The organism is Stenotrophomonas sp. STEN056, assembly GCF_056759635.1.
Map to the genome: position 1 here is coordinate 1 of NZ_JBRRDL010000021.1, position 56703 is coordinate 56703.

Annotated in this window: 57 protein-coding genes and 1 tRNA gene (1 of these 58 only partly in view); 42 read left to right on the plus strand and 16 right to left on the minus strand. The window is 63.2% G+C overall.

Annotated elements, in window-relative coordinates; all coding sequences use genetic code 11:
* Positions 1 to 3: 3 nt before the first annotated feature.
* Entirely contained in the window at positions 4 to 1386 is a 1383-nt protein-coding gene (locus ACVOLO_RS12000; protein ID WP_481570596.1) for an L-serine ammonia-lyase, read from the plus strand.
* A 34-nt stretch (positions 1387 to 1420) separates the two neighbouring features.
* Positions 1421 to 2752 (plus strand): putative porin, encoded by a 1332-nt coding sequence (locus tag ACVOLO_RS12005; RefSeq protein WP_481570529.1) that lies wholly within the window; start codon positions 1421 to 1423, stop codon positions 2750 to 2752.
* Positions 2753 to 3156: 404 nt separating this feature from the next.
* On the opposite strand, the gene ACVOLO_RS12010 is transcribed toward ACVOLO_RS12005, so the two are convergent.
* Positions 3157 to 3233: transfer RNA gene (locus ACVOLO_RS12010), tRNA-Arg, on the minus strand.
* A gap of 129 nt (positions 3234 to 3362) precedes the next feature.
* On the opposite strand from ACVOLO_RS12010, the gene ubiA reads away from it, so the two are divergent.
* Positions 3363 to 4256, plus strand: coding sequence for a 4-hydroxybenzoate octaprenyltransferase (ubiA, locus tag ACVOLO_RS12015; protein ID WP_481570530.1), 894 nt, complete (start codon positions 3363 to 3365; stop codon positions 4254 to 4256).
* Positions 4257 to 4414: 158 nt separating this feature from the next.
* On the opposite strand, the gene ACVOLO_RS12020 is transcribed toward ubiA, so the two are convergent.
* Positions 4415 to 4996: an HdeD family acid-resistance protein gene (locus ACVOLO_RS12020; RefSeq protein WP_481570531.1), complete on the minus strand. Its 582-nt coding sequence runs from the start codon at positions 4994 to 4996 to the stop codon at positions 4415 to 4417.
* A gap of 77 nt (positions 4997 to 5073) precedes the next feature.
* Positions 5074 to 5799, minus strand: coding sequence for a ComF family protein (locus tag ACVOLO_RS12025; protein WP_481570532.1), 726 nt, complete (start codon positions 5797 to 5799; stop codon positions 5074 to 5076).
* 49 nt (positions 5800 to 5848) lie between these two features.
* On the opposite strand from ACVOLO_RS12025, the gene bioB reads away from it, so the two are divergent.
* From bioB to bioC, 4 genes are all read left to right on the plus strand, one after another.
* Complete coding sequence (gene bioB / locus ACVOLO_RS12030; protein WP_481570533.1) at positions 5849 to 6877, plus strand: biotin synthase BioB; 1029 nt, start codon at positions 5849 to 5851, stop codon at positions 6875 to 6877.
* A gap of 88 nt (positions 6878 to 6965) precedes the next feature.
* Complete coding sequence (bioF, locus tag ACVOLO_RS12035) at positions 6966 to 8177, plus strand: 8-amino-7-oxononanoate synthase (protein WP_481570534.1); 1212 nt, start codon at positions 6966 to 6968, stop codon at positions 8175 to 8177.
* 16 nt (positions 8178 to 8193) lie between these two features.
* Positions 8194 to 8961, plus strand: a complete 768-nt coding sequence (gene bioH / locus ACVOLO_RS12040; RefSeq protein WP_481570535.1) for a pimeloyl-ACP methyl ester esterase BioH — start codon at positions 8194 to 8196, stop codon at positions 8959 to 8961.
* A gap of 84 nt (positions 8962 to 9045) precedes the next feature.
* Positions 9046 to 9933 carry a malonyl-ACP O-methyltransferase BioC gene (gene bioC, locus ACVOLO_RS12045; protein WP_481570536.1) on the plus strand — a complete coding sequence of 296 codons (888 nt, stop codon included), beginning with the start codon at positions 9046 to 9048 and terminating at the stop codon, positions 9931 to 9933.
* 258 nt (positions 9934 to 10191) lie between these two features.
* On the opposite strand, the gene ACVOLO_RS12050 is transcribed toward bioC, so the two are convergent.
* Both ACVOLO_RS12050 and ACVOLO_RS12055 read right to left on the minus strand, forming a co-directional pair.
* Positions 10192 to 10809, minus strand: a complete 618-nt coding sequence (locus ACVOLO_RS12050; protein ID WP_481570597.1) for a YdcF family protein — start codon at positions 10807 to 10809, stop codon at positions 10192 to 10194.
* Positions 10794 to 11756, minus strand: coding sequence for a pyridoxal-phosphate dependent enzyme (locus tag ACVOLO_RS12055; RefSeq protein ID WP_481570538.1), 963 nt, complete (start codon positions 11754 to 11756; stop codon positions 10794 to 10796). Before ACVOLO_RS12055 ends, ACVOLO_RS12050 begins: the two co-directional genes overlap by 16 nt.
* 202 nt (positions 11757 to 11958) lie before the next feature.
* On the opposite strand from ACVOLO_RS12055, the gene ACVOLO_RS12060 reads away from it, so the two are divergent.
* The 10 genes from ACVOLO_RS12060 to ACVOLO_RS12105 all read left to right on the plus strand — a co-directional run bounded on the left by ACVOLO_RS12060 (position 11959) and on the right by ACVOLO_RS12105 (position 23910).
* The gene (locus ACVOLO_RS12060) at positions 11959 to 12546 is read left to right on the plus strand and encodes a hypothetical protein (protein ID WP_481570539.1); all 588 of its coding nucleotides are present in this window, start codon (positions 11959 to 11961) and stop codon (positions 12544 to 12546) included.
* Positions 12547 to 13035: 489 nt separating this feature from the next.
* Entirely contained in the window at positions 13036 to 14925 is a 1890-nt protein-coding gene (mnmG, locus tag ACVOLO_RS12065; protein WP_481570540.1) for a tRNA uridine-5-carboxymethylaminomethyl(34) synthesis enzyme MnmG, read from the plus strand.
* Positions 14926 to 15332: 407 nt separating this feature from the next.
* Positions 15333 to 15872 (plus strand): gamma carbonic anhydrase family protein, encoded by a 540-nt coding sequence (locus tag ACVOLO_RS12070; protein WP_481570541.1) that lies wholly within the window; start codon positions 15333 to 15335, stop codon positions 15870 to 15872.
* Between the two features lie 82 nt (positions 15873 to 15954).
* Positions 15955 to 16866 (plus strand): DUF2167 domain-containing protein, encoded by a 912-nt coding sequence (locus tag ACVOLO_RS12075; protein WP_481570543.1) that lies wholly within the window; start codon positions 15955 to 15957, stop codon positions 16864 to 16866.
* Between the two features lie 178 nt (positions 16867 to 17044).
* Positions 17045 to 17740 (plus strand): RDD family protein, encoded by a 696-nt coding sequence (locus ACVOLO_RS12080; protein ID WP_481570544.1) that lies wholly within the window; start codon positions 17045 to 17047, stop codon positions 17738 to 17740.
* Positions 17737 to 18732 (plus strand): stage II sporulation protein M, encoded by a 996-nt coding sequence (locus ACVOLO_RS12085; RefSeq protein WP_481570545.1) that lies wholly within the window; start codon positions 17737 to 17739, stop codon positions 18730 to 18732. Before ACVOLO_RS12080 ends, ACVOLO_RS12085 begins: the two co-directional genes overlap by 4 nt.
* On the plus strand, positions 18722 to 20302 hold the full coding sequence (locus ACVOLO_RS12090) for a DUF4129 domain-containing protein (RefSeq protein WP_481570547.1): 1581 nt from the start codon (positions 18722 to 18724) through the stop codon (positions 20300 to 20302). Before ACVOLO_RS12085 ends, ACVOLO_RS12090 begins: the two co-directional genes overlap by 11 nt.
* Positions 20299 to 21450 carry a DUF4350 domain-containing protein gene (locus ACVOLO_RS12095; RefSeq protein ID WP_481570548.1) on the plus strand — a complete coding sequence of 384 codons (1152 nt, stop codon included), beginning with the start codon at positions 20299 to 20301 and terminating at the stop codon, positions 21448 to 21450. Before ACVOLO_RS12090 ends, ACVOLO_RS12095 begins: the two co-directional genes overlap by 4 nt.
* The gene (locus tag ACVOLO_RS12100; RefSeq protein ID WP_481570549.1) at positions 21447 to 22466 is read left to right on the plus strand and encodes an AAA family ATPase; all 1020 of its coding nucleotides are present in this window, start codon (positions 21447 to 21449) and stop codon (positions 22464 to 22466) included. Before ACVOLO_RS12095 ends, ACVOLO_RS12100 begins: the two co-directional genes overlap by 4 nt.
* A gap of 145 nt (positions 22467 to 22611) precedes the next feature.
* Positions 22612 to 23910 carry a DUF58 domain-containing protein gene (locus ACVOLO_RS12105; RefSeq protein WP_481570550.1) on the plus strand — a complete coding sequence of 433 codons (1299 nt, stop codon included), beginning with the start codon at positions 22612 to 22614 and terminating at the stop codon, positions 23908 to 23910.
* Positions 23911 to 24182: 272 nt separating this feature from the next.
* Here ACVOLO_RS12105 and ACVOLO_RS12110 read toward each other — a convergent pair whose 3' ends face one another.
* Positions 24183 to 25370 carry a glutathionylspermidine synthase family protein gene (locus ACVOLO_RS12110; protein ID WP_481570551.1) on the minus strand — a complete coding sequence of 396 codons (1188 nt, stop codon included), beginning with the start codon at positions 25368 to 25370 and terminating at the stop codon, positions 24183 to 24185.
* Between the two features lie 4 nt (positions 25371 to 25374).
* Positions 25375 to 25938, minus strand: coding sequence for a DUF1190 domain-containing protein (locus ACVOLO_RS12115; RefSeq protein WP_481570552.1), 564 nt, complete (start codon positions 25936 to 25938; stop codon positions 25375 to 25377).
* Positions 25939 to 26340: 402 nt separating this feature from the next.
* On the opposite strand from ACVOLO_RS12115, the gene ilvD reads away from it, so the two are divergent.
* A complete protein-coding gene (gene ilvD, locus ACVOLO_RS12120; RefSeq protein ID WP_481570553.1) occupies positions 26341 to 28179 on the plus strand; it encodes a dihydroxy-acid dehydratase in 1839 nt (612 codons plus the stop codon).
* A 9-nt stretch (positions 28180 to 28188) separates the two neighbouring features.
* Here the strand turns inward: ilvD and ACVOLO_RS12125 are convergent, their stop codons facing one another.
* Positions 28189 to 29214, minus strand: coding sequence for an integron integrase (locus ACVOLO_RS12125; RefSeq protein ID WP_481570554.1), 1026 nt, complete (start codon positions 29212 to 29214; stop codon positions 28189 to 28191).
* Positions 29215 to 30074: 860 nt separating this feature from the next.
* On the opposite strand from ACVOLO_RS12125, the gene ACVOLO_RS12130 reads away from it, so the two are divergent.
* The 24 genes from ACVOLO_RS12130 to ACVOLO_RS12245 all read left to right on the plus strand — a co-directional run bounded on the left by ACVOLO_RS12130 (position 30075) and on the right by ACVOLO_RS12245 (position 50020).
* On the plus strand, positions 30075 to 30365 hold the full coding sequence (locus ACVOLO_RS12130) for a hypothetical protein (RefSeq protein WP_481570555.1): 291 nt from the start codon (positions 30075 to 30077) through the stop codon (positions 30363 to 30365).
* A 412-nt stretch (positions 30366 to 30777) separates the two neighbouring features.
* Positions 30778 to 31551, plus strand: coding sequence for a hypothetical protein (locus tag ACVOLO_RS12135; protein ID WP_481570556.1), 774 nt, complete (start codon positions 30778 to 30780; stop codon positions 31549 to 31551).
* A gap of 1195 nt (positions 31552 to 32746) precedes the next feature.
* Positions 32747 to 33136 (plus strand): hypothetical protein, encoded by a 390-nt coding sequence (locus ACVOLO_RS12140; RefSeq protein ID WP_481570557.1) that lies wholly within the window; start codon positions 32747 to 32749, stop codon positions 33134 to 33136.
* Positions 33137 to 34634: 1498 nt separating this feature from the next.
* Positions 34635 to 35045, plus strand: a complete 411-nt coding sequence (locus ACVOLO_RS12145; RefSeq protein ID WP_481570558.1) for a hypothetical protein — start codon at positions 34635 to 34637, stop codon at positions 35043 to 35045.
* 64 nt (positions 35046 to 35109) lie between these two features.
* Positions 35110 to 35526, plus strand: coding sequence for a hypothetical protein (locus ACVOLO_RS12150; RefSeq protein WP_481570559.1), 417 nt, complete (start codon positions 35110 to 35112; stop codon positions 35524 to 35526).
* A gap of 56 nt (positions 35527 to 35582) precedes the next feature.
* On the plus strand, positions 35583 to 36173 hold the full coding sequence (locus ACVOLO_RS12155; RefSeq protein ID WP_481570560.1) for a DUF3916 domain-containing protein: 591 nt from the start codon (positions 35583 to 35585) through the stop codon (positions 36171 to 36173).
* Between the two features lie 422 nt (positions 36174 to 36595).
* Positions 36596 to 37006, plus strand: a complete 411-nt coding sequence (locus ACVOLO_RS12160; protein WP_481570561.1) for a hypothetical protein — start codon at positions 36596 to 36598, stop codon at positions 37004 to 37006.
* Between the two features lie 1805 nt (positions 37007 to 38811).
* The gene (locus tag ACVOLO_RS12165; protein ID WP_481570562.1) at positions 38812 to 39204 is read left to right on the plus strand and encodes a hypothetical protein; all 393 of its coding nucleotides are present in this window, start codon (positions 38812 to 38814) and stop codon (positions 39202 to 39204) included.
* Between the two features lie 98 nt (positions 39205 to 39302).
* Complete coding sequence (locus tag ACVOLO_RS12170) at positions 39303 to 39710, plus strand: hypothetical protein (protein WP_481570563.1); 408 nt, start codon at positions 39303 to 39305, stop codon at positions 39708 to 39710.
* Between the two features lie 887 nt (positions 39711 to 40597).
* Positions 40598 to 41125 (plus strand): demethoxyubiquinone hydroxylase family protein, encoded by a 528-nt coding sequence (locus ACVOLO_RS12175; protein WP_481570564.1) that lies wholly within the window; start codon positions 40598 to 40600, stop codon positions 41123 to 41125.
* 64 nt (positions 41126 to 41189) lie between these two features.
* Positions 41190 to 41606 (plus strand): hypothetical protein, encoded by a 417-nt coding sequence (locus tag ACVOLO_RS12180; RefSeq protein WP_481570565.1) that lies wholly within the window; start codon positions 41190 to 41192, stop codon positions 41604 to 41606.
* An 85-nt stretch (positions 41607 to 41691) separates the two neighbouring features.
* Positions 41692 to 42573: a trypsin-like serine protease gene (locus tag ACVOLO_RS12185; RefSeq protein ID WP_481570566.1), complete on the plus strand. Its 882-nt coding sequence runs from the start codon at positions 41692 to 41694 to the stop codon at positions 42571 to 42573.
* A complete protein-coding gene (locus tag ACVOLO_RS12190) occupies positions 42570 to 42998 on the plus strand; it encodes a hypothetical protein (protein WP_481570567.1) in 429 nt (142 codons plus the stop codon). The genes ACVOLO_RS12185 and ACVOLO_RS12190 overlap by 4 nt, the downstream gene beginning before the upstream one ends.
* 70 nt (positions 42999 to 43068) lie before the next feature.
* A complete protein-coding gene (locus ACVOLO_RS12195) occupies positions 43069 to 43302 on the plus strand; it encodes a hypothetical protein (protein ID WP_481570568.1) in 234 nt (77 codons plus the stop codon).
* 56 nt (positions 43303 to 43358) lie between these two features.
* Positions 43359 to 43715: a hypothetical protein gene (locus tag ACVOLO_RS12200; RefSeq protein ID WP_481570569.1), complete on the plus strand. Its 357-nt coding sequence runs from the start codon at positions 43359 to 43361 to the stop codon at positions 43713 to 43715.
* Positions 43716 to 43729: 14 nt separating this feature from the next.
* Complete coding sequence (locus ACVOLO_RS12205) at positions 43730 to 44182, plus strand: hypothetical protein (protein ID WP_481570570.1); 453 nt, start codon at positions 43730 to 43732, stop codon at positions 44180 to 44182.
* Positions 44183 to 44256: 74 nt separating this feature from the next.
* Entirely contained in the window at positions 44257 to 44685 is a 429-nt protein-coding gene (locus ACVOLO_RS12210; RefSeq protein ID WP_481570571.1) for a VOC family protein, read from the plus strand.
* A 119-nt stretch (positions 44686 to 44804) separates the two neighbouring features.
* Positions 44805 to 45155 (plus strand): hypothetical protein, encoded by a 351-nt coding sequence (locus ACVOLO_RS12215; protein WP_481570572.1) that lies wholly within the window; start codon positions 44805 to 44807, stop codon positions 45153 to 45155.
* Between the two features lie 32 nt (positions 45156 to 45187).
* On the plus strand, positions 45188 to 45538 hold the full coding sequence (locus tag ACVOLO_RS12220) for a hypothetical protein (RefSeq protein ID WP_481570573.1): 351 nt from the start codon (positions 45188 to 45190) through the stop codon (positions 45536 to 45538).
* Between the two features lie 98 nt (positions 45539 to 45636).
* Positions 45637 to 46134 carry a hypothetical protein gene (locus ACVOLO_RS12225; protein ID WP_481570574.1) on the plus strand — a complete coding sequence of 166 codons (498 nt, stop codon included), beginning with the start codon at positions 45637 to 45639 and terminating at the stop codon, positions 46132 to 46134.
* 457 nt (positions 46135 to 46591) lie between these two features.
* Positions 46592 to 46807: a hypothetical protein gene (locus ACVOLO_RS12230; RefSeq protein WP_481570575.1), complete on the plus strand. Its 216-nt coding sequence runs from the start codon at positions 46592 to 46594 to the stop codon at positions 46805 to 46807.
* A gap of 107 nt (positions 46808 to 46914) precedes the next feature.
* Entirely contained in the window at positions 46915 to 48594 is a 1680-nt protein-coding gene (locus tag ACVOLO_RS12235; protein WP_481570576.1) for an electron transfer flavoprotein-ubiquinone oxidoreductase, read from the plus strand.
* Positions 48595 to 49164: 570 nt separating this feature from the next.
* Positions 49165 to 49560: a c-type cytochrome gene (locus ACVOLO_RS12240; RefSeq protein ID WP_481570577.1), complete on the plus strand. Its 396-nt coding sequence runs from the start codon at positions 49165 to 49167 to the stop codon at positions 49558 to 49560.
* 235 nt (positions 49561 to 49795) lie between these two features.
* Positions 49796 to 50020 carry a hypothetical protein gene (locus ACVOLO_RS12245; protein ID WP_481570578.1) on the plus strand — a complete coding sequence of 75 codons (225 nt, stop codon included), beginning with the start codon at positions 49796 to 49798 and terminating at the stop codon, positions 50018 to 50020.
* 45 nt (positions 50021 to 50065) lie between these two features.
* Here the strand turns inward: ACVOLO_RS12245 and ACVOLO_RS12250 are convergent, their stop codons facing one another.
* The 8 genes from ACVOLO_RS12250 to ACVOLO_RS12285 form a co-directional block, all read right to left on the minus strand.
* Positions 50066 to 50815: an energy transducer TonB family protein gene (locus ACVOLO_RS12250; RefSeq protein WP_481570579.1), complete on the minus strand. Its 750-nt coding sequence runs from the start codon at positions 50813 to 50815 to the stop codon at positions 50066 to 50068.
* Positions 50812 to 51234 (minus strand): TonB system transport protein ExbD, encoded by a 423-nt coding sequence (gene exbD, locus ACVOLO_RS12255; RefSeq protein WP_481570580.1) that lies wholly within the window; start codon positions 51232 to 51234, stop codon positions 50812 to 50814. The genes ACVOLO_RS12250 and exbD overlap by 4 nt, the downstream gene beginning before the upstream one ends.
* A 7-nt stretch (positions 51235 to 51241) precedes the next feature.
* Positions 51242 to 51955, minus strand: a complete 714-nt coding sequence (gene exbB, locus ACVOLO_RS12260) for a tonB-system energizer ExbB (protein WP_481570581.1) — start codon at positions 51953 to 51955, stop codon at positions 51242 to 51244.
* A gap of 80 nt (positions 51956 to 52035) precedes the next feature.
* Positions 52036 to 52389 (minus strand): YbaN family protein, encoded by a 354-nt coding sequence (locus ACVOLO_RS12265; RefSeq protein ID WP_481570582.1) that lies wholly within the window; start codon positions 52387 to 52389, stop codon positions 52036 to 52038.
* A gap of 88 nt (positions 52390 to 52477) precedes the next feature.
* Entirely contained in the window at positions 52478 to 53101 is a 624-nt protein-coding gene (locus tag ACVOLO_RS12270) for a biliverdin-producing heme oxygenase (protein WP_481570583.1), read from the minus strand.
* A gap of 23 nt (positions 53102 to 53124) precedes the next feature.
* Complete coding sequence (locus ACVOLO_RS12275; RefSeq protein ID WP_481570584.1) at positions 53125 to 54669, minus strand: surface lipoprotein assembly modifier; 1545 nt, start codon at positions 54667 to 54669, stop codon at positions 53125 to 53127.
* A gap of 138 nt (positions 54670 to 54807) precedes the next feature.
* Positions 54808 to 55578: a Slam-dependent surface lipoprotein gene (locus ACVOLO_RS12280; RefSeq protein WP_481570585.1), complete on the minus strand. Its 771-nt coding sequence runs from the start codon at positions 55576 to 55578 to the stop codon at positions 54808 to 54810.
* A 79-nt stretch (positions 55579 to 55657) separates the two neighbouring features.
* Positions 55658 to 56703: the 3' end of a TonB-dependent receptor gene (locus ACVOLO_RS12285; protein WP_481570586.1), read on the minus strand. 2008 nt of this gene lie beyond the right edge of the window; the window shows 1046 of its 3054 coding nt (coding positions 2009–3054); its start codon lies off the right edge, out of view; its stop codon occupies positions 55658 to 55660.

Sequence of the window (56703 nt, forward strand, 5' to 3'; positions counted from 1 at the left end):
AGCATGTCCGTCAGTACGTTCGACCTGTTCAAGATCGGCATCGGCCCGAGTTCCTCCCACACCGTCGGCCCGATGCGCGCGGCCGAGCGCTTCGTGCACCGCTGGCTGCTGGACCCGGGCCGGCTGCAGAACGTGGTGCGCATCCGCGCCGAAGTATTCGGCTCGCTGGCGCTGACCGGGCGCGGCCATGGCACCGACAAGGCGGTGCTGCTGGGGCTGGAAGGCCACCGCCCCAACCAGATCGACCCGGACATCATTCCCGCCACGCTGGAGCGCATCCGCAGCAGCAAGCGCATCAACCTGATGGGCCAGCGCGAGATCGCCTTCGACGAGAAGCGCGACCTGGCCATGAACAAGCGCCAGAAGCTGCCGTACCACACCAACGGCATGCGCTTCACTGCTTACGATGCCGACGACCAGATCATCGCCACCCGCGATTACTACTCCGTCGGCGGCGGCTTCGTGGTCAACGAGGACGACGCGGCCGATGACCGCATCGTGCCCGACCAGACCCCGGTGCCGTATCCGTTCAAGAGCGGCGACGAGCTGCTGGCGCAGGCCGCGCGCAGCGGCCTGAGCATCGCGCAGATGATGTTCGAGAACGAAAAATGCTGGCGCAGCGAAGAGGACATCCGCGCCGGCCTGCGCGAGATCTGGGATGCCATGCAGTCCTGCGTGACCCGCGGCATTCGTTCCGAAGGCACCCTGCCCGGCGGGCTCAACGTCAGCCGCCGCGCGCCGACGCTGTACCGCGAGCTGTCTTCGCGCCCCGAGGCGGCGATGCGCGATCCGCTGACCACGCTGGACTGGGTCAACCTCTACGCATTGGCGGTCAATGAAGAAAACGCCGCCGGTGGCCGCGTGGTCACTGCGCCGACCAATGGCGCGGCCGGCATCATCCCCTCGGTACTGCATTACTACGACCGCTTCTGCCCGGGCAGCAACGAACAGGGCGTGTTCAATTTCCTGCTCACCGCCGCGGCGATTGGCATCCTCTACAAGGAAAACGCTTCGATTAGCGGCGCTGAAGTCGGCTGCCAGGGCGAAGTGGGCGTGGCCTGTTCGATGGCTGCTGGCGGCCTGATGGCCGCGCTGGGCGGCAACCCGGGGCAGATCGAGAACGCCGCGGAAATCGGCATGGAACACAACCTGGGCCTGACCTGCGACCCCATCGGCGGGCTGGTGCAAATTCCCTGCATCGAACGCAACGCGATGGGCTCGGTGAAAGCCATCAATGCCGCACGCATGGCCATGCGTGGCGACGGCAAGCACAAGGTCTCGCTGGACAAGGTCATCAAGACCATGCGCGACACCGGCCGCGACATGCAGGACAAGTACAAGGAAACCAGCCGTGGCGGCCTGGCCGTCAACGTCATCGAGTGCTGAACACACGCCCTCCTCCCCGCAACAAAGGACTCCCATGACTGCCTCCCATCACTCCCCGCCCCATTCGCGTGCGCTCCTGCTGCTGGCGTTGATCGCCGCTGGCGTGAGCCCGGCATTCGCACAGCAGGACGGCGACAACGCCGAACTGCTGGCACAGGTGGCGCAACTGCGCGCGCAACAGGCCGAGCTCGCGCGCATGCAGCAGGACAACGAAGCCGCGTTGCTGATGCTCGAAGCCCGCCTCGGCGCCGCGCCACCGGCCACAGCCACCACGGCGGCTGCAGCGGCTACCGACAGCGCCGGAACCACGCCTGCCACGGCGCCCTCCGTTGCCGACGCAATGGCGTCGCGCCTGAAGGTCAGTGGCGACCTGCGCGTGCGCTCGCAGTTCGAGAATTCCAACGCGAACGGCCGGGACCGCACCAGCGGCCAGGTCCGTGGCCGCCTGGCAGCCGCCTTCAGCGTGAATGAGCACGTCAGCATCGGTGCCCGCCTGGTCACCGGAAACTCCGATGACCCGCGCAGCACCGACGTCCAACTTTCCAACTGGGACGACGATCTGGAAGTCAGCCTGGACCAGGCGTATCTGAAACTGGCCTTCGGCACGCTCGACGTGCACGCCGGCAAAATCCCGCAACCCTTTACCCGTACCGAACTGGTGTGGGATGGCGACGTCAATCCACAGGGCCTGTCCGCCAACTGGAAGCAGCCACTGGCCGGCGGCGGCACCCTGCGCGCCAACAGCTTGTTCTTCGTGATCGACGAGCAGGCCACCGCCGCCGACAGCACCATGGTCGGCGCGCAGTTGGGCTATGACACCGCAGCGTTGGGCAACTGGCGTTTTGATGTGTCCGCCGCGCACTATCGCTACAACATCGGCAGCACCATCGGCGCCACCGCCACCGACTGGCGCACCAACCTGCTGCGCCCGGACGGCAGCTACCTGTCGGACTTCCATCTCAACGACATGATCGTCGGCGCCAGCTACGCCGGCTGGGGTGAACGCTGGCCACTGCGCGTGGTCGGTGACTACGTGAAGAACAGTGCTGCGCGCACCGATGCCGACACCGGCTACAGCATGGACGTGCTGCTGGGACGCGCACAGCAACCCGGCGATTGGCGCTTCAGTTATGGGCACGCCATGGCCGAAGTGGATTCGGTGCTGACCGCGTTCTCCCACGACAACATCGGCTTTGGCAGCAACTACCGCATGCACGCCTTCGGCATCGATTATGTGCCGTGGTCCAAGACCACGCTCAGCGCGGTGTGGTACCGCTACCGCCCGTTGTCCGCGCAGTACAGCACCGCCGCCGATCCCTCGGACTGGCTCAATCGCTTCCGCGTGGCGTTGATGGTCAGCTTCTGACACCGGCAGGTGGTTCTCTGGCCGGCCTGCACCGGCCACCCGCGCGGGATGTATTACCCGTCCCGCGCAGCTTCAACATGCCGGCCGCCAACGGTGACCGGCCAAGCCGGCGCATGAAAACCCGCAGGCCGGAACCCTCACCTGCTTCCGGCAGAAACCGCCTGCCGTGGCGGCCAGCACCGCCAAGCAGCCACGGATATCCGCCGGAAGGCTCGCGCTGCATGACCGCAGCCAGACAAAGGCCGGCACCGCATCGGGTTGGCATGCCCGGCGCCTGTGGGAATCGTGACCTGGGCCGTCGGATGGCATTGGCCCAGCCTTGGCACCGCAAGCCGCCGGAAATGCAGAAACCCCGGATTTCTCCGGGGCTTCTGGACGTCCTGGGACATGCCCGGACTTGAAGCTGGCGCGCCCGGAGGGATTCGAACCCCCGACCAATGGCTTCGGAAGCCACTACTCTATCCGGCTGAGCTACGGGCGCAGTGGGAACCGGCCGGCAATGCCGGACGGGACGCGCATTCTAGCGGCAAAGCGCGCGCAGGTCTGCCCCCCATCGTCGCAACACCGCGTGCGGGGGCCTGGTATGGCGCAACTGGTAACCTTTGCACCCATGAGCCGTTTGCCCCACACCCCGCCCGCCGCCGGTACCTCCTCGCGGTTCGGGCACTACTGGAAACTGATGCGCGCCGACCGCCCGATCGGCACCTTGCTGCTGCTGTGGCCCACCTGGTGGGCGCTGTGGCTGGCCGCCGATGGCCTGCCGCCGCTGTGGACGCTGTTCGTGTTCAGTGCCGGCGTGTGGCTGACCCGCTCGGCCGGTTGCGTGATCAACGATTACGCCGACCGCTGGCTGGACCCGCACGTCAAGCGCACCAGGGAGCGGCCACTGGCCACCGGCGCGGTGTCCGGGCGTGAGGCGCTGGCGCTGTTTGCCGGGCTGATGCTGGTGGCATTCGCGCTGGTGCTGACCATGAACGCGCTGACCATCGGCCTGAGCTTCGTCGGTGTGTTCCTGGCCGCCAGCTATCCGTACCTGAAGCGCTACACGCATCTGCCGCAGGTCTACCTGGGCATGGCCTTCGGCTGGGGCATCCCGATGGCGTTTGCCGCCGTGCAAGGCGAAGTCCCGGCGCTGGGCTGGGTGCTGTACGGCGCCAACATCCTGTGGTCCACCGCCTACGACACCTGGTACGCCATGGTTGACCGCGACGATGACCTGAAGGTTGGCTCGCATTCCACCGCCATCCTGTTCGGCGACCTGGACCTGGTGATCCAGGGCATCCTCTATGCGCTGTTCTTCGGCGCGATGGCTTTGGTCGGCCAGCGCGCGGAACTGGGCATGGCCTACTGGGCCAGCATGGCGGTAGCGCTGCTGATGGTGGTCTATGAGTTCTGGCTGTGCCGCAACCGCGAGCGCGAACCCTGCTTCAAGGCGTTCCTGCACAACAACTGGGTCGGCGCAGTGTTGTTTGCCGGCATCGTCGCCAGCCAATATCTGGATTGAAGAAACGGCCCGCACTGCGGGCCGTTTCGTTTCTGGTAGAGCCGAACCACGCTCGGCTGGGGCATTACCAGAGAAGCATCTTCCGAGCATGGCTCGGCACTACGCTTCCGCCCCCTCCCTTTCGCGCAGCGAAGGGGAGGGTTGGGGAGGGGTAAGCGTTACATCCCGCCGATGGCCTTGCCCAGCGAACGCAGGCGGAACGCGACCACGATCTGCAGCACGCCATAGACCAGCGCCAGCACGCCGATCCACAGCGAGGTCACCGCCAGCCCCGCCAACGGGTTGAGCGCGAACATCACGCCCAGTGCCACCGCCAGCAGGCCGCTGACGATCAGCAACCATTCGCCCTGGATCTGCTTGCGCACGCGGATGGCGAACACGATGCGGTAGATGCCTGCCACCACCAGCCACGCGGCCAGGAACAGCAGTAGCACGCTCGCCGTGGCCAACGGGTTGAGAATGGCCAGCACGCCGAAGGCAATCGACACCAGCGCATAGAACACCGCCCAACCGCGCGACACCGGCGCCGAACCCCTGATCGCGGCCACCAGCACCACCACGCCCTCCACGACAGCCATCACGCCCAGCCACCAGGCCAACACCGCGGCGGTGCGTACCGGCGCCATCACCGCAAGCACGCCAAACACCACGGCAAACAGCCCGAACAGCAGCACCACCCACCAATTGCGCGACAACGCGCTGAACAGCGAGCCCGTCGGGAAACCTGTAGATGCGTTCATCTCATTACTCCTAGCTTCTGCGTTGAAGACGTATCCATCTTCACTACTGTAGACCCGCGCATGTGGCGGTGGCGTACTCAAGGCACGCGCGCGCAGACCCACGCATCCACCCGGCCCGCCCCTGCCCGACGCAGCGTCGTGGCCGCGGCCCGCAGGGTGGCGCCGGTGGTCATCACATCGTCCACCAGCACCACATGCGCCGGCACCGGCGCCACCGCAGTGAAGGCCGAGCGCAGGTTGCGGCGGCGCGCGGTGGCGTCCAGCTGCGACTGCGGTGCTGTCGGACGGATGCGCCGCAGCCCCTGCCACAGCGGCAACCCCAGCGCGCGCGACAACGGGCGTGCCAGTTCCAGCGCCTGGTCATAACCGCGCTGGCGCAACCGCGACACATGCAGCGGCACTGGAACCACCGCCATCGGCTGCTGCACGTCCGTCAATCGCGCCTGCATCAGGGCCACCAGCAGGCGGCCCGCCGCCAGGTCCTGGTGGAACTTGAACCGGCGCAGCAGGCCGTCCACCGGCGCGGCGTAGATAAAGGCCGCGCGGACTGCGTTCAGGGGCGAATGGCCTTGCCGGCAGGCGCCACAGTGCTGTTCATCATCTGCCGGTGCCAGCGGCAGGGCGCAGCGGCGGCAACTGGCTGTGGCACAAGGCAGGGCGGCGGCGCAGGCGGCACACAGATCCCGCCCCGGGATACCCGGCTCGGCGCAGACCAGGCAGCGCGGCGGGAACAGCCAGGCTGACATCCGCCCCCGCAGCCTGTAAACCAGATTTTGTTCATCAAGGTTGACAGCCCCATCCATGCTCACCAGACTGCGCCGCTTCCGTAGTCCCAACCGTCAGGTAACACCGATGTCCGCTGTCATCCGCCACGACTGGAAACGCGAAGAGCTGCAGGCCCTGTTCGACCTGCCCTTCCCCAACCTGCTGCACCGCGCCGCCAGCGTGCACCGGCTGCATTTCGACCCGGCCGAAGTCCAGGTCTCCACGCTGCTCTCGGTCAAGACCGGCGGTTGCCCGGAAGACTGCGCCTACTGCCCGCAGGCCCAGCGCCATGACACCGGCGTGGATGCGCAGAAGCTGATGGACACCGACAGCGTGGTCGCCCGCGCCCGCGCCGCCAAGCAGGCCGGCGCGTCGCGCTTCTGCATGGGTGCGGCGTGGCGTTCGCCCAAGGACCGCGACATCCCCAAGGTGGCGGCGATGATCCAGGAAGTGAAGGCGCTGGGGCTGGAGACCTGCGCCACCCTGGGCATGCTGGAAGGCCACCAGGCGCAGGCGCTCAAGGACGCCGGGCTGGACTACTACAACCACAATCTGGACACCGCGCCGGACTATTACGACTCCATCATCCATACCCGCCAGTACCAGGACCGGCTCAATACGCTGGAACACGTACGCAATGCCGGGCTGAAGACCTGCTGCGGCGGCATCGTCGGCATGGGCGAGACCCGCGACCACCGCGTCGGCCTGCTGCTGGCCCTGGCCAATCTGCCGGCGCACCCGGATTCGGTGCCGATCAACCGCCTGGTGCAGGTCGCCGGTACCCCACTGCATGGAAGCGCCGAGCTGGATGCGTTCGAGTTCGTGCGGATGATCGCCGTGGCCCGCATCGTCATGCCGCGCTCGATGGTGCGCCTGTCGGCCGGCCGCGAAAGCATGAGCGACGAGTTGCAGGCCCTGTGCTTCGTGGCTGGCGCCAACTCCATCTTCTATGGCGAAAAGCTGCTGACCACCGGCAACCCGGACACCGAGCGCGACCAGGCGCTGTTCGCCCGGCTGGGCCTCAAGCCGATGGCCGTGACGGTGGATGCCGACGACCACGACCATCCCGGCACCGTGCACCTGGACATCGCCCCGGCCTGCGCTCGCAGCGCCTGACGGCCCGCCGGCAGCCTCCCGCCCCGTCGCAGGAATTCTGACGGGCAACCGGGTACGCTAGCCGGCCGCCTGACCATGAACCATCACCATGGCCCGTCCTGACCTCCACGAACGCATCCAGCACCAGCGCAAGCTGCGGCTTGCCCAGGGCCGCATCCGCACCCGGCGCACGGTTGGCCGGCGTGACGGCGTCCGCCTGGAGATCGACGGCCGCTCGCTGGTCGGCTTCTGCAGCAACGATTACCTGGGCCTGTCGCAGCAGTTCGAGGTAGTTGCCGCGCTGCAGGACGCCGCCTCGCGCGAGGGCGCCGGCAGCACCGGCTCGCACCTGGTCTGCGGCCACCACAGCCTGCACCAGCAGCTGGAACGCGAGATGGCCGACTGGCTCGGCTATCCGCGTGCCCTGTTGTTCGACAGCGGCTTCATGGCCAACCTGGCGGTACAGCAGGCGCTGCTGAGCGAGGACACCGACGTCTGCGTGCAGGACCGGCTCAACCACGCCAGCCTGCTCGATGCCAGCCGCCTGGCCGGCTGCCGCCTGCGCCGCTATCCGCACCTGGACAGCGAAGGCGCCATGCGCCAGCTCAAGAACACCGCCGAAGGCGCGGCCATGCTGATCACCGATGGTGTCTTCAGCATGGATGGCGACATCGCCCCGCTGCGCTCGCTGGCATTGGTGGCGCGCATGCAGGAAGCGCTGTTCTACGTGGACGATGCGCATGGTGTGGGCGTGGTCGGCGAACACGGCCGTGGCTGTGTTGCCGCCGCCGGCCTGGGCGTGAATGAAGTGCCGCTGCAGCTTGCCACGCTGGGCAAGGCGCTCGGCGGCCACGGCGCGGTGGTGGTCGGCGATGAAGCCCTGATCCAGCACCTGGCCGAAACCGCACGCCCCTACATCTACACCACCGCCCTGCCACCGGCACTGGCCGCCGCCTCGCTGGCCGCGGTGAAGCTGGCACGCCGCGACCATTGGCGCCGCGAGAAGCTCACCGAGCTTGTGGCCGCCTTCCGCGACGGCGCACGCGCCCAGGGCCTGGAGTTGATGCCGTCGGAAACGCCGATCCAACCGCTGCTGTGCGGCGACGAATCGACGGTAATGGCGCTGTCGGCAACGCTGGAGCAATCCGGCTTCCTGGTCAGCGCGATCCGCCCCCCGACCGTGCCCGAGGGCAAGGCACGGCTGCGGGTAACACTGTCGGCGCTGCACAGCGTCGAACAGGTCAAGGCACTGATCGAAGCCATCGCCCGTGCCCGCGACGTGGTGCTGTACCAGCGCTCGTTGAATACCGTCAACGCCTGAGCAGGTTGTCGTTCCCATGCATATCGACGTCACCGGCAGTGGACCGGCACTGGTCCTGATCCACGGCTGGGCATTGCATGGCGGCATCTTCGCGCCGCTGGTCGAACGGCTGGCGCCGCAGTTCCAACTGCATATCGTCGACCTGCCTGGCCACGGCCACAGCCGCGACGACAGCACGCCGCTGCGCCTGCCCTACCTGGTCAACGCCATTGCCGCGGCCACCCCGGCCGCCGTGTGGTGCGGCTGGTCGCTGGGCGGGCTGGTGGCATTGCATGCAGCGGCGACGTTGCCGCAGGTGCGTGGGCTGGCGATGCTCGCTGCCACGCCGCGTTTCGTGCGTGGCGAGGACTGGCCCGATGCGGTCGAGCCCTCGGTGTTTGAACAGTTCGGGCACGATCTCGAACAGGATTATCGCGGCACGCTGGAGCGCTTTCTCGCCTTGGACGTGATGGGCTCACAGCACGCACGCAGCGAACTGCGCACCTTGCGCGAATCGCTGGTCGAACGGGGCGAACCTGCGCCGCGCGCCCTGCACGAAGGTTTGGCCTTGCTTGAACGCAGCGACCTGCGCGGCGCCCTGCCCAGCCTGCACAAGCCCGGCCTGTGGATCGCCGGCCAGCGCGACCGGCTGGTATCACCACGCGCCATGCACAGCGCCGCCGCCTTGGCGCCGCACGGCCTGCATGCCGCGCATACCATCGATGGCGGCGGCCACGCGCCGTTCCTCGGCCACGCCGATCAGGTTGCCGGGTTGCTGCAACAGTTCGTTGCGGGCTGCGCGTGAAGCGTTGCGCATCCATTGGCGCGGCATGCTTGATCATGTCGCCCCGCTGATCCCTCGAATCCCGAATCGCGAATTTTCAAGAAAATGCCTTCCCTGTTCGATCCCAAGCACGTCCGCCGCGCCTTTTCGCGCGCCGCCTCCAGCTACCACGCCGCAGCGGTGCTGCAGCAGGAAGTGGCCAAACGCCTGCTGGAATCGCTGGATTACCTGGAAGACAAGCAACCGCAGGTGGTGCTGGATGTCGGCAGCGGCCCGGCGTATTCCACCGCCGTCATGAAGAAACGCTGGCCCAAGGCGCAGGTGATCGCGCTCGACCTGGCCATGCCGATGCTGGTCCAAGCCAAGCAGCAGGCCGGCTGGTGGCGGCCGTTTTCGCGCGTGTGCGCCGATGCCCGCGCACTGCCGCTGGCCGACAACAGCGTGGACGTGATCTTCAGCAACCTGTGCCTGCAATGGGTGGAAGACCTGCCGGCGGTCTTTGCCGGTTTCCGCCGCGTGCTCAAGCCCGGCGGTCTGCTGGTGTGTTCCACCTTCGGCCCGGACACGCTGGTGGAACTGCGCGAAGCCTTCGCGCACGCCGACGACACTGCGCACGTCAGCAACTTCGTGCAGATCGCCCAGTTCGGCGACGCGCTGATGATGGCCGGCTTCCGCAATCCAGTCTTGGACCGCGACCTGTTCACGCTTACCTACGATGACCTGCCCGCGTTGATGCGCGAGCTCAAGGCCATCGGTGCCACCAACGCAATGCACAACCGCCGCCACACGCTCACCGGCCGCGGCCGTTTTGCTGCAGCACGCGACGCCTACGAACCGCTGCGTCGCGCCGACGGCAAGCTGCCCAGCAGTTGGGAAGTCATCTACGCCCAGGCCTGGGCACCGGAACCGGGCGCGCCCATCCGCGAGCAGGGCCACGATGTCGCCGCGGTGCCGGTGTCAGCGATTCCGATTCGGCGGAAGCCGAGGGAGTAAGGGCTGGGATTGGGGATGTTGGGATTGGGGATTCGCAAGAGCGAGAGCAACGGCACCCCTCCCCAGCCCTCCCCTGCGCGATGCGCAAGGGAGGGGGTACTTCGGTCAGTTTCCTGCGCAGTTGTGCCCCCTCCCTTTCACCAACGGTGAAGGGGAGGGCCGGGGAGGGGTGCTTCTGCTTCTGCTTCTGCTTTTGGGAATCCCCAATCCCTAATCCCGAATCCCCGCTCCAATCCCCAATCCCCGCTCCAACCCCAGTCACGCCCCAGTGACAAACAGGTCGCGGTGGAAGAAATACACTTCCTGCAGCAGAAAACGCCAGCTCGTATGGAAGCTGCGGAAGCGCGTGCTCGGTGTGGATGAGGCCAACGCGTCGATACCCAACTCCCTGGACAGCCGCAGCGCGCGCGCCATGTGCAACGGGTCGCTGACCACGATCACCCGGTGCAGGTCGTTTTCCGCCATCACCTGCCGGGCTTCAACCAGGTTCTGCCGCGTGGTGCGGGATTTGGTTTCGATCAGGATGTCCGCCGCCGGCACCTTCTGCTTGAGCGCATAGCGCCGCGCCACCTGCGATTCGGAAAAACGTGCACGCGAGCCACCAAAGCCGCCGGTGAAAATCAGCTTCGGCGCATAGCCCTGGCGGTACAGGTCCAGGCCGTGGCGGATGCGCTCTTCAAACACCGGCGAGGGCTTGGCGTCATACGCCGCCGCGCCCAGCACGATGATCGCGTCGGCCGGCGCGGCCTGGTCGCGGTCGCCCACCCAGATGATCCACGCCGCCACACCCATCAGCCACAGCAGTACCAGCGCACCCAGCCGCCACACCCAACCCATCAATCCAATTCGCCGGCGCCCACTCATCCCTGCCCCCAGGGCAAGGCATCCAGGTCGACATTGCCGCCGGACAGCACCACCCCGACGTTGCGCCCGGCAAAACGCTCGGGCTGGGCCAGCACGGCGGCCAGGGTGATCGCCGACGACGGCTCCACCACCTGCTTCATCACCTGCCAGATCAAGCGCATCGCCGCCACGGTGTCAGCGTCATCAACCGTGATGACCTGGGCATTGCCCTGCAGCACCGCGAAGTTTGGCCAACCCAGCGCGCCACGCAGGCCATCGCAAACGGTGTCGGGGACAAAATCCAACTGCCGCTCGCCCGCTGCCAGCGAACGCGCGGTATCGGCAGCGCCCATCGGCTCGGCCAGCACAAGCTCGCAATCAGGCAGCAACTGGCGCACGGCCAACAGGCTGCCGGCAGCCAACCCACCGCCGCCGACCGGCACCACCACCACATCCAGCGTGGCACCGGCCTGGCGCACCAGTTCCAGCGCCGCCGTGCCCTGGCCGGCAATCACGCGCGCATCGGCATAGGGATGCACCAGTGTGGCGCCGGTTTCCTGCTGCACACGCGCGCATTCGGCCTCGCGTGCGGCCTGGGTTGGCGCACAGCGCCACAACGTGGCGCCATGGCGGACAATATTGGCCAGCTTGGTGGCCACCGCACCTTCCGGCACCACCACATGGCAGGGAATGCCGCGTGAACGCGCCGCCAGCGCCAAGGCCGCGCCATGGTTGCCCGAGGAATGCGTCACCACGCCGTTGGCGGCCTGCTCGGCATCCAGCGACCACACCGCATTGCAGGCGCCGCGGAACTTGAACGCCCCGCCGCGCTGCAGGTGCTCGGCCTTGAAGTGCAGGCTGGCGCCGGCCATTGCATCCAGTTCACGCGCGCGCAGCACCGGCGTGACCGTTGCGTGCGGCGCGATGCGGGCCGCTGCCGCCAATACCTCGGCAAATCCGGGCAGAGGGAGTTCATTCATGGGGAAAGGTTAGCGTAGGCTCACCGGGTTGGGCCATCTCCGGAAATCGCCGTCGTTTCTCTCGTTGCCAGCGGTTTTGGCAGCTGGGCATGCGTCACCCGGTGCCAGCCACAGCCTGCATTCAGCCCTCCACCTGCGGATTAAGGGCCAATTCAACGCACCAGCCCGATGCTGGCACCATTCCCATTGGGGGGACCTAACAATGATCAAGCGCCTGATTGTCTCCGCCGGCCTGTTGATGGGCCTGTCCGGCTGTGCCACGTACGACTATGTCGGCGGTGGTTCGGGCGGCTATTACCATGGCTCGCCGACCACGCAGTACAACTATCCGTACGGCTATCCCTCCAGCTCCGGCTATTACGGCTATGGCAGCGGCTATTACGGCTACGGCAGCTACGGTTATCCGGTCTATCGCCCGTATTACCGCCCTTATCCGCCTTCGCACGTACACCGCCCGCCAAACCAGGGCCACGGTCACAACCACAACGGCAACCGACCGCCGCGCCCCGGCCATGAAGGCGGCAGGCCGCCACGTCCTGGCAATGGCGATGGCCGGCCGCCGCGTCCGCCACCGGCCAACAATGGCGGGGGCGGGAAGTCGCCCTGGCGTGACCTGGACCGTCTGCAACGGCCGCAACCGCGCGCCACCACCCAGCCCATGCAACAAGTGGCGCCGCGCCCGCAGGCGATGGCTGCACCCCGTCCGGCGGTTCAGTCACGTCCCGCAGCAGCCCCGCGACAGCCATCACAGGTCAGAAGTGGCCAGCGGGTCAGGACACTTGAACGGTAAAGGGCTTGCATTTGGCGCCAATACAGGCATTCTTGGCGCCACGGGTGACGGAAAGCGTCGCAATCTGACCTAAACCGGCGTCACCCAACCAGCTCAATGCCGATGTCCGCCAGAAAATCTGGATCCCCCCTGTTCCGGCCCTGACGGACATCGGCACCTAAAACGACAAAGCCCCGGCCAAGGCCGGGGCTTTGCTTTTTACGTTGCCGGGGGACTGGTGAAACAGCAAAGAATCAGGGCCGGCAGTCCCCCGACTACCGGCCCCTGTGCTCCCCCCGCATGCGCGTTAGTCGGCCCCTGTTCCAATTCCGACCATTTGCGCACAAGTCGCATGCCATGCGGGGTGCAAAGTATTAGCTGCAGGTTGCGTGCCAACTTTAGGGTCAATCACGTGCCTGGATGGCATTGGCAGTAAAATCAGCAAACACGCCGTCCCATGTGGAGTTACCCCCGCAGACGGACTTCACACTTTTCTTCGATCTCACGCCCATGAGCGACTCCTTCTACCGTTACGACGTCATCGTCATTGGTGGCGGCCACGCCGGCACCGAAGCAGCCCTGGCCGCTGCACGCGGTGGCGCCCGCACCCTGCTGCTGACCCACAACGTCGAAACCGTCGGCGCAATGAGCTGCAACCCGGCCATCGGCGGCATCGGCAAGGGCCATCTGGTCAAGGAGATCGATGCGCTGGGCGGGGCCATGGCGCATGCCGCCGACCGCGCAGGCATCCAGTGGCGCACGCTCAATGCCTCCAAGGGTCCGGCCGTGCGTGCCACCCGCTGCCAGGCCGACCGCAATCTGTACCGCATGGCGATCCGCGGCATCGTCGAAGCGCAAGCCAACCTGACCGTGTTCCAGGCCGCGGTGGACGACCTGATCATCGACGGCGACGCCATTCGTGGCGCCATCACCCAGACCGGGCTGACCTTCCACGCGCCGGCGGTGGTGCTGACTGCCGGCACCTTCCTGGCCGGCAAGATCCACATCGGCGAAACCCAATACACCGCTGGCCGCATGGGCGACCCGCCAGCCAACACGCTGGCCGCGCGCCTGCGCGAGCGCCCGTTTGTCATCGACCGCCTGAAAACCGGCACGCCGCCGCGCATCGACGGCCGCTCGCTGGATTACAGCGTGATGGACGAGCAACCCGGTGATGATCCGTTGCCGGTGATGTCCTACCTGGGCAACGTCAGCGAACATCCGCAGCAGGTGAGTTGCTGGATCACCCACACCAGCGAGCGCACCCACGACATCATCCGTGGCGCGCTGCACCGCTCGCCGTTGTACAGCGGCCAGATTGAAGGCATCGGCCCGCGTTACTGCCCGTCCATCGAGGACAAGGTGGTGCGCTTTGCCGAGAAGAACAGCCACCAGATTTTCGTCGAGCCCGAAGGCCTGGACGTGGTGGAGATCTACCCCAACGGCATTTCCACTTCGCTGCCGTTCGACGTGCAGCTGGAACTGGTACGCAGCATTCGCGGTTTCGAGAATGCATACATCACCCGCCCCGGTTACGCCATCGAATACGACTTCTTCGATCCGCGCGGCTTGAAGAACACGCTGGAAACCCGCCAGGTCAACGGCCTGTTTTTCGCCGGCCAGATCAACGGCACCACCGGCTACGAAGAAGCCGGCGCGCAGGGTTTGCTGGCCGGCATCAACGCCGCGCTGTTCGTGCAGGGCAAGGACGGCTGGTGCCCGCGTCGCGATGAAGCGTACATCGGCGTGCTGGTCGATGACCTGATCACCCACGGCACCAGCGAGCCGTACCGCATGTTCACCAGCCGCGCCGAATACCGGCTGCAGCTGCGCGAAGACAATGCCGATACGCGCCTGACGCCGACCGGCCGCGAACTCGGCCTGGTGGATGACCGCCGCTGGTCCGCGTTTGAAACCAAGCAGGCTGCCGTAGCCAACGAGAGTGCGCGCCTGCGTGGCATGTGGGCGACACCGGCCAATGCATTGGGCCGCGAAGTGGCCGAAGCCACCGGCGTGTCGGTAAGCCGCGAAACCAATGTGCTGGACCTGATCAAACGCCCGGAGCTGGACTACGCAAAGTTGATGCAGGTGGCTTCAGTCGGCCCCGGTGTGGACGACGCGCGCGTGGCCGAGCAGGTGGAAATCAACGTCAAGTACGCCGGCTACCTGGACCGCCAGCGCGAGGAAATCGAACGCCAGCAGCGCCATGAAAGCACCCTGATCGCCGAAGGCTTCGACTTCGCCTCGGTGCACGGCTTGTCGGCCGAAGCATTGCAGAAACTGGAGCGCGTACGCCCGCAGACGATTGGTCAAGCGCAGCGCATTCCCGGCATGACGCCGGCGGCGATTTCGCTGCTGCTGGTGCACCTGGAGCGGGCGCGTCGCGGCAAGGTAGCGTGAGGTTCTGATTGCAGTTGTTGGTGGAAGGAGCTTAAGCGCGTTACCCCTCCCCAACCCGTCCGGCCCGAAGGCATAGCCTTCGGTCGTTCATCAGGCCGCGCGCCAGTGGCGCGCAAGCAGGCCTTCTTCACCCCCTGCGCTATGCGCAAGGGAGGGAGCAGAAGCGGCGCTCTCCGCCATCTGAAAGAACACGCGAAACAGCCCCCTCCCTTGCGCCGAAGGCGGAGGGGAGGGTTGGGGAGGGGTGTCTTTCGCGAACACCCCAACGTCGACCGCGCAACATCACTCACATCGATGCATCTCCACTGCATCTGATTTCCAGACAAATACCCAGCCCGCCGCGCAAAGCCGCAGCCAGCCCGCGCGCTATCATGCGTATCAACGTCTCACCGACATCGAGCGCCAGCATGTCCGCACTTCGTCCCTTCCTCGATAAAACCCCCACTATCGGCGAGCGCGTCTATATCGACGAAGCCTGCACCATCATTGGTGATGTGCAGATTGGCGATGACGCCTCGATCTGGCCGGGCACGGTGATCCGCGGTGATGTGAACTACATCCGCATCGGCGCGCGCACCAACGTGCAGGACGGCACGGTCATCCATGTCAGCCACGACAGCCCATACAACAAGGGCGGTTTCCCGACGATCATCGGTGAAGGCGTCACCGTGGGCCACGGCTGCATCATCCATGCCTGCACCATTGGCGATTACTGCCTGATCGGCATGGGCGCCTGCATCCTCGACGGTGCGGTGATCGAGCCCAACGCCTTCATCGCCGCCGGTGCGGTGGTTGGCCCCGGCAAGGTGGTGCGCAGCGGCGAGTTGTGGGCCGGCAACCCGGCGCGGTTGATGCGCCAGCTCAGTGAGAAGGACATCGAAGGCCTGCGCTATTCGGCCGACCACTACGTCAAGGTCAAGGACCAGTACCGCGACATGCAGGGCTGAGCCAGGCCGGCAGTTGCCGGCGCGGTGGCAAGGCGCGCACACTGCGCGCCCCGGGCGTGGGGACGCCCATCAGGAAGTTGACATGAAGTCGATGAAATCCGGACTGCTGGGCCTGTTGGCCACAGCATCGTTGCTGTGCGTGGTTCCGTTTGCCGCCGTTGCCCAGGAAGCCGAAGGCATGACGGCCGAGCAGTTTGTGCAGTCACTGCATTTCCGTACCGGGCAGATCGAGGTGCCCGAGGCCAAGGCCCACTTCAACCTTGAAAATGGCGAATTCCGCTATCTGGACAAGGCCGATGCACGCAGCGTGCTGGAAGACATGTGGGGCAACCCGCCTGACGACAGCGTGCTGGGCCTGATCGTGCCGCGCTCGCCGGCACTGACCGACGAAGACAGCTGGGCGGTGGTGGTCACCTATTCCGATGACGGTTATGTGTCCGACGCGGACGCGCACAAGATCGACTACGACGAGCTGCTGGGCGAAATGCAGAGCACCATCCGCGATGCCAATCCCGAGCGCGAGAAAGCCGGCTACGGCACGCTCGATCTGGTGGGCTGGGCGGTGCCGCCGCGCTATGACGCCTCCAGCAAGAAGCTGCACTGGGCACGCGAACTGGCCTTCAACGACACCCCCGCGCACGTGCTGAACTACGACATCCGCGTGCTGGGCCGGCAGGGCTACCTGAGCCTCAATGCCGTCTCCGCCATGTCCGAGGTCGGCATGGTGCGCGAGGGCATGGAGCGCCTGCTGCCGCTCACCGAGTTCAACGAAGGCGCGCGTTATGCCGACCACAACCCCAGCACCGACAAGGTCGCCGCCTATGGCGTGGCCACGCTGATCGGCGGCGGGCTGGCCGCCAAGGCCGGCTTGTTCGCCAAGATTGGCCTGTTGCTGGCCAAGTTCTGGAAGCTGCTGCTGGTGGGTCTGCTGTTCCTTGGGGGCGGCATCGGCAAGCTGTTTGGCCGCAAGCGCGACAAGAACGCCAGCCACTGAGCCACACCCGGCCCAGCCTGCCGCTGCCGCAGGCTGGGTTTTCACCCTTGCGGCAGTTAAAGTCTGCGTCCTGACAGGACGCAGCAGAGACCCGAATGCCACAGGCATCCGTCCGGGCCGGAAACCGGACCTTCCTTCGCCGCATGCAAGGCATACAGCCTTGGCTGGCAGTGCCGCGATGAGCACCGCCTCGCCAATGCTCGATACCTACCTGGAAGTCATCACGCCCGAAGGCGTGCCGCTGCAATTGCCGGCCGCCGGCCCGGTGCCGCGTGCGCTGGCCTGGTTGATCGACCTGATGATCCGCTTTGGCACGCTGGCGGTGATGAGCCCGCTGCTGATGATGCTCGGCGAAATGGGCCGGGGCATCTACCTGGGGCTGATGTTCCTGGTGTTCTGGGTCTACCCCATCGTGCTGGAGGTGTGGCTGGGGCAAACCCTGGGCAAGCGTGCGCTTGGCTTGCGCGTGGTCGCGCGCGATGGCGCGCCGCTGGGCTGGATGCCGGCGATCGTGCGCAACCTGCTGCGCACCGTGGACATCCTGCCCTTCGGCTACGCGCTGGGCCTGGTCAGCTGCCTGTGCGATACGCATGGCCGCCGCCTGGGCGACCTGGTGGCCGGCTCACTGGTGGTGCACAACCCGCCGCGCACCGCGGATGTGCCTTCGCGCATCGACACCGCGCTTGCGCCGCCACAGCCGCTGCAGCCGAACGAACAGGCCGCGTTGATCGCCTTTGCCGAGCGCGCGCCGGCCTTGTCGGCACCGCGTCAACGCGAACTGGCCAACATCGTTGCGCCGCTGAGCCAGGCCGATGGCCAGACCGGCGTGCTGCGCCTGTATGCGATGGCCAACTGGTTGCTGGGGCGGCGATGAGACAGGAGCAGTTCGTCACCCGCTATCAGCACGAATGGCAACAATTCGAGGACTGGCTGCAACGCCGGGGAGAAAAGGCACGCAAGGGCCGCAGCACGCTCGATCCCAACCTGCCCGGCGATGAAACCATCCCGCAGCGGTACCGCCGCCTGTGCCAGCAACTGGCATTGGCGCGCCGCCGCGGTTACAGCCCGCAACTGGTCGAACGCCTGCAGCAACTGATGCAGCGCGGCCACAACCTGCTGTACCGCACGCCCGCGCCACGCTGGCAGCGCGCGGTGGAATTTTTGATCGCCGATTTCCCGCAGCTGGTGCGCAGCCAGGCCGGTGCGATGTGGGTGGCCTGTGCGTTGTTCGCGGTGCCGCTGATCGGCATCTTCGTGCTGCTGCAGTTCAAGCCGGAATTGATCCACCTGCTGCTCGATCCGCGCCAGGTGGCGCAGATGGAAAGAATGTACGACCCGGCCGCTGACCACCTGGGCCGCGACAGCGGCACCGACTGGGCGATGTTCGGCCACTACATCATGAACAACATCAGCATCGGCCTGCGCACCTTTGCCAGCGGCTTGCTGGCCGGCGTGGGCACGATCCTGGTATTGGTGTTCAACGGCATCACCATCGGCGCGGTGGCCGGGCACCTGCAGAACGCCGGCTTCGGCGAGCCGTTCTGGCGCTTCGTGGTTGGGCATGCGTCGTTTGAGCTCACCGCCATCGTGATTGCCGGTGGCGCCGGCCTGCAGCTGGGCCTGCGCCTGCTGGCACCGGGCCGCAAACGGCGCATCGATGCGCTGGTGGAAGGCGGCGTGATCGGTGCGCGGCTGTGCCTGGGCGTGGCGTTCATGCTGCTGGTGGCGGCCTTCATCGAAGCGTTCTGGTCGTCCATTGCCTGGGTGCCGATGTGGGGCAAGCTCACCGCCTCCGGCGTGCTGTGGACGCTGGTGATCGTGTGGCTGTGGCGCGGCGGGCGCGGGGGTGCCGGCAATGCGCATTGATCAACTCAACGTGGTGTTGCGCGCCCGTTCGCAGTGGGAAGCCATGGAACTGGGCACCGCGCTGGTGCGGCGCCATGCCGGCGCCATCTGGAAGCCCTGGCTGCTGCTGACGCTGCCGGTGTTCGCACTGCTCAACCTCGCCGGCTGGTGGCTGGACAAGCTGTGGCTGGCGGCATTCGCGTTGTGGTGGCTGAAACCCGCGTTCGAGCGCATCCCGCTGTATGTGATCTCGCGCGGTGCATTTGGTGCCGAACCCGGCATCGGCGAAACCCTGCGCGCCCAGTGGAGCTGGGGCTGGCGCGGCACGCTCGCCTATCTCACCTGGCGGCGGCTGAGCCCGGCGCGCTCACTGCTGATGCCGGTGGATCTGCTCGAAGGCGGCGATGCCAACCAGCGGCGCATGCGACGCAGCGCACTGGGCAGCGGCAGCTACGGCCACGCCACGCTGCTCACCTGGACGTGCTGGCACTTCGAAACGATGCTGCAACTGGCCGGCGTGGCATTGATCTTCATGTTCGTGCCGGTGGAATGGCTGTCCGAATCATTGCGTGAAGCCTGGGAGTTGATCGGCAACGACACCCCGGCGTGGGTATTGATCGGCTTCAACCTGCTGGCCTGGGCGGCGACAAGTTTGATCAGCCCGTTCTTCAGCGGCGCGGGGTTTGGGCTGTACCTCAACCGGCGCACCGCACTGGAAGCCTGGGATGTCGAAATCGCCTTCCGTCGCCTGCGCGAGCGCTTGCTGCGGGTGGCCCCGCTGCTGGTGCTGATGCTGGCCGTGTTCGCCCTGCCGGCGCTGCCCGCACAGGCACAGCAGGCCGAGGCGGCCGCACCCGCGCTGCACGACAACCACAAAACCGCCCCCGGCGCGGACGCCCGCGCCGCCACCCCGCAAAGCGTGTTCGGCAGCGACCCTGCGGACACCGCCGGTTTCCGCCAGGCGGCGGCGCGCGTCTATGAAGACCCCAAGCTGGGTGCCAAGCGCACCGTCAACCGCTGGGTACGCAAGCAGCCCTCCGCGGAGAAAAGCGCCAAGCAGCCAGGCGACCGCCCGGATCTGCCAGACCTCCCGTTCGGCACGTTTACCAAGATGCTGGCCTTCATCAGCGAGAGCCTGCTCTGGATCGTGGTAGGCATCGTGCTGGTGGCCCTGGCACTCACCGCCCGCTGGTGGCTGCCGTGGTTGCGCGGCAGCGGGCGCCGCACGCGTGAAATCGAAAGCCCGGTACAACAGGAAGCCCTGCAACTGCCCGAGGTGCTGCCGCCGGACATCTTGGGCAGCGCGCGGCAACTCTGGCAGCAGGGCAAGCCGCGGCACGCGCTGGCGTTGCTGTACCGCGCCTCGGTGGAAGTGCTGTCACAGCGCGCGGACGTGGTACTGCCCCCCGGCGCGACCGAAGCGCAATGCCTGCGTGCCTCGCGGCGCCTGCCACAGGAGGCCGACCGCCTGCTGTTCGCGCGCATGGTGCGCACCTGGCAGTACGCCGCATACGCAGGCCAGTTGCCCAGCGAGGGGGACTTCCAGGCGCTGCTGGGTGAACTGCACCAGCACTACGGGTGGCCCGCATGAGCCTGCGCTGGCGCTACATCCTGCTTGTCCTCGTCGCACTGCTGCTGGGCGGCGTGCTGGTGGCGGTGTTCCTGCACAACCATGAGCGCAGCAGCAGCGAAATCACCCTGCCGCCCCATGGTGAGCCCACTTACAACCCGCTGTTCGCATTGCGCGAAACCCTCCGACGCGACGGCAACAAGGCCGAGTCACGCCGCCAGCTCGACCTGCCCGCCATGGGCCTGCAACCCGGCGACACCGTGCTGATTCTCGACGACCCGCGCCTGCTCACGCCTTCGCAGGTCAACGAACTACTGGGCTGGGTGGAGTTCGGCGGCCATCTGCTGCTGCGTGCGCCGGAAGCCGACGAAGACCTGGACGCGGACGGCAGCAACCTGCTGCATCGGCTGGGGGTTGTCACCAATGAAGCGCCGGCGCGCTGCCAGAGCTGGCAGGTGGCCGGGCAGGAAAGTCACCAGGAATTCTGCGGCGGCAATCGCTTCACGCTGGATGGCACCACGCGGGTGGAGCGTCGCTGGGGCGATGGCGAAGACGACAAGACCGTGGCCTGGGCACGCCTGCGGTACGGCGTTGGCCGCGTCGATGTGCTGGGCCAAATGGACTTCCTGCTCAACGGGGAAGGCGCTGGCAACACCGGCCTGCGCGACCTGCCGCACCGCGACCTCGCCCGGCTGATGCTGGCACCCAACTACGGCAAAGGCACCGTCCACCTGGTCTACGCGATGGAGATGCCATCGCTGTGGAAGACCGTGATCCAACGCGGCTGGCCGGTCTGGCTGCCGCTGCTGCTGGCGCTGCTGGCCTGGCTGTGGGCGCGCAGCCAGCGCTTCGGCGCGCTGTTGCCGTCACCGCGCGAGGAGCGGCGCTCGCTGCTGGAACACGTGCGTGCCAGTGGCGAACTGCTGCACCGTTACGGCAAGGCGCCGCTGCTGTACGAGGCGGTGCGCCAATCCTTCCTTGCGCGCCTGCGGCGACGCTCGCCGGTGGCCGCCGCACTGAGCGGCGATGCCCAGGCACAGGCCATCGCCGAGCACCTGCAATGGCCCATTTCCCGCGTGCAGACCGCCTTGCAGGTTCCGCCCTCGCGGGACGACACGGCCCTGCGTGAACGTATCCGCCTGCTCATCCAGATGAGAAACCAGCTATGACCCAGACGCCCTTTCCGCCCGCCCTTCCCGGCGACGCTGCCGCGCCGGCGCCCACAACGGACAATGCCGAACTGATCGAGCGTGTCGAGCGCATCCGCGAAGCGGTGGGCCATGCCTTCATCGGCCAGGCCGATGTGCTGGACCAGATCCTGATCGCGCTGCTGGCTGGCGGCCATGTCTTGATCGAAGGCGTGCCCGGCCTGGGCAAGACCCTGCTGGTGCGCGCACTGGCGCAGGCGCTGGAACTGGACTACGCCCGCGTGCAGTTCACCCCGGACCTGATGCCCAGCGACGTCAGCGGCCATGCGGTGTACGACCCCAAGACCGAAAGCTTCAAGATCCGCCGCGGCCCGGTGTTCACCAACCTGCTATTGGCCGATGAAATCAACCGCGCGCCGGCCAAAACCCAGTCGGCCCTGCTGGAAGTGATGCAGGAAGGCCAGGTCACCATCGAAGGCAAGGCGTTCGCGCTCACCCCGCCGTTCCTCACCCTGGCCACGCAGAACCCGGTGGAACAGGAAGGCACGTATCCGCTGCCGGAAGCGCAGCTCGACCGTTTCCTGCTCAAGGTGCTGATCGACTACCCGCAGCTGGACGATGAAAAGCGCATGGTCGAGGCCATCACCACCGGCCGCGCAGCCAGCGACTTCAACCTGTCGCAGGTGCCGCGCGTACTCAGCGGTGCCGACGTGGTGGCATTGCAGAAGGCCGTGGCGGCGATCACGGTGGACCCGCAGGTGATCGACTACGCGGTGCGCATCGTTGCCGCCACCCGCAAATGGCCGGGCATCGCCCTGGGCGCCGGCCCGCGCGGCAGCATTGCGCTGGTACGCGCCGCACGCGCGCAGGCGGTGTTGTCCGGGCGCGATTTCGTCACCCCTGACGATGTGCGCGAGATCGCCAGGCCAGCCCTGCGCCACCGCATCGCACTGGCGCCGGAACTGCAGATCGAAGGCCAGTCGGCCGACGACGTTCTGACCGCATTGCTGGCCAAGGTCGAGGCGCCACGCAAGTGAGCCAGGCGCAAGCCCGCACTGTGCTTTCTCCGACGTGCACAACACGAAGCGGAGGGCCGCACGTTGCCCCCTCCCTTTCGTGCGCAGCACGAAGGGGAGGGTTGGGGAGGGGTGCTCTCAGCACAAACCACACGGAGCGCACACCGTGAGGCCATCACCGCTGCTGATCACACTGTTGGTGCTGTGGGGCCTGCTCGGCATTCCGGTCGCCCTGCATTACCTGCCGCTGCAGGTGTGGAGCGCCGCCGCCGGCGTGATCGCACTGCCTGCCCTGCTTGATGCCGTGCTGCTGTACCGCCGCCCTACCCCGCAGGTTCGTCGTGAATTGCCCGAGTCCCTTGCACTGGGCATCGAGCGCGAAAGTTGGCTGCAACTGGACGCCTTCGGCAAGCAGCGCCTGGATGTCTTCGATCTGGTTCCCGACGGTTGGGAAAGCCGCGGCCTGCCGCGTCGGCTGACGCTGGCGCGCGCCAGCGAGAGCCGCTTCAGCTACCGCTTCACCCCGGCCAACCGCGGCACCTTTGTTTTTGATGGCGTACAGCTGCGCCTGCATTCGCCACTGCGCCTGTGGCGTCACCAGCGCATTGCCGGCACGCCACAGACCGTGCGCGTGTATCCCAACTTCGCCCCGCTCACGCGGCTGACGCTGCTCAGTGCGGAAATGGCCTCGCGCCTGGTGGGCGCACACCTCAAGCGCCGCCGTGGCGAGGGCACCGACTTCCACCAGATGCGCGAATACCGCGTCGGCGACAGCCTGCGGCAGATCGACTGGAAGGCCACCGCACGCGCACGCAAACTGATCTCACGCGAGTACCAGGACGAGAAGAACCAGCAGCTGGTGATGATGATCGACACCGGCCGGCGGATGATGGCCAACGAAGGCGGCTTGTCGCACTTCGACCATGTGCTCAACGCATCGCTGGTGGTGTCCTACCTGGCGCTGCGCCAGGGCGACGGCGTGGGTTTGTTCGCCAGTGGCGGTGACAGCCGCTGGGTTGCCCCCAAGCGTGGGCTGGGTGCGATCGACACGCTGCTGCGGGCCAGCTACGACCTGCAGCCGCAGCCGGTGGCTACCGACTACCTGGCCGCGGCCACCGAGTTGTCGCTGCTGCACTCACGGCGCACGCTGGTGATGCTGGTCACCAACGTGCGCGATGAAGACATCGAAGACCTGCTCGCCGCCGTGCGCCTGCTGCAGAAGCGGCACCTGGTGTGCGTGGCCAGCCTGCGCGAACGCGAGCTGGATCAAGCCTTGGCACGCGAGGTGGAAACCCTGCCCGACGCCGTGCAGGCCGGCGCCATCGCCCGCTACCTGCAACAACGCGCCGACGCGCACGAGGCGCTGCGCAGCCACCGCGTGATGGTGCTGGATGTCACCGCCGAAGAACTGCCGGCCGCACTGGTCGAACGTTACCTCGCAGTCAAACGCGACGGCCTGTTGTAGCCGACAGCAGCGGCCTTGGCCGCGAAGCAGGCATTCCAACTGATCGCTGAGAGCACCCCTCCCCGGCCCTCCCCTTCGCGATGCGAAAGGGAGGGAGTAAAAGCAGCACTGCTGCAGGCAGCTAGTCCGCGCATGACCTGCCCCCTCCCTTTGGCGCAGCCAAGGAGAGGGTTGGGGAGGGGTCGCCCTTCCGCACTGAACTCAATCGAAAACACCCAAAGAAAAGGCCCCGCCACCGGCGGAGCCCTCTTCATCCGCACATCAAACACGCATCACACGTAGATGCGGGTACTGCCCTGCGGCGCATCATCGACGATGGCATGCGGCAGGAAGCGCGCACTGTCGCGGGTGATGCGGCTGTTGTCCTCGCGCACGCCAATACCGCAGGCGTGGTCGCCGACCACCCAACTGCCCACCAGCGGATAGTTGCCGTCAAACGCGGGCAAGGCATGGAACGCCTGGCGAATGCTCGGGCCGTTGTACGGGCCTTCGCTCTCCTGCCAGCTGCCGTCGGCCATGTGCATGGCCACGTTGGCGCCTTCGCGCGAATGCAGCGGCTTGCGCACCCAACCGGCCGGCAGGGCACTGCCATCGTCGAAGTGCGACTCCAGCAGATTCGGATGGCCGCGATGGCGCTGCCACAGCAACGGCAGAATGCCCTTGTTGCTCAGCACCGCCTTCCACGCCGGCTCCAGCAGCTGCACGCCCGAACGCGGCAAGGCTGCGCCGAATTCCTCGCGCATCAGGTCTTCCAGCGGATACAGCTTGAACAGGCTGCCAATCACCACATCGTCCAGATCGGTGAAACGCCCGTCCGCGGAAAGGCCGATGTCCTCGATGGCGATGGCCGCACCGTGCAGCCCGGCCTGCGCCGCGCAATCACGCAGGTAGTCGACCGTGCCCTGGTCCTCGGTGGATTCGCCCACCGCGCTGAAGTACAGCGGCGGCGGCAAACGCGCCGCCAGTTCGGCAAAGCGCTCCACAAGGGTTTCGTGGATCGAGTTGAACTGGTCGGCCTGCTGCGGCAACGCGCCACGGTTGCGCTGGTCTTCCAGCCATTGCCACTGGAAGAACGACGCTTCGTACAGCGAGGTCGGCGTGTCGTAGTTCAACTCGTACAGCTTGGCCGGGCCGGTGCCGTCGTAGGCAAAATCCAGGCGGCCGTACAGGTGCGGATCACGGCGGCGCCAGCTTTCGGCGATCCAGTCGCGGAACGGCTCGGGAATGGCCAGCTGCGTCATCAACGCCTCGCTGGCCACCACCTCGCCCACCAGGTCCAGCGCCATCGCATGCAGCTCGGCGCTGGGGTCTTCCAGGTCGTTCTCGATCTGGCGCAGGGTGAAGGCGTAATACGCGCTTTCATCCCAATACGGTGCGCCGTCGATGGTGTGGAAACGGAAGCCTGCTTCGGCAGCACGGGCACGCCAGTTGCCGCGTTCGGCAATCGCAACACGTTTCACTGCATCAACCGCCGACGCTGGTACGGCCGCCGCTGCGGCTGCCGAAGCCACCACGGCTGGCGGTCACAGCGCGGTTCGGCTCGCTGGTCACCGGCGCAAGGCCAGCCTTGCCGGCACCAATGCCGCTGCCGGTGTTCAGCCCACCAGTACCGCCCGGTGCCGGCTTGGCCCAACCGTTGGCCTTGTCCTTGAACGCAGGCTGCGATGCCGGCGGTGCGGCCACGGCACCACGGCCGCTGTTGAGCATCTGCGACATGAAGAAGCCCATCATCATCGGGCCGATGAACGAGGTGCCGGCGCTGGTCTGCTGCGGCACGCACTGCTCGGCCGGGTATTCCTTGGCGCACTCTTCCTTGCTGGCGTACTTGGGCGCGGCATCGGCCGATTGCTGCTGCGCGGTGGCAAAGGCCTGGCGGCAGCTGGACGGATCGCCCGTGGCCTCGCTGCAGGCCTCCACCGAGGTATACAGCCCTTCCTTGACCTGCACCGTTTCTTCCTTCTGGCAGGCGGTAAACAGCAGCGGCGCAGCACTCATCAGCAACAGCGCGGTGGTCCTTGAACGCTTCATGGTCGAATCTCCGTGAAAGTTGTTTTCGAATGATGCCTGATCCGGCCCCGCGGGCGGAAATAAGACGCGGCTGGAAACTGAACCGGGTTTCAGGTGTTTGCTTGTTTATCGACTGAAAAGCACCCCTCCCCGGCCCTCCCCTTCGCAATGCGAAAGGGAGGGGGCAACAGCGGCTTGGCTGTAATTCCTTCAATCTGCATGAACGGCCCCTTCCCTGATTCCTTCAGCCCACATGACCTGCCCCCTCCCTTTGCCAGCGGCAAGGGGAGGGTTGGGGAGGGGTCGCTCTGAGCCACCGCGCACCACGCAATCTCCCACCCACGGATGGTTGCAACAGCAACCGGGATCTTGATGCAGAATCCTTCCCACTGCGCTTCTGCTAGCCCGCTCCTGCTCGCCCCCATGCCTGAATATCGCTCGAAAACCTCCACCGCCGGCCGCAACATGGCCGGTGCCCGCGCCTTGTGGCGTGCCACCGGCATGACCGACGGCGATTTCCACAAACCCATCGTCGCGGTGGTCAACTCCTTTACCCAGTTCGTGCCCGGCCACGTGCACCTGAAGGATCTTGGCCAGCTCGTGGCGCGTGAGATCGAAGCAGCCGGCGGCGTGGCCAAGGAGCTCAACACCATCGCGGTGGATGACGGCATCGCCATGGGCCACGACGGCATGCTGTATTCACTGCCCAGCCGCGAAATCATCGCCGACTCGGTGGAATACATGGCCAACGCGCACTGCGCCGATGCGCTGGTGTGCATTTCCAACTGCGACAAGATCACCCCCGGCATGCTGATGGCCGCATTGCGGCTGAACATTCCCACCGTGTTCGTCTCCGGCGGGCCGATGGAAGCGGGCAAGACCAAACTGGCCGACCACAAGCTCGACCTGATTGATGCGATGGTCGCCGCCGGCGACACGTCCGTCAGCGATGAGCAGGTGGCCGCCATCGAACGTAGCGCCTGCCCCACCTGTGGCTCGTGCTCGGGCATGTTCACCGCCAACTCGATGAACTGCCTGACCGAAGCGCTGGGCCTGTCACTGCCAGGCAACGGCACCGTGGTGGCCACGCACAGCGACCGCGAGGCGCTGTTCAAGCGTGCCGGGCGTTTGATCGTCGAACTCTGCCACCGCTGGTATGGCGGCGAAGAAGCCAATGTGCTGCCGCGCGGCATCGCCACGTTTGAAGCATTTGAAAACGCGATGACGCTGGATATCGCCATGGGCGGTTCCACCAACACCATCCTGCATCTGCTCGCTGCCGCGCAGGAAGCAGAGGTCGCATTCGACCAGCGCGACATCGACCGGCTGTCGCGCCGCGTGCCGCAGCTGTGCAAGGTGGCGCCGAACACGCAGAAGTACCACATCGAAGACGTGCACCGCGCCGGCGGCATCATGGCCATCCTCGGCGAACTGGCACGCGGTGGCCTGCTGCATACCAATGCCTCCACCGTGCACAGCCGCACGCTGGGCGCGGCCATCGCGCAATGGGATGTCACCCAGACGCAGGACCAGGCCGTCCACCAGTTCTACAAAGCGGGCCCGGCGGGCATTCCCACCCAGGTGGCCTTCAGCCAGTCCACGCGCTGGCCGTCGCTGGACACCGACCGCGCCGATGGCTGCATCCGCGATGTTGCCCATGCGTTTTCCAGCGAGGGCGGCCTGGCTGTGCTGTACGGCAACCTCGCCGCCGATGGCTGCGTGGTGAAGACCGCCGGCGTGGATGAATCCATCCATGTGTTCGAGGGCAACGCGCGCGTCTACGAAAGCCAGGACGCCGCGGTGAAAGGCATTCTCGGCAACGAAGTGCAGGCCGGCGATGTGGTGGTGATCCGCTACGAAGGCCCGAAGGGTGGCCCCGGCATGCAGGAAATGCTCTACCCCACCAGCTACCTGAAATCCAAGGGCCTGGGCAAAGCCTGCGCCTTGCTCACCGATGGCCGTTTCTCCGGCGGCACCTCCGGCCTGAGCATCGGCCACTGTTCCCCGGAGGCTGCAGCGGGCGGCACCATCGGCCTGGTGCGCGACGGCGACCGCATCCGCATCGACATCCCCCAGCGTGGCATCAACCTGCTGCTGGATGATGCCGAGCTGGCCCGCCGCCGTTCGGAGCAGGATGCAAAGGGCTGGAAGCCTGCCGACGCGCGTCCGCGCAAGGTCACCACCGCGCTCAAGGCTTACGCACTGCTGGCCACCAGCGCCGACAAGGGCGCAGTGCGCGACAAGGCACTGCTTGACGGCTGATCGGCAACTTCAGAACGGGGACGGCAACGTCCCCGGCAACCGATCCAACGGGCTCAACAAACCGCCCGCACCCCGCCCAAGCACATGTGTGTAGATCTGCGTGGTGGCGACATCCTTGCGCCCAAGCAGCTCCTGCACGGTGCGGATATCGTGGCCGGCCTCCAGCAGGTGCGTGGCGAAGGAGTGCCGCAAGGTGTGGCAGGTCGCCGGCTTGGGGATTCCCGCAGCGGTGCGTGCGGTTTTCAGCGCACGCTGCAGCATTTCCTCGCTCACATGATGGCGGCCAATGCGCTGCGTCCGCGGATCAGTCGAAACCCTGGCCGAAGGAAACAAATATTGCCACCCCGGCTCGGTGTCCGCGTTTGGATACTTGCGCGCCAGTGCATGCGGCAGATAAACGTGCCCCATGCCTTCAGCCAGATCCGAAGCATGCCGCAGCAACGCCCGCTCGCGTTGGCGCAGCAACCGTTCGCGCAGTGAAATCGGCAGTGGCACCCGCCGATCCTTGTTGCCCTTGCCACTACGCACGCAGATTTCGGTGCGGGCAAAATCCACATCCTTGATGCGCAGCCGCAGACATTCCATCAGACGCATGCCGGTGCCGTAGAGCAACTGCGCCATCGTCGCGATGACACCTTCCGGCAGGGCCGCCAGCAAACGTGCCACTTCGTCGGGCGAAAGCACCATCGGCAGCCGACGCGGCCGCTTGGCGCGCACCACATCTTCCATCCAGGGCAGTTCCACGCCCAGCACAATGCGATAGAGAAACAGCAACGCCGACAACGCCTGATTCTGCGTTGCAGCCGCCACATTGCCCACCACGGCAAGCTGCGTGAGAAATGCCGCAACTTCCTCCGCACCCATCGAGCAGGGGTGACGCTTGCCGTTGGCCAGAATGAAGCGGCGGATCCAGGAAACGTACGCCTGCTCGGTGCGCAGGCTGTAATGCCGGACCCGAATCTGCTGCCGCACCTGTTCCAGCAACCGCGGCGCTTTTGCGCCAGTTACAGCGGATGTTTCGGAGGTGTATTCCATGGTGCGGCTCCCAGGCGGTATATACATGGGAGGTTGGATTGCCGCGGCATGCGCAGGAAGCAGCCAAGCGATTGTTTCCGGGTGGGATTCCCCGGTTTCAATGCAGGCGGAAAATGTACATACTCGGTGCCACACCGCTGTTAGGCGGTCTACTTAGAGTTAGGCAGCGTTGGTAAAAATGGGTTGGTGGTTCTGTCTTCGGGTGCAACAACGGCCTTTGGGCGGTCGGCTCCGGACAGCGGTCACAACCGCCTCTTCCATCGGTTAGCTCGCCGCTTCGCCTTATGCCTCCTTGCCCCGCCGCACTCACTTCGTTTGGCTTCGGCAGCACCGCGCTTCACGGTTTACGGGGCAAGCCACGATCCCGCGCACTGTGGCAAGATCGGCCTGCGTTGTGTTGTACAAGCGGGCAGTTTGTCAGCGGTTACACATCCCCGGCCAATGCTGCCTAACAATTCATTCAAGCCGACCGCTGCTTCGCAGCGCCGGCTTAATTCAGGCGTTAGGGCGCATGAGCATGCAATTGCGGCTCCCAAAGTTTTGGATACTCGCACTGGTACAGTTTGCGCTTTCGGTCGCCATTGCAGGTACTTTGTTCTACTTCCGGACAGAAGCTTTTCTGTCGGGCCCACCAAGCGGCGACCTCTACGCCAACAACTGGGGCTTTCAGCTCATCGCCTTTCTCATGGTCTGGCTTCCCGCCAGACTCCTGATAACTGGCATTCTGCTCGCCATTGAGCATCGAGCGCTAAAGCGACATCACTTGGCTCAACGGTCGGAGGCTACTCGACATGCGCCCTAACAATTCATTCAAGCCGACGCCGCTTCGCGGCGCGGCTTAATTCCAGAGTTAGAACTCAATGACAGCTCCCCGCAAGATTGTTTTGCATTCATTGGGCGGCTATCGGCCTGAGCTTGGGTCGCTGGTCGCGCAATGGATTCAAGAAGGCGTCAATTACGTCGGGGTTGTTGGTGTAGATGCCGCTAAGATTGAGGACGCTATTGATGACCTGTGCGTTGGCAACAGCTCCGCCCCATACTTCATGCTTACTGTGTCTCACGGCAAGGATGAGACTCTCGGGGATGCGGTGTTTCTTGCAGAGCAGATCTCCGAAGGCTTTTCTGGTCCAATATCCGTGGTTGTGTTCTAACAATTCATTCAAGCCGACGCCGCTTCGCGGCGCGGCTTAACACAGAGCGTTAGGCAGCGTTGGCAAAAATGCGTTGGTGGTTCTGTCTTCGGGGGCAGCGCTGGCCCTTTGGCCGCCGGCTCCGGGGGGCCGTCACAACCGCTTCTTCCATCGGTTAGCTCGTCGCTTCGCCTTATGTTTCATTGCCTCGCCGCACTCATTTCATTTGGCTTCGGCAGCACCGCGCTTCACGGTTTACGGGGCGAGCCACGATCCTTCAGGCTGTGGCAAGATCGGCCTGCGTTGGGTTGTACAAGCGGGCAGTTTGGGCGGCGGTTACACATCTCCGGCCAATGCTGCCTAACAATTCATTCAAGCCGACCGCTGCTTCGCAGCGTCGGCTTAATTCAGGCGTTAGGCATTGGAGAGCGGCATGTTCGATGAATTAGTTAAAACAGTGCGCCTGCACCTTTCCGAGAGGCTGACAAGTCCGTTGCTAGGCGCTTTCATCGTCTCTTGGGGAGCTTGGAATTACAGGTTTCTACTAATCATTCTTTCTAGCGAGCCGGTTGAAAGGAAGTTCGAGCTTATTGATCAAGTGGCGTTCTTTGATCTTAACCATGCAATTATTCGCGGAATCGCGCTTCCTTTCCTTACTTCTCTAGCATACTTGTTCATATACCCCTACCCGGCAAAATTCGTATATGCATTCACTCGTCGTCAGCAAAGAGCGATTCTAGAAATACGGCGACAGATCGAAGAAGAAACACCCCTCACTATTGAAGATTCGAGAAAAATCCGCACTGATTTGGCTAGAGCTGAACAAGAGTACTTTGCAGAACTTGACCGAAAAGATAGGGAGATCGAAAGGCTTCGCTCCCAACTAATCCCCATTAATACCGAGCCAGATCCGGAACCACCTCTCGACGGTGATAGTAAATCTGAACCCGAAAACTCATCATTGGGAGACGAACTTGTAAAAATGCTCTTCCAAATTGAAAAGCTTAGCGGCGATGCCCCTGAGAGGGAATTGATTTCATCTTCCGGACTGTCGAAGACAGAAGTGGAATACAACTTAGGGGAACTGGTGCGTCTTGGCTTGGCAAGACGCGATTACAGATCTTCTCGCAGCGACTACATATATACATTCACTCACAGTGGAAGAGCGGCACTGCTGACTGCCAAAAGGCAAGCGGCCAATGCCTAACAATTCATTCAAGCCGACGTCACTTCGTGGCGCGGCTTAATTCAGGCGTTAGGCGGCATTGGTAAAAGTGGGTTGGTGGCTCTCTCTTCGGGTGCAACAACGGCCTTTTGGCGGTCGGCTCCGGGGAGCGGTTACAAGCGTTTCTGCCGTCGGTTGGTTCGCCACTTCGCCTTATGTTTCATTGCCACGTCGCACTCACTTCGTTTGGCTTCGGCAGCACCGCTGCTTCATGGTTTACGGGGCAAGCCACGATCCCGCGCACTGTGGCAAGATCGGTCTGCGTTGTGTTGTACAAGCGGGTGGTTTGGGCGGCGGTTACACATCTCCGGCCAATGCTGCCTAACAATTCATTCAAGCCGACCGCTGCTTCGCAGCGTCGGCTTAATTCAGGCGTTAGGCAGCCTTGGTAAAAGTGGGTTGGTGGTCCTGTCTTCGGGTGCTGCACCAGCCCTTTTGCAGTCGGCTCCGGGCAGCGGTCACAACCGCTTCTGCCATCGGTCAGTTCGGCGCTTCGCCTTATGTTTCATTGCCTCACCGCACCCATTTCATTTGGCTTCGGCAGCACCACGCTTTACGGTTTACAGGGCAAGCCACGATCCTGCGAGCTGTGGCAAGATCGGCCTGCGTTGGGTTGTACAAGCGGGCGGCTTGGTCAGTGGCTACACATCCCTGGCCAATACTGCCTAACAATTCATTCAAGCCGACCGCTGCTTCGCAGCGTCGGCTTAATTCTGGCGTTAGGTGCCTATGACAGGTTCCGAGAAGAGCAGACGTATGGCACTCCGCCGGGATGCGGGCAATCGTGGTCCCGCCGTACAGAAGGTCGCTGCGTCTGGTGCCTCCTATCTGGTGGCGCACGCGTGCTTTGACTGCCGGAAGAGCTTCAAGGTGGCACCTCGTGATGAACAAGCAATTTGTGCCAATTGCGGGGGTGAGATTCACCAAATGGGCAGGTCCTTCAAGACGCCAGCGGCCAAGGACATTGAGCAGTGGGCGAAGGTCCAGGCGCTCTACAACGCAGGGTTCCGCTTTTCCAGCTACCGTAGCCAGCCTTGCGAGCCTCTTCCTGAAAAGCTCTCGGAAGTGCCGGCGTTCGTGGCCGCACATCCGGATCACCCGATGCGAGTGGCGGCACCTAACAATTCATTCAAGCCGAGCCGCTTCGCGGCTCGGCTTAATTCCGGCGTTAGGCCTCATGACAGATCTCGTGGTCGTTAACCGCATAAGGAGCCAGATAATTGGCTACCTTGAGCTTGTCAGCTCCCTCGATGAGCAAGCCGAGTATCAACTTGCTGCACCTCACATCAACGTCCCGAACGAAATCATCAATCAGTGGGAGGACTGGATGCATAACGACTGGCGGAGCTATATCGCAGAACCAGTGTTTTCCCCAGGGGAGGTTGGTGCTGTCAGCAAGTTCTACGCTGCATGGAGCGCAGTTATAGCGGCCACACCGGATCCCCTACCTTCGTTGGAGACGCTCTGGACCTCTGTGGAGTGGCAACATCTTGCTTCGGCAGCCGCCGAAGCTTTGGCCATCTTTCGGGTTCGCGGCCACATTCCGGACTACTCGGATGAGGCCTAACAATTCATTCAAGCCGAAGCCGCTTCGCGGCTCGGCTTAATTCTGGCGTTAACCGTCACTAGGAGTTGCAATGGCATCCGTACAAATGGAAGAGATTGTTGACCATCTCAGCACCGAGGTTCGGCGTGCGCTTGAGGACGCAATTCTGCAAGTCGCCCCAAGTGCTCACGTTGATTCACACGAACTATTCCGTGCGTTCCGCAGAGCAATTGGGCGCAAGTGCAGCACTTGGGAGCAGGTGCCAGATCATTACGTACAGAAGTGACGGCATGACGGCTAACAATTCATTCAAGCCGAACCCGCTTCGCGGGTCGGCTTAATTCAGGCGTTAGGTGCCATGACGAGGATTGCCGGAGCCGTACTTCTATTATTACCAAGCCTCGCGTTTGGGCAGAACTGCTCATGTAACCCTGTCGAGTCCAAAGCCCGATGGACCAGGGGACTGTTCCAGGGATCTACACACGTTTTCTTTGGTCGTGTCGACTCCGTTGCACCGCCGTTTCTTGGCGCCAACGAGACGCGGGACCAGCCCACTGTTACACCCCTTCGCCATTTCAAGGGCACCTTCCCCGGCGGCAAGCTTCGCGGAGCAGACTGCGGGTCAGCTGTACTCCCAGGGGAGACGGCGGTCTTCTTCGTTGACGGTTACAACCGCATCAAATCATGTTCAATCGGAGTTAGCGGCATCACCCCACAGGAAATTCAGTCCGGTGTCATCCAGCTCTCCCGGCATGGCACCTAACAATTCATTCAAGCCGAACCCGCTTCGCGGCTCGGCTTAATTCTGGCGTTAGGCCCTATGCTTTGGATATTTGACAAATACGAACGAGAGATGAGGCGCGGCAAAATTTCGCCCAGCACATATCGCAGACTTCTTGACGCAGAGATTTATGGTGCAGCGTCGTCAATGGGCTACCTACACAGAGAGCTGCGTCGCTTAATGGCAAGGCTGCCACAAGGTGGATTTACCGTAATTACCAAGCCCGGGTGTACACAAACAATCACTACGCAGGAGCAGTTCTATGAGTGGGTTTCACATCATTTTCCCGATGCCTACAAATGCTTCTTTTCGCGCACCCCATAACGGGCCTAACAATTCATTCAAGCCGACGTTGCTTCGCAACGCGGCTTAATTCAGGCGTTAGGCGGCATTGGTAAAAGTGGGTTGGTGGCTCTCTCTTCGGGTGCAACAACGGCCTTTGGGCGGTCGGCTCCGGACAGCGGTCACAACCGCCTCTTCCATCGGTTAGCTCGCCGCTTCGCCTTATGCCTCCTTGCCCCGCCGCACTCACTTCGTTTGGCTTCGGCAACACCGCCCTTCACGGTTTACGGGGCAAGCCACAATCCTGCGAGCTGTGGCAAGATCGGCCTGCGTTGGGTTGTACAAGCGGGCGGTTTGGTCAGCGGTTACACATCCCTGGCCAATGCTGCCTAACAATTCATTCAAGCCGACCGCTGCTTCGCAGCGTCGGCCTAATTCAGGGCGTTAGGCATCAAGATGAGCTCCAGTGTCTTTCTCCACAAATTTTTCCAAGGCCGAGAGGTAACCACCTCATTCAGGCAAGTAATCGACTTTCTCTGTAGGCACGGCTCACCAGGAACCGGGCAAGACAACAACGAAATAACTTTCCCACCCGAAGAAATCGGGGATCTGGCAAGCGTAGTGGGCAGCGAAATTGATGGCGCTCTTTGCATCGCAATTGATCGTCCTCTTATCAACGATCAGTTTCGGCTATTCGTGTTTGAGGCGATGCAGCGGTTTGGGTTTTCGGCTTATGAGGACACATTTGATTGGGTGTACGTTCCGCTTGGGTCGAGCCACGATGTCCCTCAAACTCTTCTTGAGGAGCTATCACACGGCGTTCAAGAGGTGCGGGCCGCAGCGCAGCTATGGCCAAACGACGCCTAACAGGTCGTTCAAGGCGGACGGCTACGCCGCCGCTTAACTCCAACGTTAGGCCCCTAGGAGGGTTATGTCGTACGACCTGATTGTCTATCTGAAGCGAAACGTAATGCCAGCACCAGAGGCTTGGCGTGCCGCCATAGTTGAGGCGGACTTTCCGGTCACGCTGGATCCCGATTTTGACGTGGATACATTCTCTGGCTTCCTTCCTTGTCCGGTTCGTGGCGAGATATCCGGCTTTGAGTACTACGCATCAAACGTCACGCCAGAGGATGTAGAGGAGATGGAGTTGGCACCGGGCACTGACTTCTCAGTCCAGTTCTGTATCGGCTCACGCCCACTTGAGTTGATGTCAGCACTTGCCGCATCTAGTGTCCTAGCCGCAATGACGGGCGGCACTCTTGATGACCCTCAGGCAGGCGAGTCAGTGCCGGCGGAAAGCGCGATTAGTTGGGCAAGAGCTCAGCTAGCACAGGCCGGGGCCTAACAATTCATTCAAGCCGACTGTCACTTCGTGGCAGCGGCTTAACTCAGGCGTTAGCCGTGTCAAGAAGACTTGTTCCCCATAGTAAAAAACTGAGAGGCGTCGCGAGGCGTCTACGGGCAATTCGGCGTTGGCCAGATGAAGTAGCAACCAGATTCCCGCCAGACAACGAACTTCAGCCGGAGAACCAGTACTGGAATTGGAAGATCCCGGTTGACCTCAACTTAGTCGAGAGTCGATGGACAACTGATGAAATTTGCAGGGTCTGCGCTCAAAGCCTAATTGACGCGTGTGCTCTCTTGGCAGCCGCGAAACCGACATCAGCCAATGCGTGCCGCGTAACAGGCGTTTTATGCATTCCGGACATCTTCACTAGCGAACTGTGCATCTACCTCTCGGAAGATTACTTCCTATCGCACGTTTCGCCTTCCTCAAATGAGTACGGCCAAACCACCTTGATTGAGGGACGGAGCATCTCGGATGAGTGGGGTCTTACGTTGCCCGAGGGCTTTTCCGAGGTCGGCCTCACCGTGGACTATCACGACCCAGAGAGTGACTGGCATCTGGTTGGTGAGCGATGGTACTTTGGCGAGGTGGCGCAGGAGGCTAACAGTTCATTCAAGCCGAACCCGCTTCGCGGGTCGGCTTAATTCCGGAGTTAGGCGGCATTGGTAAAAGTGGGTTGGTGGCTCTGTCTTCGGGTGCAACAACGGCCTTTGGGCGGTCGGCTCCGGGCAGCGGTCACAACCGCCTCTTCCATCGGTTAGCTCGCGCTTCGCCTTATGCCTCATTGCCACGCCGCACTCACTTCGTTTGGCTTCGACGGCACCGCGCTTCACGGTTTACGGGGCAAGCCACGATCCTGCGAGCTGTGGCAAGATCGGCCTGCGTCGTGTTGTACAAGCGGGCGGTTTGGGCGGCGGTTACACATCTCCGGCCAATGCTGCCTAACAATTCATTCAAGCCGACCGCTGCTTCGCAGCGTCGGCTTAATTCAGGCGTTAGGCCTCATCACATGTTTGCTCGCACCGATCTCGAAGCAATAGAGCGAAACTGCCTGACGCAATGGCAAATGGTTGGTAGCTACTCTGGCCTATACTTCACGAGTTATCCCCAGCACGCGTTCCGCGTCCCCGATTCCGAGGAGTACATTCGGGTCACGCGTGCTCCGCGGCTGGCCGCAGACAATGGCATCAAGTTCTGGTGCTCGGCCGAATGGGCAGACGATTGGAGTGGCAGGCAGAGCGACTTCGCTCCCTATCTTTACGGCGCAAAGTTTGAGGCCATATCTGAGGACGCGTTCAATAGAATCGTCCAAGAGAGTTCAAGCGACCTCGTTGCCCCGCTACTACTTCCACTTCATGAGTCAAAGGGCTTTATCGGAGCCCTCCTCATGTACTCAATGGAGACCGACTTTATTGTTTCTCTGGTGGCCGAGTATGAGGATGAGTTCATCCACTACTTCTGGGAAACTACGGCCTAACAATTCATTCAAGCCGACCACCACTTCGTGGTGGCGGCTTAACTCGGGCGTTAGGCTGCTATGGGCAGGATGTCGACACTCGCAGGAGTAGCTCACAACATTGCGCATCATGCGGGCAGTGGGCTTAGCTACATCTCGCCTCACCTCGCTCAGGCGCTTCGCGCTGCTGCAGTTGAGACCACGGAGATTGATCTCCTAGCTCCGGCGCCCTATCCGCCGAGGGCAGCGGAACTTCAACCGCTGCGTTTGGCGCTAGCTTCCCTCCAGTCCACTGCAAACGCGCTTCTTGCAAAACATGGCTTTTCGGCCAGCGACATATCCTCCATGATTCTCTATGCCACGCCGGCACCTTGGGACAAGGATGGCTATTCTTTGCACACTCGAGCCGTACTCATTTCAAGTGCTGGCTGTACGTACGATTCTGGCTGGCTGCAATGAGCGGAGCGCGGCCTAATTCCAGAGTTAGCTGCCTCTATGGCCCCATCACTCATCGAGATCAACACAACAGAGCAAGGCTATTTGGGCCGCGATGGTGCCCCTGTGCTTGGCAAGTCGTTCGACATGCTGCAAGCGCGCTGGGCCGCAGGCGAAAGAGACCGAGAGACAGCTCTCCGGCTACTGTTCCTTAGCTGGTATGCCGGCTGTGAGCCACCGCTTCTCACGGGCCTACCTACGGGGGCGGACACGGCACGAATCTGCTCTGAGACCTTTGCTGCCCTGGGCGGTGCGGACACATCGGATCCAGAGGTATGTTTTGTTGTGGGTCTTATGGCTGAGCTTTTTCCATGGTGTCTAGGGGACGAGGCGTACTGGGCGAAGGTAGGCTATCTCCTCACCGGCCGCGCCGCTATGATCCAACCAAGCGGCCCACCTGCCACCGTGCTCGAAGGGCGCGGTGCGTACGGTGAGTATTTCTCCCACATGTTGTCTGCACGGGCAGGCAGCTAACAATTCAAGTCGAACCCGCTGCGTGGATCGGCATAATTCAGCCGTTGGGTGCTATGTCGCTGAGGTGTACAAATTGCTGGTCCACACTATCGCCTTGTGACATTTTGGATTCTGCTCGCTACACGCTCCCTAGGCGCTGGCAAACTTTCACCTGTAAAGAATGTAGCCGCAGCGGACTATTTTCATTGAACGGGGCCTCACTCCAAGTCGGCGTACTAGATGGATTTCCCGCGCCTTGTCTCATGCCAAGGACAGAGGAATTGGTTCCGGGGCTATCCTCAGAGGAATTACCAGATGGGAGTTTGAGGGTTAGACTTAACAAGCGTCTATGGAATATTCCTGTCTTTGTTACACCCAATAAGCGGCTTCCATCGATATGGGCTTGGGTGCGCGCTCGATTGGGTCGCACCTGACGATTCATTCAAGCCAGCGTCAATTCATGGCGCGGCGTAGATCAGGCGCTAAGCCGTGGAGGAGGGGTTATGGGGCCACAAGAGATTCTCGGAGTTGCTGCAGCGCTGGGGCTGCTGATAGTGCTGTCAGGCTCCTGGCTCTTGATGCGATCTCTTCGCACCAGATCCAGTCGGCTACTTTTCACTTCAGTGGCAGCCCTCATCTTGTGGTCATTCCTCTCTGACGCGATCTACAGAGCAGTCTTCTACTATTCCGATCTCTCCAAGCAAAATGCCTGGGAAAGCTGGATTTACCTGTCGCTGGAGGTGTTCGTGCCGGTGCTTCTGATCCTCAGCGCATCCACTTGCTTCTGGCTAGTGGCCCGGTCGCTGTCCCGGCCTAACAGTTCATTCAAGCCGAGCCCGCTCCGCGAGTCGGCTTAGCTCCGGGATTAGGAGGCAGATGTGCAAAATTGCTTAGTTGGTTTTCAATATCACGAGCCAGAGCCATATCTGCTTTGGCAGAAGTGCATTATTGAGGACTACGAATCTTCTACAGGCATATTTATCAATTCCAAATCAGAAGAAGAGGCTCTAGCCTGGGGCATAGAGGTAGCTAACGCAGTACTGCGTAGGACCAACAATGACAGCAGCTTGTCGGTCACAGCTTTTGGATACGAATGCTGGATTGAAAGTGAGCCCGAGAAATCCGGCTGGCAACATTGCCTGTCTTTCTTCCAAGAAATTGTGGTCGGAGATTTACCAAATCTTAAGAAAATTGGAACATCTGCTTATGTGGCGTGGTGCAAAGAAAATGTCATTAAATATCAAGCCTTGCTCCTTGCCACTGCTTCCTAACAAGTCGTTCAAGGTTCGCTCCACTGCGTTCCGCCCGACGTGTCCGGCTGCGCCGGTCACCCGGCCTTAACTCCAACGTTAGTCCGCAAGGATCGCTCATGATCAGATTAACTCCCTATGCTCTGTTCTGTGTTGCTTACATCGCCATTTCGGCGGCGCTTGTTTGGTTGCAAGCTAGCTTAGAGTTTAGTCTGGCATTTGACTGCGTTAGTCCAATCGCCGCACTCGTCTCTGTATTCATGGCGCTTCGTAGCGGTGCACTGTCCAAACGTGGCATCTTTGCCGTGTCGGCGGGACTAGCATTTGTCATGTATGCATCTATTACCTTCACCTATCATTGGATTGCGGTTTCCGTCGGTGGATCTGTATCGGCACTCGCCTTAGCTCAGGCCGGTGGCTTTCCATTCCTATTGAATACTCTAGTTTTTGTTATTTCGCCCGTTGTATCGTTGGCCGTTCTTGAGAGAGTTCAAGGGAAGCGGATAGAGCGTAGCTTTGCGGCCTAACAATTCATTCAAGCCGAGACCGCTTCGCGGGTCGGCTTAACTCTGGTGCTAGGTATGCGCACAGTACGTATTTCGGCCTTCTCATTTTTGACGGCACTACCGAGTGTTGCATGGGCGTCTGACTTCACCGGGATTTTTACGATGATGTATATGTTCTTCGTAATTGCCCCATTAACATTAATCCACCTGGCGGTAACACTATTTTTCTTCAATAAAGGCAATTACGTTTCACGCAAGCTCGCCGTTGGACATTCAGTGATCGCATCCATCGCGCCGGCACTTGGCTTCCTTTGGGCTCTATATGAATTTCGACCCCGTTACAGGAGCTATGGCCAGAGCTTGTTAGTAGTAAGTCTGATATACGCTTCACTTCTTCTCGTCTCGTGGGTACCAATGGCCATTCACAGATACAGAGCGCGAACCTGACAATTCACACAAACCGAACTTGCCTCACGGGCCGGCACAATTCAGGTTTCAGGTCGAAAAATGCAGATATTTGAGTGGCGTAAAGAGCGTTGGTATCGGCACCTGGTAGTTGTCGCTACGATTATTGCGATAGCTGTCCTGGTCGCTCATCCGGAGTTGCGGCTATTGCTGCCACTCGTTGATGCCCTTGGATTAGATCTCTTTATTCTCTTGGTCGGCTCACAGGTTTTCACGTTCATGCGGCTGCTCGCTTCGTCGTTCTATCGAGTGATTCTCCGGCCAGCACTCCGCGGAGCGTTCTCGCTGGCCATGTTTGTACTTGGCGTATCAGGCCCCTATCCAGAGGCGCACATGGTGATGCCAAAGCCACTTAGCAGATTTGCGGCCTAACACTTCATTCAAACCGAAGCTGCTCCGCAGCACGGCTTAATTGGGGCGTTGGGGCCAACATGGGAGCAGTCGTGCAAGCTGTCGCCAACAACCTGGGTGATCGAATCATCAAGGTCAATCATGCTGGGGAGCATGGAGCCGTCAATATTTACACCGGCCAAATCCTTATGGCCCGACTCACGGCTCCGGCAATGGTCTCTGTGCTGGCCGAGTTCCGCTCTCACGAACAAGGACATCGGGCAATCTTCGCCACAGAGCTGCGGCGCCGCGGTGTCCACCGCTGCCGGAGCTATTGGCTATGCGGCATTGGCGGTTTCATGCTTGGCGCCATCACTGGCCTGCTTGGTTCCGGCGCCATTGCGGCTACTACGGCAGCAGTAGAGGCTGTCGTGTTGCGGCACCTGGAGCATCAACTGTCCGTGCTCCATGGGCATGACCCTTCCGCCGTCGTTGCCATTTCATCCATCGTAGCTGAGGAGCAACAGCATCATGACCAGTCGCTTGGCCATATCGGGGCTGGTACATTCTGGCCCAGGGTTCTCACCCCAATAGTGTCAGCCTCAACGGAGGCAGTCATTTGGCTGGGCATGCGCCTGTAAGCCCCAACAATTCACTCAAGCCGACGCCGCATCGCTGCTCGGCTTAACTCAGGCGCCAGGCACCATGAGAAAGATTGCATTGAAACTCGGCGTATCACTTGCGGCCATGCCGCTTTCGATACTGTTGCTCGGCCTCACCCACAACGCGTTTTTCTTTCTTTCTCTTGTGGTCGGCCTGTTGTTTTCGATCCTTTATTGGCTTGATCTCGCCAGTCTGCTTCGCAATCGCCCCAACCCAAACCGTGCCGAGCGCACGCTGGCCATGCTCATGGGCCTGCCAGCGGCTTTATTCGGCCTGCTCTGTTTGGTTATTGGCCTGGCCATTATTCTCTGGGTGCTTTACAACACCTTCATCGAACGACAGCCTCAATACACCGGCGGCTTCATGACCCTCGGCATTGGCCCAGCGCTGATTCTGTTCGGAGCCAGCTGGGTGGTCAACGTATTTCGCCGTGATTCCGGTAGATCGGATGAGGCCTGACAATTCAATCAAGTCGGCCACTGCTTCACAGTGTCGACCTGGTTCTGGCGCTGGCTCTCTCAAGAAGCCTTCTGAAGGAACCGCAATGCCCCGACTCTTGTTGCTCGCACTGCTCTCCGTGGCCTTCAGCGCAAGCGGCATCGTCATTCGCGATGATGTCGATGACGCGAAGTATCGAGTTCCCGCGTCCGAGTTTCGTGCTCTGGCCGACCTGCCTGGCGAAGGACATGGCGTGCTGATTGCGCCGCGTTGGGTCGTCACCGCCGCCCATGCGGTCACCTGGCAGTCTCAAATCAGGCAAGTCACCATCGATGGGATACCCAGGGACGTCGAACGCCTGGTAATACACCCGGGATACAAGAAGCCATCGCAGAAGCTGTTGGACCAGGCGCTGGCCACCTGGGACTGGACACTGCTCAGGGTGCTGCTTTCTTCCTCCGATGACATTGCGCTTGTCGAACTGGCGCAGCCCATTGCCGACGTTGCTCCGGCCGTGATCAACCAGGGTGATGACGAGTTCGGCCAAGTCGTCAAGATCATGGGGAAAGGCGCCACGGGCAACGGAGCCACCGGGTACGAATTCAGTGATTCCCACCGCACCGAGCTTCGCCACGCGTACAACAAGATCACCAGCGCCGATGGCCGATGGCTCTGCTACATCTTCGACAAGCCATCCGATGGCCTGCCCCTTGAGGGCGGATCTGGAAACGGCGACAGTGGCGGGCCGGTTCTTCTCCAGACTGGGAAGGATGGGCTGCTGGCCGGACTGACTTCATGGTCAGACCCTCAAAGTGCCATCAGGACGCCTGGACGGTACGGTCAAATCAGTTGCAGTGTCCGCCTGAGTCATTACAACGATTGGATTGAAAGCGTTATCTCCGGGCAAGCACAAGCGGGAGGCCACGAGTTCATCCAGACCGAAGCCATTTCGTGGCGCGGCTCAATCGCGGAATCAAGCAACCAATGATCTTTGTCGCAATTTGTTACGGACTTCTCACTTACTGGCTAACCCATTCCTGGTGGTCGAGTAATTTCATAAATGAGATTTTTGGATACCGCTATCGCGACCTGCCAATCATTGCACTCTCTCTCGCACCCTGGCTGATCATCTACTACCCACTACGCGCCAAGCTGCCACGGCTATCGTTGCTTTCTCGCGTAATCATCGGCATTGCGGCCTGCGCAATCATTCTCAACATCGTGTATCGCGCCTATTATTATGCCCACATGCCTGGCGCAGTATTCACGCCAAGGTTAATCGACACATTGAATTTCTGGCTTGGATTAACAGCCAACTTCTCCAAGCCGATAGTAATTTTCTTCTGCCTCATTTATCCAATATTGGCTGTTGCACGCCTTATCAAAGCAAGGCGCTCTGGCCAAACCAACTGAAAAATCATCCGGGCCGACGCCGCTCCGCCGTTCAACCTGATTCTGGCTTCAAGCCACATACGGGACAATCATGCCGCTTGGGGAAATCGCAGGGGAAGCACTTGGAGGCATTGTCCGCGTTGTCGGCCGCCTCGTTGTTGAGGTCTTTTTTGAGATCCTCATCCAGGGCACGGGCCATGTTCTGGTCCGTCTTGCCAGGCCCGGGGCAAAGCAGGATGACGCGGCTTGCATTGTTGTAGGCCTGTTGTTCTGGATCATTGTTGGCTGCGGTGGCTACTTTGCCTATCGCGCAATTGCAACCTGACAATTCCCCCAAACCTCCGCCGCTTCGGGGGCGGTTTCAATCGGACGCTTGTGCCCATGAAAAGACCTCCGCTGCCGTTGGCTTTGTTTGCAGGCGCCTACCTGGCTTTCATTGCCTGGCAGATCCACGCGGCCCAGCAGCCGGTTGTGCTGGGCAGGCTGGCGGTCACCGTGGCTCTGTTCTGCTTCGTCTTCCGCGGCAGCAGGGTGGCCGGCAATATTCTGGCCACCCTTTGCGCAGTTTCCGGCTTGCCGCTGCTGGCCGCTGCCATTGCCACCTTCAGCGCCAACAGCACCAGCGCTGTTCTGCTCACCGCTACGGCAGGCCTGCTCCTGGCATTCTCGGCCTATCTGTTCTTCAGTCCGGCAGTTCGTACGTTCCAGGGCAAACTGTTTCAGGCTGCTTCGCCATGAGGAAAGTCGTAGTCATGCAAAGAATGATGCTGGTGCTGTGGCTATGTGCGCCGCTTGTTGCCGTTGCAGCCGTGCCGCCAGCGGCGGCGCCGTCACCCGTTGTGGTGGAGACGGCGACGCATGACGAACCCTCCACCGTCACCCTCAAAGGCGGGCATTGGCAGTCGGGTGGCCGCGAAGGCATCTATCAGGTGGTGATTGAGTACGTGGGCTACGAACACGTTTCCTGCCGTGTCTGGATCGAATGGTTGAGCGCTGCCGCGCCGGACGCGTCCGCGCAGCCACTGGCCCGGGTGCCGCTTGCCGAAGTGTCCAACGGCATGTGGGCCTGCGCAGCGGATGGTGCCGGCGTGCAATTGCACGACAACACGCTCACGCTCGTGGCAACGCATACGTATTCCAATGAACGCCATGTGTTCAACGCCGTGCTGGGCAACCCCGGTGAATACCAACTGCTGGCCCGTTGACGTCACGCGGGGCACCGCAGCTGCCCTGGTGGAGCACAGCACTGCCCGTTCCTTCATTGCCGGGAGCAACGATCATGAACCTACCGTTTGCCCTGCAGCGCATCGACCACGTCGTGTTGCGCGTGCAGGATCTGGAAGCCAGCATCGCGTTCTATGCGGCGGTTCTTGGATGTGACGTGGTGCGTCGGCGCGACCACCTTGGCCTGGTGCATCTGCGTGCCGGCGCGTCGATGATCGACCTGATCAGCGTGGACGGAACTCTCGGCGCGCGCGGTGGCCCGGCAGCGGCATCGACGGGGCGCAATGTCGACCACCTGTGTCTGCGCGTGGAGCCTTTCGATGAAGACGCCATCACTGCCCACCTGCAGGCATTCGGCATCCGGCCGACGGCGGCCGAGGTCAACTTCGGTGCCGAGGGCGATGGTTTGTCGCTGTACTTTCCCGATCCGGACGGCAACACGATCGAGCTGAAAGGCCCTTCGCAGACGGAGGCGTCCATGTAAGGCAACCCCGCGCGATGGTGACCGGCACCGCATTGGCCGCAGCAGCCGGTTGACCCGAAGCAGGGCGCATGGCTTCATGCCCTCCCCTGCCCCAGGGGCTTACCCACCCAAGGACACCCATGAAAGGAATCATCGCCCTGGCATTGCTCGCACTGCCACTGTTGCCCGTGCAGGCGCATGCCACCGAAAGCCTCGTTGACCGCAGCTGGAGCAAGGTGGATGAAAACCATGCCGAGCTTGAGCACGCGGGCCGGCGCTATTCTCTGGACACCTACATCGTGCTTTTCCAGCAGCCGTACTACATCCATGTGCGCGCGCACGATGGCCAGGCACTGGACATGGCCGGGATTGAATCCCTGGCGGCAGACTATATCCAGCCACGCGGCTGCACCCAGCCACTGGAACGCCGCAAGGACCTGGACCGCAGCAACGATGACGGCACCGAACAGGTGCTCGGTTTCCAATGTTGAACCACGCCAACACGCACTCACCGGGGATCACGATGAACACACTCGCATACCGCTTTCGTTTGCTCCCGCTGCTGCTGGTGATGCTGCTGGCCCTGGCCGCCTGTGCCAAGCCGGTGCCGGCCGACAAGCAGGACTATGTAGGCACCTGGGAGTCGGAGACGATGTCGCTGATCATCGGCCAGGAAGGCCGGGTCGCCTACAAGCACAACCCCACGCCCAACACCAGCAAGTCCATTGATGCGCCGATCAAGGCGTTTGAAGGCAACGACATGGTCGTTGGCGTCGGCCCGCTGAAGACCCGGTTTGTGGTGACGGCTCCGCCGCACGAAGAAGATGGCGTCTGGAAAATGACCGTTGATGGCGTGACCCTGACCCGGCGTTGAGTGAGCAGCTCCTGTTTGTTGCCCCGTTGAACCGCGCCGATTGAGCGGCGCCACCCCACGCTGTTTCTCCGACAGCTGGCCATGGATGGAATTTCTGCATGAAACAACGACTGTTGCTTGCGCTGCTGTTCTGCCTTGCGGTACCGCTTGTGTTTGCGCTGTGCGCGGAGGTGGTGCAGTCATTGCCGCTCATCATCAAGGCCTGGCAGACGCCGTCCCTGCTGTTTACCGTGATGACATTCTCCGGAGCGTTGTGGAGGATTCTTCTGCTCGCTGCGCTCCTCGTCATCATCGTTGCCGTGGCGACGGTCCTCTCCTTGAAGGCCAGAACACTGGCCAGCAACCTGGGGGTGACGCTTGTTTCCCTGGTCGTGTCCGCACTTTTGCTGAGCAGCCTTCTCATGGGTGCCTACAGGATGGCATCCGTGCTCAGCTTCATGGATACCACGCAGGGGCCTGCCCACTTCGTCGTCAACCTGATGACCCACCCCGACAGCCAGATCACCTTTCCGGTCTCATTCTGCATCTGGCTGATCGGCAGCACGGTGGCCGGGCAGATTGGAAATAGCCGCAAACCTGCGCCCGGCGGGGCTTGAGCAATCCCTCGGCGGCTTGGCTGCAGCTGACGCTCAAGTAAGGCCCCACAGGGCCGGCGGGATCAGAGGCAACAGTGATTGAGCAACGCCGGCTGGCTCGCGCCGCTGTATTTCGCGTACTGGATGCCGCAGAAAAGTACGGTCTGCATGCCAACCCCGGCTCAAGCCACTCAATACCGGGTGGGAGACGCACGGCGGGAACAGCCGCGGCCATCGCCGAGGCGGACTGGGCGGAGCACGCAAAGCTGAATGCATCCAGCGCACTTTGCAGGCATCGACCGCGCATGCCGATGTCCCCATCCGCGCAGGTGACTGCCGGCCGGCCGCTGCCGCACAACAGCCCGGAATAGCCGCAACGCGCTGGTGTGGCGGGGTTTGGCCACAACGCCGGGGCCGGCGGCCCTGCCCGTTCCAGGCCATCAATGGCCCGTCCTCCACACGGCCGCTGGCACTGGCATTGGAAGATCGCTGCGTGGTCAGCGAAAATCCACACGCCGGGGTCGAGCATGCGGACCCGCTGGCCGATGCCTGTGATTTCCTGCCTGAGCAGGCGCAGCGCAGCGGACAACGACGCCTGCTCGCGCTCACCACCCATCCGTGGGTGATGGGCCAGTCGCACCGCATCAAGCACCTGCAACGCGTGTTTGCCAACTGGCCGACCATGCAGGGCTGATCCGGGACGCTGCACCTTCGGAGATCATCGCCGCCTCGTATTGAGGTGGCGGTTCCAGGCAACCGTCGTCGCCCTGAACGCGCCGGCCTTTACCCAAGAGCCCTTGCATGAACACTGAAGCCACCTCCGCACTGCCGCCGCGCGAAGCGATGGAGTTTGACGTCGTCATCGTCGGCGCCGGCCCCGCCGGTCTGGCCACCGCCATCCGCCTGCGCCAGCTGGCCGTGGAGAAGGGACAGGAGCTGTCGGTCTGCGTGTTGGAGAAAGGCTCCGAGCCGGGCGCGCACATCCTCTCCGGCGCGGTAATGGACCCACGCGCGCTCACCGAGCTGTTCCCGGATTGGGCCGAGCGCGGTGCGCCGCTGAAGCAGGCCGTCACCCGCGACGAGTTCCTGTTCCTCAACGAGACCGGCGCCAAGACCACGCCCAACGTGTTGTTGCCCAAGTGCTTCCACAACGAAGGCAGCTACATCGTCTCGCTGGGTGAAGTGAGCCGCTGGCTCGCACAACAGGCCGAGGCGTTGGAGGTTTCCATTTTCCCGGGCTTTGCCGCGGCCGAAGTGCTGTACGACGAGAGCGGCGCGGTGATGGGCGTGGCCACCGGCGACATGGGCATCCACAAGGACGGCACGCCCGGCCCGAACTACGAGCGCGGCATGGAACTGCATGCCAAGTACACCGTGTTCGCCGAAGGCTCGCGCGGCCACCTTGGCCGCCAGCTGATCAGCAGGTTCCAGCTCGACGCCGGCAAGGACCCGCAGGCCTACGGCATCGGCATCAAGGAGCTGTGGCAGATCGACCCGGCCAAGCATGAGCCGGGCCTGGTGGTGCATGCCGCCGGCTGGCCGCTGGACAACGACACCTACGGCGGCGCGTTCCTGTACCACGCCGAGGGCGGCAAGGTGTCGATCGGTTATGTGGTCGGCCTGGACTACAAGAATCCGTGGCTGAGCCCGTTCGAGGAATTCCAGCGCTTCAAGACCCACCCGGCCATCCGCAAGCACCTGGAAGGCGGCAAGCGCATTGCCTACGGCGCGCGTGCGATCACCGCCGGCGGCATTCTGTCGCTGCCCAAGACGGTGTTCCCGGGCGGCGCGCTGGTCGGCTGCGAAGCCGGCTACCTCAACGTCAGCCGCATCAAGGGCAGCCACGCCGCGATCAAGACCGGCATGCTGGCCGCCGAAGCCGCATTCGACGCGCTGGTCGCCGGCCGCAGCCGCGATGAACTGAGCGCGTATCCGCAGGCATTCGAGAACAGCTGGCTGAAGGCCGAGCTGATGCAGGCCAAGAACTTCAAGCAGTGGTTCAAGAAGGGCCGCACCGTGGCCACGCTGATGACCGGCATCGAACAGCTGGTGTTGCCGATGCTGGGCTTCCGCACCGCGCCGTGGACCCTGCACCGCACCCAGGCCGACCACGAGTGCCTGCTGCCGGCCGCCACGCAGCCGAAGATTGTGTATCCCAAGCCGGACAACGTGCTGACCTTCGACCGTTTGAGTTCGGTGTTCCTGTCGTCGACCAACCATGAAGAAGACCAGCCCAGCCACCTGACGCTGAAGGACGCCAGCATCCCGGTGACGGTCAACCTGGCCACTTACGGTGGCCCGGAAGCGCGTTATTGCCCGGCTGGTGTGTACGAATTTGTCGGTGAAGGCAGCGACACGCGTCTGCAGATCAATGCGCAGAACTGCGTGCACTGCAAGACCTGCGACATCAAGGACCCTACCCAGAACATCGTGTGGGTGACCCCGCAGGGCGGTGGCGGGCCGAACTACCCGGCGATGTGAGTTTGCCCGCTGTCTTGTTGCGCATGACGGACAAGACAGCGGTGAACCTGGACACCGCAATCCGTCATGGATGTGCGTGTTGCCTGGGGGTGATGGGGCGAGAGCGCTGTACGTGTGCTTCTGAGTGCGCCCTCACCCCTACCCCTCTCCCGCCATGCGGGAGAGGGGATGACTTCAGTAGATTTCTGCAGCGGAGTGAGGCCTGTCGTTCACGGGGCGTAGGCTTGTGCATGAATCAACGCAACGCGCGCGCGGCATGGCCTATGCGAAATGCGCCCTCACCCCTACCCCTCTCCCGCCATGCGGGAGAGGGGATGACTTCAGCAAGTTTCTGCAGCGGAATGAGGCCTGCGCTTCACGGGCCGCAGGCGTGGGCGTGAATCAACGCAACGCGTGCGCGGCATGGCCGGTGCGAAATGCGCCCTCACCCCTACCCCTTCTCCCGCCATGCGGGAGAGGGGATGATTTCAGCAGGTTCCTTTCTGACTCGACCTTTTGCTTTCCAATCCCGGCACCGGCCATCATTGCCGACGCTGCACACCCCGCGCCCGCCGTCGCAATGAGAAAGCAATGCTCCGCCTGCCACTGATCGCTCTTGCCTGCCTCGCACTCAGCGCCTGCGGCCAGCGCGATGCGTTCAACCATTCGGCCAATGCCGATCCGCATCAACGCGCGCTCGAACGTGCCTTCGCCATCTGCGCCGGCTGTCATGACACCCGTGCCGATCTGGGCCACCGCGTCGGTCCCAACCTGCACGGCGTGATCGGCCGCAAGGCAGGCACCGCGCCGGGCTACCACTACTCCGAAGCAATGCGGGCCAGCAACATCACCTGGGACGCAGAGACCCTGGATGCCTTCCTCAAGGCACCAACCAGGCAGGTGCCCGGCAGCAAGATGGTCAATGCCACCTCCGACCCGGCACGACGCCAGGCAGTGATCGAGTATCTGTCCACACTGCCCGAGTAGGCCATGCGCCAAGCCGGTGGCCGCACCGTGCTGCAGGTCGCCCTGTCACGCTCACCGCCTTGGTTGCACGGCACAACGGGGCGCAGCATGACTTTTCCTGAACAACTGCTGTGGCACGATGCGGCCGGATGAATTCGGGGGCATCGCGTTGCGGCGGCAGCATTTGTTCAAGAAAAGTCTGGCAGGAAGCACGGCATTGCTGCCGGTTGCCGCTTCAGCCATGCAGCAATGCCCAATGGATCTGGATGAAAAGTCTTCTGCGTTCTGGGCGCTGGGTTGGGCGATCTTTGCCGTATTCCTGGTCGCCGGTGCACTGCTGCCGTGGTTGATTTATCGCGCCACGCGCCAGGCGCGCAGGCAGTGGCGCTGGGCGCTGCGCATCGCCAGCCTGCCGGCGATGCTGGCAATGTGGCTGCTGGGTGCCGGAATCTTCCTGGGCCAGTTCGTGCTGGCCTGCTGAGGCCCGCCCACGCAACCGGACACCACTGCGGTTTGGCCCACCGCCTCAACGCATGAAGAACTGCACCGGCGTGGTCACGTCCACCGGATCACCCGTTACCTCCGCCGGTGGCGGTGGCAAGGGGCTGGCACGCTGCACCGCGGCCAGTGCTTCCTCGTCCAGCGGCGCATGGCCACTGCTGCGCTCCAGTTGCGCCATCAGCACATTGCCCAGGCGATCAACCCGGTAATGCACCTGCACAACGCCTTCGTAGCGCCGCCGCTGCGCCGCACGCGGGTAGCGCTTGAAGCGCTCCAGATGCCCCAGCAGCTGCGCCTGCCAATCGGCAAATGCCGGGCTGCTGCTGCCTGCACTGGCCTGCGGCGCCGCATAGCGTGACGACCGGGCCGCATCCACCTGAGGCGGTGCCGATGCCTGCGCCGCCGCTGACGCGGTTGTCTGCGACAAGGTGTGCTCCTGCGGTGTCACTACAGCGGCCGCCGCCGTCGGCAAGGGCGGCATCGGTGGCGGCGCGGGCAACGGCTCGGCCTGCGGCTGCGGCTCCTGCACGGCCTGTGCTGCAGCGGTCTCCTGCTGCACGGGGCCGGGCGCGACATCGCTCGGCGCGGCTTCCGGCGCCGTGGCAAGCGGCGCCAGCTCCACCATCACCGCCTGCGGCTGCGCGGCAGCAATCGGCTGCAGCGGCTGGCGCTGCCAGTACATCGCACCGCCAATCACCAGTGCGTGCACGGCCAGCACCACGATGAAGCTGCCCATCCAGCGCAGATTTTTCCGCGCGCCATCGGAGCCGATCATGGCCCTGCCTGCTCCTGCGCGACCAGCGCTACTTTCAGGTAGCCGGCATCGCGCAGCAGGTTCATCACTGCCATCAGGTCGCCGTAGGCAATGCGGTGGTCGCCGCGCAGAAAGATGCGCCGCTCGCGGTCACCGGCCGTGACTTCGTGCAACCGCGACTGCAACGCATCGCGGCTGACCGGCTGCTGGTCCAGGCTCAAGGCCAGGTTCGCATCCACCGTCAGATACAGCGGTTTGTCCTGCTCGGGCTGCGCCTGTGCGGTGCTGGCCGGCAGATCCACCGGCACGTCCACCGTGGCCAGCGGCGCAGCCACCATGAAGATGATCAACAGCACCAGCATCACGTCGATGAAGGGCGTGACATTGATCTCGTGGTTTTCTTCCAGCTCGGGATGTTCGTCCCGTGTCCTGATCGCCATGCCAGCCTCAACGCACTTCGTTGCGGGCGGTGCCCAACTGCATCACCTGCTGGCGATCCAGGTCCCGCGAAACCAGTTGCTGGATGCAGGCGGACACATCACCCAGCTCCGCGCGCAGCACCAGCAGGCGGCGGGCGAAATGGTTGTAGATCACCACCGCCGGGATTGCAGCCACCAGGCCCAGTGCGGTGGCCAGCAGGGCTTCGGCGATGCCCGGTGCGACAACGGCCAGGTTGGTGGTGTTGGAGCGCGCAATGCCGACGAAGCTGTTCATGATGCCCCACACCGTGCCGAACAGGCCCACGAACGGTGCGGTGGCACCGATGGTGGCGAGCACGCCGGTACCGCTGCGCAGTTGCCGCGTATGCCGCAGCTCCACCCGCTCCAGCCGCGACGCCACCCGCTCCTTGATTGCGGCCTTGTCCGGCAGACCCGTGGACTGCAGCAGTTCATCCTGGGCTTCGCTGACCATGTCCCGCGCGACACCCTGCTCAAGGAATTCGGTGTCCGAAACCCGCGTGGCAAGCAGCAGCCCGGTCCGCGCATTGCTCAACGCGCGGGCCGCGCCGCGCAGCTCCCAGCTTTTGGCCAGCAGCGCGGTCCAGGTCGCCAGCGAGGCCAGCGCGAGGCCAACCATGATGGTCTGCACTACCCAGTCCGCATGCAGGAACATCTGCCAGGGGCTCAGGTCGGGGGGAAGTTTGCTTGCCAGGTTCTGCATTGATCAATCCAGCATCAGGTGGAGGGACGCAGCGTTGGCATTGCTTGCCACAACGTCTGCGGTAGGGAATGGGTGGTGGATCAGGGTTCGGGTTTGCACCACAGCCACAGCAGCACGCAGGCCATGCAGCCCACGATGATCAGCACGCTGGGCCGGTGCGGAATGGTCACGGCCGCAAAGGCGCCGGCAGCGGTCATCGATGCCGTTGCCGCCCACTTGGCACGGCGCGGCAATCGACCGCTCCGCCATTGCGCCAGCAGCGGCCCCAGCACGCGGTTGCGGAGGATCCATGCATGCAACGTGGGTGAACTGCGTGCGGCGGCCCATGCGGCCAGCAGCACGAACTCCGTGCTCGGCAGGCCCGGTGTCACCACGCCGACAAAGGCCACGCCCAGGCTGACGACCGCCAGTGCGCGCAGCAGCAAACGGCGCATGCCACCCATCTGCTTCGGCACGGGCAACGATGCGGTCGTTGTCATGTCGCCCGCGCCACGACATTGCCGCTTCCGCCGAGGGTCGCCATCAGTGGCGTGCGGCCTGCACATCGCTCACCTGCGGCAGCTCCTGCTCCACATAGCCACGCACCGTGGCAAAGGCCTGCTCGGCACCGGCAATGAGCTGCTGCTCCTGCGCCGCGTCCATCGGCAATGCATCCAATGCCGCGGTGAACTGCCGCCAATGCCGGGCGGCGCCGTCCGGATCTGCCGCCAGGTGGCCGGCGCCCAGCTGCTGGTGCAGGCCCAGGCGTTCGCGCGCCAGCTTGAACAGCAGCGTGCCGCCCAGATTCGAGCCTTCGGCCACATACAGCCAGCCCAATGCCTGATGCGGGCTGATGTCCGCCGCTGCGGGAACCTGCGTGATGTCCGGCACGCCGTGGCCCAGGCTGGACAGATCATTGGCAATGCGCAGCAGCCGTGCACGCGCGCCCAGTTCGGGGATCAGCGCGACCAGTGCCGGGTCGTCATACAGCGGTGCGATGTCGCGATGAAAGCGGTACTGCACGCGCAGGAAGCCGACAAACTGCTCGCGGCCGGCAAAGATGTCGGCAGCCATGATCCGTTTGTCCAGCCTGTCATGGGTGGCATGCGTGGCGGACTTGAGGCGCTGGCTGCGCGGGGGAGTCACGTGGGAAACGGTGTCATTCATGCGGTTGCCTTCGGGTGTGGGGTTCAGAACGCGCGTTCCAGCTTCAAACTGGCAACGTGCTTGTCGTAGCTGTAGAGCCAGCCGACGTTGCTGCTGACGACATTCCTGCGCAGGGTCAGCACCGGGGTGAAGCCGGCAAAGGCCCAGCGGCTGGCCCTGATGACCAGGGTGTAGTTCTGCTCGTCATCCCTGCGCCGCTGTTCCAGCAATGCGCTGTAGGCGCCATGGATGCGCTGCCGCAGCGAGACCATCAGCGTGCTGTTGAAGCCTTCCGGCCATTGCAGCGATGCACCCAGCCGGGCACCGCGCTGCAGGTAGGCATTCATCGCTTGCGGGGCGTCGCTGTCGGTGATGTCGATGCCGGCAAACAGCGTCCACCTCGCATCCAGCGCGCGGAAGTAGGTGGCGTACACGGAGCTGACATCACCGTCATGGTTGTCGGCCAGCACATCGCTGCGATAGCGCAGATGCTTCCGGTCCGCCTCAACCCGGAACATGGCCTGGCGCGAGGGCATCCAGCTCCACTCGGCATGGGCGCCCAGTGCGCCATACAGCGCCTGGTTGCCCCAGGCGTAATAGTCAAACGACGGCGCTGCGGCAAAGGTGTGGCGTGCGCTGCGGTAGCTGTAGCCCGCCTGTGCAGCAAAACTCGCTTCGTTGTAGGCGCTGGCGTGGCGATAAGCCTGCCCAAAAAGCAGCGCGCGCAGGTAAAGACCGTGATGGCCCGACAGCGGCACGCGCTTGTTCAAAGTCGCGTCGTAATCGACACCCGACGCGGTGATCGGCGCGGGTGTCTGGCGATCAACCAGGCATTCGCTGCCCACAAGGAACAGGCAGATGCGACTGGCCGAAGTGCGATTGACGTTGTCGCTCCACTGCGGCCCCAGCGAGAACGTGCCTTCCCAGCGTTGGCGGTTGCGCAGCGCCTTCTGGAAGATGGCAACGGTGCTGCGCACGCCTTCATTGCGCGCGTCCCCGGCGTCCAGCGAGGCTGCGATGGCGTCAAACAGCTGCGCGGCTTCGGTGTCCTGCTGGTCCTCGAACAGCGTCCGCGCCAGTTCAAGACGGGCCAGCAGGAAATCCGGCTTCCGTTCCAGCAGCGTGGCGAACTCGGCAATCGCCTCGGCATGCCGACCATCCACCCGCGCCAGCATCGCCTGCGCGTAATGCACCAGCAGCGGGTCCCGATCCGGCAGGCCTTTGTACTCTTCAAGAAACTGCCCGGCCATCTGCCATTGGCGGTTCTGCAACATCAGATAGAGCGCCTGGCCCACATCGTTGGCCGTGTGTTCGACGCGATAGGTCCTGCCGTCGACGGACAGCGTGGGCCGCTCCGAATTATCGGCCTGTTCCACCAGTTGCTGCTCACGCTCGACCGATTGCTGCAGCGCCTTGTGCTCCAGCATCCGCCGCGTGTCGTCCTGGCCATGTGCGTTGCCGGTGATGCCGAGCAGCGCCAGAAACATTCCGCCAAGCCAAACGCCGGCACGCACGCAGCCGCGCCTGGCCCATGCAGGCAGCGGCGCGGCAAAGGCCGCCTGACAGCGTTGTTCATCGCGGATCGTCATCGCCGGGTCCAACGTCTTTCAAGGGTGAAAGGCAGGGGTGGCCCAAGCCAGCCCCTGCCAGGTCTGCAACACTTCATCCAAACTCCTTGGGTTGGCACGCAGCTGCAGGTGCCCGCTGCCTGGGGAGATGGCCGACGGTCAGTTCTTGCCGCCGCCGAACGCGGTGTCCTTGCTGCGGTCGGCAAACTTGACCGTGCCTGCAACGGCCGATGCGCCGGTGCCGAAGAAGTCACCGTTCAAGGCACCGTTGGTCCCGGCGACGCTGCTGACGGCCACATTGTTCGCGCCCAACTGCACGCGTGCGCCGTTCACGGTGATGGTGCCGCCGGTGAAGCTGATGTCGCCGGTCGAGCTGGCGCTGTAGCCACCGAAGTTGGCCGTCAGCGTACTGGTCGGCAGGCTGCTGCCCGCACCGGAATAGTCGTTGTTGATCGACTTCACGGTGTAGGTCGCCGTGCCGGTGGGCAGTGTGGTGGCGACGTTGCCTGCCTCACCGGAGTAATAGACCGTGTGCTGCGGGCTCGATGCGCTGCCGGTGTTGGACCACTCGCCGAAGTACACCGCCTGCGAACCGACCTGGGCGAAGTTGAAGTAACCCAGGCTGGCGTGGCTGGGCGGCATCATCGCGGTGGTGATGCGGGTGATCTTCGGGTCCGCTGCCGTGCCTGCGCCGCTGGTGGCGCCCATTCCCTGCAGGCCATCAAAGCTCACGCGGGCGCCGGAATAAAAGGCTTTCACGCCGATCGCCGGGTCTCCAGCCTCGCCACCATGGTTGTCGGTGGTGGTGCCACTGGCACCGCCCACGGTTATGTAGGTGTCGTCGCTGGTGCCGCTGTAGACCGCGGCCTGCGCCATTCCGGCAACGCCGGTCAAGGCAAGGGCAAGGACAGACAGGTTCATCATCTTCATCGGTAACTCCAAGGTTGAGAATTGAACTGCGGGGGTTCGGGCATCCTTTCCCGGTTGCAACTGCTCCGGATTCGGTGGCTCAGAAGCGGTAGTTCATGCTCAATTTCAGGGTGCGGCCTGGCGCGGCCATGGCCGAGCGCGTCAGTGGATCGATGTAGTAGAGATTGCCGAGATTGGTGCCCACCAACTCCAGGCTCAGTGCTTCGATGGGGCGGTAGGCGACGTAGGCGTCGTAGGTGAGGATGCGGCCCCATTGCATCGGCGTATTGGCGTAGTACGGCACCATGGTCTGCGTGCCGTAGTTGTCCTTGTAGGGGTTGTCGAAGGCGCTGTAATAGACACCGCGCGTGCCCAGCTCCAGCTTCCGTTCCAGGAAGCGCGCGCCCAGCAGCAGGTTGACCGTCCAGTCGGGAATGGCCTGGGTGACCAGGTAGCCGCCGACGAAGCCGTTGTCCACGCAGTTCTTTACACCGCCCCTGGTGGGATCAAGCTGCGCGGCCGTGCTCTCATCGCACACCGTGTTCTCGAAGGTGTGGGCGGCGCTCAGGTCGGCGAAAAAGCGGCCGTTGTCATAGCGGCTCTGCATTTCGATGCCGCGAATGACCTGCTTGTCCAGGTTGCTGAAAAGCAGGTTCGGATCGCGCTCGATCACGTCACGCGTGCGGTGGTGGTAATAGGCCAGCTTGAAATCGGCATGGCCGTTTTCGCCGGTATTCAGCAGGGCGGACAGGTCGTGCACATAGCCCAGCTCGTAGCTGTACACATGCTCCGGCTTCAGATGGGATGCCGGTATCGATGCGGAAAACCCCAGCGTGCTTTCAAACATGCTCGGGAAGCGGCGTGTCTGGTTGTGCAGGAAGTACACGCGCGCATCGTCATTGATATGGAACGCCGCCGAGAATGACGGTGCCCAGCCGTTGCCGGATTTGCGCCTGCTTGCATCCACCTTTGTGGGATCGGGCACGTCCTGCAGCTGGCTGTAGCCTCTGTTTGCACTGGGCTGGCGGTACTCAATGCCATCAAGCGAACCATTGAGGAACAGGTTCGTGTCGCGGGAGTACTTGCCGTCAGCACCGGCCACCCACAATGCGTCCTGGCGCTGGTTGTACACCCAGAAATTCATCG

Coding starts and splice junctions, on each gene's coding strand:
- ACVOLO_RS12000 (WP_481570596.1), top strand. CDS start 4: ATGTCCGTCAGTACGTTCGACCTGTTCAAGATCGGCATCGGCCCGAGT.
- ACVOLO_RS12190 (WP_481570567.1), top strand. CDS start 42,570: ATGATCTTTGTCGCAATTTGTTACGGACTTCTCACTTACTGGCTAACC.
- ACVOLO_RS12270 (WP_481570583.1), bottom strand. CDS start 53,101: ATGAATGACACCGTTTCCCACGTGACTCCCCCGCGCAGCCAGCGCCTC.
- ACVOLO_RS12025 (WP_481570532.1), bottom strand. CDS start 5,799: ATGGATGGGGCTGTCAACCTTGATGAACAAAATCTGGTTTACAGGCTG.
- ACVOLO_RS12130 (WP_481570555.1), top strand. CDS start 30,075: ATGACAGCTCCCCGCAAGATTGTTTTGCATTCATTGGGCGGCTATCGG.
- ACVOLO_RS12210 (WP_481570571.1), top strand. CDS start 44,257: ATGAACCTACCGTTTGCCCTGCAGCGCATCGACCACGTCGTGTTGCGC.
- ACVOLO_RS12235 (WP_481570576.1), top strand. CDS start 46,915: ATGAACACTGAAGCCACCTCCGCACTGCCGCCGCGCGAAGCGATGGAG.
- ACVOLO_RS12085 (WP_481570545.1), top strand. CDS start 17,737: ATGAGACAGGAGCAGTTCGTCACCCGCTATCAGCACGAATGGCAACAA.
- ACVOLO_RS12240 (WP_481570577.1), top strand. CDS start 49,165: ATGCTCCGCCTGCCACTGATCGCTCTTGCCTGCCTCGCACTCAGCGCC.
- ACVOLO_RS12135 (WP_481570556.1), top strand. CDS start 30,778: ATGTTCGATGAATTAGTTAAAACAGTGCGCCTGCACCTTTCCGAGAGG.
- ACVOLO_RS12020 (WP_481570531.1), bottom strand. CDS start 4,996: ATGAACGCATCTACAGGTTTCCCGACGGGCTCGCTGTTCAGCGCGTTG.
- ACVOLO_RS12275 (WP_481570584.1), bottom strand. CDS start 54,669: ATGACGATCCGCGATGAACAACGCTGTCAGGCGGCCTTTGCCGCGCCG.
- ACVOLO_RS12005 (WP_481570529.1), top strand. CDS start 1,421: ATGACTGCCTCCCATCACTCCCCGCCCCATTCGCGTGCGCTCCTGCTG.
- ACVOLO_RS12265 (WP_481570582.1), bottom strand. CDS start 52,389: ATGCGCCGTTTGCTGCTGCGCGCACTGGCGGTCGTCAGCCTGGGCGTG.
- ilvD (WP_481570553.1), top strand. CDS start 26,341: ATGCCTGAATATCGCTCGAAAACCTCCACCGCCGGCCGCAACATGGCC.
- exbD (WP_481570580.1), bottom strand. CDS start 51,234: ATGGCGATCAGGACACGGGACGAACATCCCGAGCTGGAAGAAAACCAC.
- ACVOLO_RS12060 (WP_481570539.1), top strand. CDS start 11,959: ATGATCAAGCGCCTGATTGTCTCCGCCGGCCTGTTGATGGGCCTGTCC.
- ACVOLO_RS12185 (WP_481570566.1), top strand. CDS start 41,692: ATGCCCCGACTCTTGTTGCTCGCACTGCTCTCCGTGGCCTTCAGCGCA.
- ACVOLO_RS12225 (WP_481570574.1), top strand. CDS start 45,637: ATGAAACAACGACTGTTGCTTGCGCTGCTGTTCTGCCTTGCGGTACCG.
- ACVOLO_RS12195 (WP_481570568.1), top strand. CDS start 43,069: ATGCCGCTTGGGGAAATCGCAGGGGAAGCACTTGGAGGCATTGTCCGC.
- ACVOLO_RS12090 (WP_481570547.1), top strand. CDS start 18,722: ATGCGCATTGATCAACTCAACGTGGTGTTGCGCGCCCGTTCGCAGTGG.
- ACVOLO_RS12220 (WP_481570573.1), top strand. CDS start 45,188: ATGAACACACTCGCATACCGCTTTCGTTTGCTCCCGCTGCTGCTGGTG.
- ACVOLO_RS12170 (WP_481570563.1), top strand. CDS start 39,303: ATGATCAGATTAACTCCCTATGCTCTGTTCTGTGTTGCTTACATCGCC.
- ACVOLO_RS12075 (WP_481570543.1), top strand. CDS start 15,955: ATGAAGTCGATGAAATCCGGACTGCTGGGCCTGTTGGCCACAGCATCG.
- ubiA (WP_481570530.1), top strand. CDS start 3,363: ATGAGCCGTTTGCCCCACACCCCGCCCGCCGCCGGTACCTCCTCGCGG.
- ACVOLO_RS12180 (WP_481570565.1), top strand. CDS start 41,190: ATGAGAAAGATTGCATTGAAACTCGGCGTATCACTTGCGGCCATGCCG.
- bioB (WP_481570533.1), top strand. CDS start 5,849: ATGTCCGCTGTCATCCGCCACGACTGGAAACGCGAAGAGCTGCAGGCC.
- mnmG (WP_481570540.1), top strand. CDS start 13,036: ATGAGCGACTCCTTCTACCGTTACGACGTCATCGTCATTGGTGGCGGC.
- ACVOLO_RS12125 (WP_481570554.1), bottom strand. CDS start 29,214: ATGGAATACACCTCCGAAACATCCGCTGTAACTGGCGCAAAAGCGCCG.
- ACVOLO_RS12280 (WP_481570585.1), bottom strand. CDS start 55,578: ATGAAGATGATGAACCTGTCTGTCCTTGCCCTTGCCTTGACCGGCGTT.
- ACVOLO_RS12245 (WP_481570578.1), top strand. CDS start 49,796: ATGGATCTGGATGAAAAGTCTTCTGCGTTCTGGGCGCTGGGTTGGGCG.
- exbB (WP_481570581.1), bottom strand. CDS start 51,955: ATGCAGAACCTGGCAAGCAAACTTCCCCCCGACCTGAGCCCCTGGCAG.
- ACVOLO_RS12140 (WP_481570557.1), top strand. CDS start 32,747: ATGACAGATCTCGTGGTCGTTAACCGCATAAGGAGCCAGATAATTGGC.
- ACVOLO_RS12100 (WP_481570549.1), top strand. CDS start 21,447: ATGACCCAGACGCCCTTTCCGCCCGCCCTTCCCGGCGACGCTGCCGCG.
- ACVOLO_RS12160 (WP_481570561.1), top strand. CDS start 36,596: ATGGTTGGTAGCTACTCTGGCCTATACTTCACGAGTTATCCCCAGCAC.
- ACVOLO_RS12205 (WP_481570570.1), top strand. CDS start 43,730: ATGCAAAGAATGATGCTGGTGCTGTGGCTATGTGCGCCGCTTGTTGCC.
- ACVOLO_RS12250 (WP_481570579.1), bottom strand. CDS start 50,815: ATGATCGGCTCCGATGGCGCGCGGAAAAATCTGCGCTGGATGGGCAGC.
- ACVOLO_RS12200 (WP_481570569.1), top strand. CDS start 43,359: ATGAAAAGACCTCCGCTGCCGTTGGCTTTGTTTGCAGGCGCCTACCTG.
- ACVOLO_RS12095 (WP_481570548.1), top strand. CDS start 20,299: ATGAGCCTGCGCTGGCGCTACATCCTGCTTGTCCTCGTCGCACTGCTG.
- bioH (WP_481570535.1), top strand. CDS start 8,194: ATGCATATCGACGTCACCGGCAGTGGACCGGCACTGGTCCTGATCCAC.
- ACVOLO_RS12145 (WP_481570558.1), top strand. CDS start 34,635: ATGAGCTCCAGTGTCTTTCTCCACAAATTTTTCCAAGGCCGAGAGGTA.
- ACVOLO_RS12080 (WP_481570544.1), top strand. CDS start 17,045: ATGAGCACCGCCTCGCCAATGCTCGATACCTACCTGGAAGTCATCACG.
- ACVOLO_RS12115 (WP_481570552.1), bottom strand. CDS start 25,938: ATGAAGCGTTCAAGGACCACCGCGCTGTTGCTGATGAGTGCTGCGCCG.
- bioC (WP_481570536.1), top strand. CDS start 9,046: ATGCCTTCCCTGTTCGATCCCAAGCACGTCCGCCGCGCCTTTTCGCGC.
- ACVOLO_RS12055 (WP_481570538.1), bottom strand. CDS start 11,756: ATGAATGAACTCCCTCTGCCCGGATTTGCCGAGGTATTGGCGGCAGCG.
- ACVOLO_RS12070 (WP_481570541.1), top strand. CDS start 15,333: ATGTCCGCACTTCGTCCCTTCCTCGATAAAACCCCCACTATCGGCGAG.
- ACVOLO_RS12150 (WP_481570559.1), top strand. CDS start 35,110: ATGTCGTACGACCTGATTGTCTATCTGAAGCGAAACGTAATGCCAGCA.
- bioF (WP_481570534.1), top strand. CDS start 6,966: ATGGCCCGTCCTGACCTCCACGAACGCATCCAGCACCAGCGCAAGCTG.
- ACVOLO_RS12215 (WP_481570572.1), top strand. CDS start 44,805: ATGAAAGGAATCATCGCCCTGGCATTGCTCGCACTGCCACTGTTGCCC.